Source organism: Pseudomonas thivervalensis (assembly GCF_001269655.1).
GTDB classification, from domain to species: Bacteria; Pseudomonadota; Gammaproteobacteria; order Pseudomonadales; family Pseudomonadaceae; genus Aquipseudomonas; species Aquipseudomonas thivervalensis.
The window spans coordinates 345525-402029 of the sequence record NZ_LHVE01000007.1 but is presented as its reverse complement, the minus strand read 5'-3'; the positions used below and the strand labels follow the sequence as shown (position 1 = coordinate 402029).

The 56505-nt window shown below is 61.2% G+C and carries 53 protein-coding genes (1 of these 53 cut by a window edge); 30 read left to right on the top strand and 23 right to left on the bottom strand.

Annotation, left to right across the window (positions count from 1 at the left end; genetic code table 11):
- Nucleotides 1-70: 70 nt before the first annotated feature.
- Nucleotides 71-697 carry a TetR/AcrR family transcriptional regulator gene (locus AD659_RS09620; RefSeq protein WP_053120569.1) on the bottom strand — a complete coding sequence of 209 codons (627 nt, stop codon included), beginning with the start codon at nucleotides 695-697 and terminating at the stop codon, nucleotides 71-73.
- Between the two features lie 180 nt (nucleotides 698-877).
- Here AD659_RS09620 and AD659_RS09615 point away from each other — a divergent pair, with 180 nt between their 5' ends.
- The 6 genes from AD659_RS09615 to ppnP all read left to right on the top strand — a co-directional run bounded on the left by AD659_RS09615 (nucleotide 878) and on the right by ppnP (nucleotide 8733).
- A complete protein-coding gene (locus AD659_RS09615) occupies nucleotides 878-2668 on the top strand; it encodes an acyclic terpene utilization AtuA family protein (protein WP_053120567.1) in 1791 nt (596 codons plus the stop codon).
- A 179-nt stretch (nucleotides 2669-2847) separates the two neighbouring features.
- A complete protein-coding gene (gene atuC / locus AD659_RS09610) occupies nucleotides 2848-4464 on the top strand; it encodes a geranyl-CoA carboxylase subunit beta (protein ID WP_053120565.1) in 1617 nt (538 codons plus the stop codon).
- Nucleotides 4465-4489: 25 nt separating this feature from the next.
- Nucleotides 4490-5647 (top strand): citronellyl-CoA dehydrogenase, encoded by a 1158-nt coding sequence (atuD, locus tag AD659_RS09605; RefSeq protein WP_053120563.1) that lies wholly within the window; start codon nucleotides 4490-4492, stop codon nucleotides 5645-5647.
- Between the two features lie 132 nt (nucleotides 5648-5779).
- Nucleotides 5780-7750: an acetyl/propionyl/methylcrotonyl-CoA carboxylase subunit alpha gene (locus AD659_RS09600; protein ID WP_053120561.1), complete on the top strand. Its 1971-nt coding sequence runs from the start codon at nucleotides 5780-5782 to the stop codon at nucleotides 7748-7750.
- Between the two features lie 62 nt (nucleotides 7751-7812).
- On the top strand, nucleotides 7813-8355 hold the full coding sequence (locus AD659_RS09595; protein WP_053120559.1) for a 3'-5' exonuclease: 543 nt from the start codon (nucleotides 7813-7815) through the stop codon (nucleotides 8353-8355).
- Between the two features lie 93 nt (nucleotides 8356-8448).
- Nucleotides 8449-8733 carry a pyrimidine/purine nucleoside phosphorylase gene (ppnP, locus tag AD659_RS09590; protein ID WP_053120557.1) on the top strand — a complete coding sequence of 95 codons (285 nt, stop codon included), beginning with the start codon at nucleotides 8449-8451 and terminating at the stop codon, nucleotides 8731-8733.
- 211 nt (nucleotides 8734-8944) lie between these two features.
- Here ppnP and AD659_RS09585 read toward each other — a convergent pair whose 3' ends face one another.
- Both AD659_RS09585 and AD659_RS09580 read right to left on the bottom strand, forming a co-directional pair.
- On the bottom strand, nucleotides 8945-9754 hold the full coding sequence (locus tag AD659_RS09585; RefSeq protein WP_053120555.1) for an MOSC domain-containing protein: 810 nt from the start codon (nucleotides 9752-9754) through the stop codon (nucleotides 8945-8947).
- 71 nt (nucleotides 9755-9825) lie between these two features.
- Nucleotides 9826-10749, bottom strand: a complete 924-nt coding sequence (locus tag AD659_RS09580; RefSeq protein ID WP_053120553.1) for a chemotaxis protein CheV — start codon at nucleotides 10747-10749, stop codon at nucleotides 9826-9828.
- 481 nt (nucleotides 10750-11230) lie between these two features.
- Here AD659_RS09580 and AD659_RS09575 point away from each other — a divergent pair, with 481 nt between their 5' ends.
- From AD659_RS09575 to AD659_RS09565, 3 genes are all read left to right on the top strand, one after another.
- A complete protein-coding gene (locus AD659_RS09575) occupies nucleotides 11231-11701 on the top strand; it encodes a hypothetical protein (protein ID WP_053120551.1) in 471 nt (156 codons plus the stop codon).
- Nucleotides 11702-11920: 219 nt separating this feature from the next.
- On the top strand, nucleotides 11921-12814 hold the full coding sequence (locus tag AD659_RS09570) for a sensor histidine kinase (protein WP_053120549.1): 894 nt from the start codon (nucleotides 11921-11923) through the stop codon (nucleotides 12812-12814).
- On the top strand, nucleotides 12811-13470 hold the full coding sequence (locus tag AD659_RS09565) for a response regulator (protein WP_053120547.1): 660 nt from the start codon (nucleotides 12811-12813) through the stop codon (nucleotides 13468-13470). Before AD659_RS09570 ends, AD659_RS09565 begins: the two co-directional genes overlap by 4 nt.
- On the opposite strand, the gene yegS is transcribed toward AD659_RS09565, so the two are convergent.
- Nucleotides 13454-14371 (bottom strand): lipid kinase YegS, encoded by a 918-nt coding sequence (gene yegS, locus AD659_RS09560; protein WP_053120545.1) that lies wholly within the window; start codon nucleotides 14369-14371, stop codon nucleotides 13454-13456. The genes AD659_RS09565 and yegS overlap by 17 nt on opposite strands.
- 316 nt (nucleotides 14372-14687) lie before the next feature.
- On the opposite strand from yegS, the gene AD659_RS30160 reads away from it, so the two are divergent.
- A complete protein-coding gene (locus AD659_RS30160) occupies nucleotides 14688-14996 on the top strand; it encodes a hypothetical protein (RefSeq protein ID WP_231987729.1) in 309 nt (102 codons plus the stop codon).
- Between the two features lie 59 nt (nucleotides 14997-15055).
- On the opposite strand, the gene AD659_RS09550 is transcribed toward AD659_RS30160, so the two are convergent.
- Nucleotides 15056-16243, bottom strand: coding sequence for a molybdopterin molybdotransferase MoeA (locus AD659_RS09550; protein WP_162277322.1), 1188 nt, complete (start codon nucleotides 16241-16243; stop codon nucleotides 15056-15058).
- Between the two features lie 22 nt (nucleotides 16244-16265).
- A complete protein-coding gene (gene moaB / locus AD659_RS09545) occupies nucleotides 16266-16805 on the bottom strand; it encodes a molybdenum cofactor biosynthesis protein B (protein ID WP_053120541.1) in 540 nt (179 codons plus the stop codon).
- A gap of 78 nt (nucleotides 16806-16883) precedes the next feature.
- Here moaB and mobA point away from each other — a divergent pair, with 78 nt between their 5' ends.
- Both mobA and AD659_RS09535 read left to right on the top strand, forming a co-directional pair.
- Entirely contained in the window at nucleotides 16884-17486 is a 603-nt protein-coding gene (gene mobA / locus AD659_RS09540) for a molybdenum cofactor guanylyltransferase MobA (RefSeq protein ID WP_053120539.1), read from the top strand.
- Nucleotides 17487-17561: 75 nt separating this feature from the next.
- Nucleotides 17562-17783, top strand: coding sequence for a YgdI/YgdR family lipoprotein (locus AD659_RS09535; RefSeq protein ID WP_003199454.1), 222 nt, complete (start codon nucleotides 17562-17564; stop codon nucleotides 17781-17783).
- Nucleotides 17784-18658: 875 nt separating this feature from the next.
- On the opposite strand, the gene AD659_RS09530 is transcribed toward AD659_RS09535, so the two are convergent.
- From AD659_RS09530 to AD659_RS09520, 3 genes are all read right to left on the bottom strand, one after another.
- Complete coding sequence (locus AD659_RS09530; protein WP_053120537.1) at nucleotides 18659-19549, bottom strand: pseudouridine synthase; 891 nt, start codon at nucleotides 19547-19549, stop codon at nucleotides 18659-18661.
- A gap of 72 nt (nucleotides 19550-19621) precedes the next feature.
- Nucleotides 19622-19939, bottom strand: coding sequence for a hypothetical protein (locus tag AD659_RS09525; RefSeq protein ID WP_053120535.1), 318 nt, complete (start codon nucleotides 19937-19939; stop codon nucleotides 19622-19624).
- 92 nt (nucleotides 19940-20031) lie between these two features.
- On the bottom strand, nucleotides 20032-20268 hold the full coding sequence (locus tag AD659_RS09520; protein WP_053120533.1) for a glutaredoxin family protein: 237 nt from the start codon (nucleotides 20266-20268) through the stop codon (nucleotides 20032-20034).
- A gap of 188 nt (nucleotides 20269-20456) precedes the next feature.
- Here AD659_RS09520 and AD659_RS09515 point away from each other — a divergent pair, with 188 nt between their 5' ends.
- Nucleotides 20457-22169 carry a cation:proton antiporter gene (locus tag AD659_RS09515; RefSeq protein ID WP_053120529.1) on the top strand — a complete coding sequence of 571 codons (1713 nt, stop codon included), beginning with the start codon at nucleotides 20457-20459 and terminating at the stop codon, nucleotides 22167-22169.
- On the opposite strand, the gene AD659_RS09510 is transcribed toward AD659_RS09515, so the two are convergent.
- Entirely contained in the window at nucleotides 22166-23374 is a 1209-nt protein-coding gene (locus tag AD659_RS09510; protein ID WP_053121352.1) for an ammonium transporter, read from the bottom strand. The genes AD659_RS09515 and AD659_RS09510 overlap by 4 nt on opposite strands.
- 340 nt (nucleotides 23375-23714) lie before the next feature.
- On the opposite strand from AD659_RS09510, the gene AD659_RS09505 reads away from it, so the two are divergent.
- The 7 genes from AD659_RS09505 (at nucleotide 23715) to AD659_RS09475 (ending at nucleotide 33976) form a co-directional block, all read left to right on the top strand.
- Nucleotides 23715-24029 (top strand): ElaB/YgaM/YqjD family protein, encoded by a 315-nt coding sequence (locus AD659_RS09505; protein WP_053120528.1) that lies wholly within the window; start codon nucleotides 23715-23717, stop codon nucleotides 24027-24029.
- Between the two features lie 2 nt (nucleotides 24030-24031).
- Entirely contained in the window at nucleotides 24032-24421 is a 390-nt protein-coding gene (locus AD659_RS09500; protein WP_053120525.1) for a phage holin family protein, read from the top strand.
- Nucleotides 24418-24753, top strand: coding sequence for a hypothetical protein (locus tag AD659_RS09495; protein WP_053120523.1), 336 nt, complete (start codon nucleotides 24418-24420; stop codon nucleotides 24751-24753). The genes AD659_RS09500 and AD659_RS09495 overlap by 4 nt, the downstream gene beginning before the upstream one ends.
- A 201-nt stretch (nucleotides 24754-24954) precedes the next feature.
- On the top strand, nucleotides 24955-26283 hold the full coding sequence (locus AD659_RS09490; RefSeq protein ID WP_053120521.1) for a deoxyguanosinetriphosphate triphosphohydrolase: 1329 nt from the start codon (nucleotides 24955-24957) through the stop codon (nucleotides 26281-26283).
- 371 nt (nucleotides 26284-26654) lie between these two features.
- Nucleotides 26655-27281, top strand: coding sequence for a response regulator transcription factor (locus AD659_RS09485; protein ID WP_042730435.1), 627 nt, complete (start codon nucleotides 26655-26657; stop codon nucleotides 27279-27281).
- Nucleotides 27282-27289: 8 nt separating this feature from the next.
- Nucleotides 27290-30910 (top strand): transporter substrate-binding domain-containing protein, encoded by a 3621-nt coding sequence (locus tag AD659_RS09480; RefSeq protein ID WP_053120519.1) that lies wholly within the window; start codon nucleotides 27290-27292, stop codon nucleotides 30908-30910.
- Between the two features lie 117 nt (nucleotides 30911-31027).
- Nucleotides 31028-33976 carry an HD domain-containing phosphohydrolase gene (locus AD659_RS09475; protein ID WP_053120517.1) on the top strand — a complete coding sequence of 983 codons (2949 nt, stop codon included), beginning with the start codon at nucleotides 31028-31030 and terminating at the stop codon, nucleotides 33974-33976.
- 131 nt (nucleotides 33977-34107) lie between these two features.
- Here AD659_RS09475 and AD659_RS09470 read toward each other — a convergent pair whose 3' ends face one another.
- Both AD659_RS09470 and AD659_RS09465 read right to left on the bottom strand, forming a co-directional pair.
- The gene (locus AD659_RS09470) at nucleotides 34108-34590 is read right to left on the bottom strand and encodes a GAF domain-containing protein (RefSeq protein WP_053120515.1); all 483 of its coding nucleotides are present in this window, start codon (nucleotides 34588-34590) and stop codon (nucleotides 34108-34110) included.
- Nucleotides 34587-35477, bottom strand: coding sequence for an ATP-binding protein (locus AD659_RS09465; RefSeq protein ID WP_053120513.1), 891 nt, complete (start codon nucleotides 35475-35477; stop codon nucleotides 34587-34589). Before AD659_RS09465 ends, AD659_RS09470 begins: the two co-directional genes overlap by 4 nt.
- A 163-nt stretch (nucleotides 35478-35640) precedes the next feature.
- On the opposite strand from AD659_RS09465, the gene AD659_RS09460 reads away from it, so the two are divergent.
- Nucleotides 35641-37962: a hybrid sensor histidine kinase/response regulator gene (locus AD659_RS09460; RefSeq protein WP_053120510.1), complete on the top strand. Its 2322-nt coding sequence runs from the start codon at nucleotides 35641-35643 to the stop codon at nucleotides 37960-37962.
- Here AD659_RS09460 and AD659_RS09455 read toward each other — a convergent pair.
- The 3 genes from AD659_RS09455 to msrB form a co-directional block, all read right to left on the bottom strand.
- The gene (locus AD659_RS09455) at nucleotides 37946-38407 is read right to left on the bottom strand and encodes a MarR family winged helix-turn-helix transcriptional regulator (protein ID WP_053120508.1); all 462 of its coding nucleotides are present in this window, start codon (nucleotides 38405-38407) and stop codon (nucleotides 37946-37948) included. The two genes, AD659_RS09460 and AD659_RS09455, sit on opposite strands and share 17 nt — an antisense overlap.
- A complete protein-coding gene (locus tag AD659_RS09450) occupies nucleotides 38404-38889 on the bottom strand; it encodes a glutathione peroxidase (RefSeq protein ID WP_003199416.1) in 486 nt (161 codons plus the stop codon). Before AD659_RS09450 ends, AD659_RS09455 begins: the two co-directional genes overlap by 4 nt.
- 256 nt (nucleotides 38890-39145) lie before the next feature.
- The gene (gene msrB / locus AD659_RS09445) at nucleotides 39146-39538 is read right to left on the bottom strand and encodes a peptide-methionine (R)-S-oxide reductase MsrB (protein WP_053120506.1); all 393 of its coding nucleotides are present in this window, start codon (nucleotides 39536-39538) and stop codon (nucleotides 39146-39148) included.
- Between the two features lie 220 nt (nucleotides 39539-39758).
- Here msrB and AD659_RS09440 point away from each other — a divergent pair, with 220 nt between their 5' ends.
- A complete protein-coding gene (locus AD659_RS09440) occupies nucleotides 39759-40970 on the top strand; it encodes a pyridoxal phosphate-dependent aminotransferase (RefSeq protein WP_018603142.1) in 1212 nt (403 codons plus the stop codon).
- 300 nt (nucleotides 40971-41270) lie between these two features.
- On the top strand, nucleotides 41271-42158 hold the full coding sequence (gene htpX, locus AD659_RS09435; RefSeq protein WP_003183732.1) for a protease HtpX: 888 nt from the start codon (nucleotides 41271-41273) through the stop codon (nucleotides 42156-42158).
- A gap of 191 nt (nucleotides 42159-42349) precedes the next feature.
- On the opposite strand, the gene AD659_RS09430 is transcribed toward htpX, so the two are convergent.
- Entirely contained in the window at nucleotides 42350-43003 is a 654-nt protein-coding gene (locus AD659_RS09430) for a thiopurine S-methyltransferase (protein ID WP_053120504.1), read from the bottom strand.
- A gap of 102 nt (nucleotides 43004-43105) precedes the next feature.
- On the opposite strand from AD659_RS09430, the gene AD659_RS09425 reads away from it, so the two are divergent.
- A complete protein-coding gene (locus AD659_RS09425) occupies nucleotides 43106-43873 on the top strand; it encodes a DODA-type extradiol aromatic ring-opening family dioxygenase (protein ID WP_053120502.1) in 768 nt (255 codons plus the stop codon).
- A 215-nt stretch (nucleotides 43874-44088) separates the two neighbouring features.
- Here AD659_RS09425 and AD659_RS09420 read toward each other — a convergent pair whose 3' ends face one another.
- Both AD659_RS09420 and AD659_RS09415 read right to left on the bottom strand, forming a co-directional pair.
- On the bottom strand, nucleotides 44089-45762 hold the full coding sequence (locus AD659_RS09420; protein ID WP_014337279.1) for a DEAD/DEAH box helicase: 1674 nt from the start codon (nucleotides 45760-45762) through the stop codon (nucleotides 44089-44091).
- A gap of 488 nt (nucleotides 45763-46250) precedes the next feature.
- Complete coding sequence (locus AD659_RS09415) at nucleotides 46251-47006, bottom strand: spermidine synthase (RefSeq protein ID WP_053120500.1); 756 nt, start codon at nucleotides 47004-47006, stop codon at nucleotides 46251-46253.
- A 141-nt stretch (nucleotides 47007-47147) separates the two neighbouring features.
- Here AD659_RS09415 and AD659_RS09410 point away from each other — a divergent pair, with 141 nt between their 5' ends.
- A complete protein-coding gene (locus tag AD659_RS09410; protein WP_053120498.1) occupies nucleotides 47148-48494 on the top strand; it encodes a class II 3-deoxy-7-phosphoheptulonate synthase in 1347 nt (448 codons plus the stop codon).
- A 134-nt stretch (nucleotides 48495-48628) separates the two neighbouring features.
- Here AD659_RS09410 and AD659_RS09405 read toward each other — a convergent pair whose 3' ends face one another.
- Nucleotides 48629-49858: a winged helix-turn-helix domain-containing protein gene (locus tag AD659_RS09405; RefSeq protein ID WP_053120496.1), complete on the bottom strand. Its 1230-nt coding sequence runs from the start codon at nucleotides 49856-49858 to the stop codon at nucleotides 48629-48631.
- Nucleotides 49859-49922: 64 nt separating this feature from the next.
- Entirely contained in the window at nucleotides 49923-50141 is a 219-nt protein-coding gene (locus tag AD659_RS09400) for a DUF1127 domain-containing protein (RefSeq protein ID WP_053120494.1), read from the bottom strand.
- A gap of 97 nt (nucleotides 50142-50238) precedes the next feature.
- On the opposite strand from AD659_RS09400, the gene AD659_RS09395 reads away from it, so the two are divergent.
- A complete protein-coding gene (locus AD659_RS09395; RefSeq protein ID WP_018603125.1) occupies nucleotides 50239-51093 on the top strand; it encodes a LysR substrate-binding domain-containing protein in 855 nt (284 codons plus the stop codon).
- On the opposite strand, the gene AD659_RS09390 is transcribed toward AD659_RS09395, so the two are convergent.
- A complete protein-coding gene (locus AD659_RS09390) occupies nucleotides 51083-51859 on the bottom strand; it encodes a sulfite exporter TauE/SafE family protein (RefSeq protein WP_419242247.1) in 777 nt (258 codons plus the stop codon). The genes AD659_RS09395 and AD659_RS09390 overlap by 11 nt on opposite strands.
- A gap of 119 nt (nucleotides 51860-51978) precedes the next feature.
- Between AD659_RS09390 and AD659_RS09385 the strand changes: the two genes are divergently transcribed.
- The 3 genes from AD659_RS09385 to AD659_RS09375 all read left to right on the top strand — a co-directional run bounded on the left by AD659_RS09385 (nucleotide 51979) and on the right by AD659_RS09375 (nucleotide 54291).
- Nucleotides 51979-52440, top strand: coding sequence for a MarR family winged helix-turn-helix transcriptional regulator (locus tag AD659_RS09385; protein WP_053120491.1), 462 nt, complete (start codon nucleotides 51979-51981; stop codon nucleotides 52438-52440).
- 381 nt (nucleotides 52441-52821) lie between these two features.
- Entirely contained in the window at nucleotides 52822-53241 is a 420-nt protein-coding gene (locus AD659_RS09380) for an organic hydroperoxide resistance protein (RefSeq protein WP_053120489.1), read from the top strand.
- 36 nt (nucleotides 53242-53277) lie between these two features.
- The gene (locus AD659_RS09375) at nucleotides 53278-54291 is read left to right on the top strand and encodes an alpha/beta hydrolase (protein ID WP_053120487.1); all 1014 of its coding nucleotides are present in this window, start codon (nucleotides 53278-53280) and stop codon (nucleotides 54289-54291) included.
- Between the two features lie 248 nt (nucleotides 54292-54539).
- Here the strand turns inward: AD659_RS09375 and AD659_RS09370 are convergent, their stop codons facing one another.
- Both AD659_RS09370 and earP read right to left on the bottom strand, forming a co-directional pair.
- Nucleotides 54540-55109, bottom strand: coding sequence for an elongation factor P (locus AD659_RS09370; RefSeq protein ID WP_018603118.1), 570 nt, complete (start codon nucleotides 55107-55109; stop codon nucleotides 54540-54542).
- 48 nt (nucleotides 55110-55157) lie between these two features.
- Entirely contained in the window at nucleotides 55158-56291 is a 1134-nt protein-coding gene (gene earP / locus AD659_RS09365; RefSeq protein WP_053120485.1) for an elongation factor P maturation arginine rhamnosyltransferase EarP, read from the bottom strand.
- Nucleotides 56292-56412: 121 nt separating this feature from the next.
- Here earP and AD659_RS09360 point away from each other — a divergent pair, with 121 nt between their 5' ends.
- On the top strand, nucleotides 56413-56505 hold the 5' end (the start) of the coding sequence (locus AD659_RS09360) for a cytochrome b/b6 domain-containing protein (protein WP_053120483.1). 294 nt of this gene lie beyond the right edge of the window; only the first 93 of its 387 coding nucleotides appear in the window; the start codon lies at nucleotides 56413-56415; the stop codon falls past the right edge of the window.

Sequence of the window (56505 nt, the reverse complement as noted above, 5' to 3'; positions counted from 1 at the left end):
CATCACTACAATCAAGCTAGGCGGTTTCAGCCGCTTAGCCAGCCACACGGCCATTTAAAGCACCGCTCGATTATTGTTTTTCTTCCAGCACCAGGATCAGGGCCTGCTCGGCCAGTTCATCGAGGCTCAGGCTGCCCTCGGCGCGAAACCAGGTGGTGGTCCAGGACAACGCCCCCGTGAGGAACCGTCGGGTAATGGACACATCCCCGCGAATATACCCGGCCTCCTTGGCCTGGCCCAGAACCTCGAGCCACAAGTCCTCATAAATATCACGCAGGGCCAGCACGTGTCGCTGGCCTTCCTGGGACAGCGAACGCCATTCATAGACCAGCACCGCCATGGCTTCGCCGGTGCCGCCCATGATCGATTGCAATTCACAGCGAATCAGCGCCAGCACCCGCTCGCGCACGCTGTCGGCCTCGGCCAAGGCGGCGCGCATCAAGGCGGTGTTGTAGCGAATGGTTTCCTCCATCACCGCGCGCAGAATTTCATCCTTGCTCTTGAAGTGATGAAAAATGCTGCCCGACTGGATGCCCACGGCACTGGCCAGGTCGCGCACCGTGGTGCGTTCGAAGCCTTTATTGCGAAACAGGTGGGCGGCGGTCTGGAGCAGTTTGCCGCGCGCACTGTCCGGGTCGGTCAGTTGCCCGTTGTCGACCAACTCACGCATTACGCCCAGGGCTTTTTGCTCGTCCACCCATTCTCTCCTACAGTCGATCAACCAACGCGCCGCCATTGCGCACCAAACCATCGGTGGCGCGGGCAATTTAAGCCGAGCGAGGCAACCAAGCAAGCGCTCGGCCCCATGTCCGAGGCAGCATTTACAAACCAAGCGCTTGCTTGGTAGTCTCGAACCACCTTTGCCGGAGGGAACGCCATGCCAAAAACGATCCGTATCGGTTGCGCCAGCGCCTTCTGGGGCGATACCTGCACCGCAGCGGCGCAACTGGTCGAGGGCGGGGCCCTGGATTACCTGGTGTTCGACTATCTGGCCGAGGTGACGATGTCGATCATGGCCGGGGCGCGCCTGAAGGATCCGTCGAGCGGCTATGCCACGGACTTCATCGAAGTCCTCGTACCGCTGCTCCAGCGTTTGCACGACGACAGGATCCGCGTCATCAGTAACGCCGGCGGGGTCAACCCCCAGGCTTGTGCAAAGGCCTTGCAAGCGGCTTGCGACCAGGCCGGCGTGCCGCTGAAGATCGCCGTGCTACTGGGCGATGACCTGCAACCGCAATTCGAACGGCTTGCCACCCAGGGCATCCGCGAAATGTTCAGTGACGAGCCCCTGCCCTCCGCGTGCGTGTCCATCAACGCCTACCTCGGCGCGCCTGGCATCGTCGAGGCGTTGCGCCTGGGCGCCGATGTGGTGATTACCGGTCGCGTGGTGGACAGCGCCGTGGTCAGCGCCGCGCTGGTGCATGAATTCGGCTGGGCCTGGGACGATTACGACCGATTGGCCCAGGCCGCGCTGGCCGGGCACCTGATCGAATGCGGCGCCCAGTGCACGGGCGGCAACTTCACCGACTGGCAGGAAGTGCCGGATTACGAGCACATCGGCTTTCCCATCGTCGAAGTCAGCGCCGACGGCCCATTCATTGTCACCAAGACCGAAGGCAGCGGCGGCCTGGTCACGCCGCTGACCGTCGGCGAGCAGTTGCTCTACGAGATCGGCGACCCGCAAGGCTATCTGTTGCCGGATGTTATCTGCGATTTCAGCCAGGTCAGGTTGATCCAGCAAGGCAAGCACGCAGTGCGCGTCCAGGGGGCCAAGGGCCTGCCGCCCAGCGACCGGTACAAGGTCTGCGCCACCTGGCTGGACGGCTGGCGCTGCACCGCCACCTGCCTGATCGCCGGCATCGATGCCGTCGCCAAGGCTGAACGGGTCAGCCAGGCGATCATCGCCAAGACCTCGCAGCTATTGTGCCAACGCGGCTGGGCGCCGTTCAGCGAAGTGAACACCGAACTGCTGGGCAGCGAAGCCACCTATGGCCAGCACAGCCAGCGTCGGGACAACCGCGAAGTGATGATCAAGCTGGCGGTACGGCATCCCGACAAACAACCGTTGGTGCTGTTCTCCAGGGAAATCGCTCAGGCCGCCACCGGCATGGCGCCGGGGCTGACGGGCCTGGTCGGTGGCCGACCGACGGTGTCGCCGTTGATTCGCCTGTTCTCGTTCCTGATCGACAAAACCACCTGCCGGCTCGACATCGAACTCGACGGCCAGCGCCACCCGTGTCCCCTGCCCGCCCTCGAACCGCTGGAGACCACCGATCTGCCCGTCGCCCCGGACCTGCCCAAACCCCAGGGCCGGGCCGATGCCAGCGTGGCGCTGGTCAAACTGGCGGTGGCGCGCTCTGGCGACAAGGGCAACCACAGCAACATCGGTGTGATCGCCCGAGAACCCGAATACCTGCCGTGGATCGCCGAAGCGCTGACCCCGGAGGTGATGGTCGACTGGATGAGCCACGTGCTCGACCCGCTGCTGGGCCGGGTCGAGCGTTGGTATTTGCCGGGCACCCACAGTTTGAATTTCCTGCTGGAAAACGCCCTCGGCGGTGGCGGTGTCGCCAGCCTGCGCATCGATCCCCAGGGCAAGGCGTTCGCCCAGCAATTGCTGGAGATTCAGATACCGGTGCCGCAGCACATTGCCGACCGGGTCGGCTAAGGACGGTTGTCATGGCAAATGAACGATCGGCAGCACTTGTGAACCCTGTGGCGAGGGAGCTTGCTCCCGCTCGATTGCGCAGCAATCGCAAAAAAACCGGGGTCGCTGCGCAACCCAGCGGGAGCAAGCTCCCTCGCCACAGGGTTTTGCGCTAATCCGTTCGAGCAAAAGGAGTCTGCATGCCAGTCATCGAATCGCACCTGGATCCCCACAGCGCTGACTTCGCGCGCAACCACGCGGCGATGCTGGCCGGTGTCGAACAGTTGCGCCAGCTCGAACGGGCTGTGCTGGAGAAAGCCGCCCAGGCCCAGGGCAAGTTCGACCAGCGCGGCCAACTGTTGCCGCGCCAGCGCCTGAACCTGCTGCTGGACCCCGGCGCGCCGTTCCTCGAACTCGCGAGCCTGGCCGGCTACAAACTGCATGACGACAAGGACGGCAGCCAGGCTGGCGGCGGCCTGATCGCCGGGATTGGCTACGTGTCCGGAGTGCGAGTGCTGGTAGTAGCTAATAACAGCGCGATCAAGGGCGGCACGATTTCTCCCAGCGGCTTGTACAAGACCCTGCGCCTGCAACGGATCGCCATGGAAAACAAACTGCCGGTCATCACCCTCGCCGAAAGTGGCGGCGCCAACCTCAATTACGCCGCGCAGATTTTCGTCGAAGGCGCGCGCTGCTTCGCCAATCAGGCACGTATGTCGGCCATGGGCCTGCCGCAGATCACCGTGGTGCATGGCTCGGCCACGGCCGGAGGTGCCTATCAGCCAGGTTTGTCGGATTATGTGATCGTGGTGCGCGACAAAGCGCGACTGTTCCTGGCCGGGCCGCCGTTGCTCAAGGCCGCGACGGGCGAAGTGGCCAGCGAAGAGGAGCTGGGCGGTGCGCTGATGCACGCGCAGGTGGCCGGCACCGCCGAATACCTGGCCGAGAACGACGCCGATGGCATACGCCTGGCCCGGGACATACTCGCCGTGCTGCCCTGGAACGCCCAACTGCCGCCACAGCCCGAACGGACCTGGACGGAACCGCTCTACCCCGCCGAGGAATTATTGGGACTGGTGCCCGACGACCCGAAAAAACCCTATGACGTGCGGGAAATCATCGCCCGCATCGCCGACGGCTCGAATTTCCTGGCCTTCAAAAGCGAATTCGATGCCCAGACGATTTGTGGCCACCTGCACATTCGCGGCCATGCCTGCGGCCTGATCGGCAACAACGGACCGATCACGCCCCAGGGCGCCAGCAAGGCTGCGCAGTTCGTCCAGCTGTGCGACCAGAGCCGCACGCCCCTGCTGTTTTTGCACAACACCACTGGGTTCATGGTCGGCACCGAGGCGGAGCGACAAGGGGTGATCAAGCATGGCGCCAAGATGATCCAGGCCGTGGCCAATGCCCAGGTGCCCAAGCTGACCGTCGTCGTGGGCGGCTCCTACGGCGCCGGCAACTACGCCATGTGCGGTCGCGGGCTGGACCCGCGCTTCATCTTCGCCTGGCCCAACAGCCACACCGCCTTGATGGGCGGCGCCCAGGCCGGCAAGGTCTTGCGGATGGTCACCGAGGCCACGCAACTCAAGAACGGCCTGAGCCCCGACCCGAAGAGGCTGGACCTGCTCGAGCAAACCACCGCGCAGCAACTCGACAGCCAATCCACCGCCCTCTACGGCAGCGCCAGCCTGTGGGACGACGGGCTCATCGACCCGCGCGACACCCGCACACTGCTGGGCTTTTTGCTGGACATCTGTCACGAGGCCGAGCAGCGGCCGCTGCAAGCCAACAGCTTCGGCGTGGCCCGCTTTTGAGCGCAGACCACTGGAGAACAATAAGATGATCTTCACCCAGGAACACGAAGCACTGCGGCGCACCATTCGCCAATTTGTCGACCATGACATCAACCCCTACGTCGACGAATGGGAGCAGGCCGGGCGTTTTCCCATTCACGAGGTTTTCCGCAAGGCCGGCGAGCTGGGCCTGCTGGGCATTTCCAAGCCACCGGCATTCGGCGGCATGGGCCTGGACTACAGCTATTCGATCGTCGCGGCCGAGGAATTTGGCACCATTCATTGCGGCGGTGTGCCGATGTCCATTGGCGTGCAGACCGACATGTGCACCCCGGCGCTGGCCCGTTTCGGCTCCGATGAGCTGCGGGAAGCGTTCCTGCGCCCGGCCATTCGCGGCGAACAGGTGGGCTGCATCGGCGTCTCGGAAGTCGGCGCCGGCTCCGACGTCGCCGGGCTCAAGACCACGGCACGCAAGGACGGCGACGACTACATCATCAACGGCAGCAAGATGTGGATCACCAATGCGCCGAGCGCCGATTTCATTTGCCTGTTGGCCAACACCTCGGACGACAAGCCCCACGTCAATAAATCGCTGATCATGGTGCCGATGCGCAGCCCCGGCATCAGCCTCGGCCAGCACCTGGACAAGCTCGGCATGCGCAGCTCGGAAACCGCCCAGGTGTTTTTCGACGAGGTGCGCGTGCCGCAACGCAACCGCATCGGCCAGGAAGGCGCCGGGTTCATGATGCAGATGCTGCAGTTCCAGGAGGAACGCCTGTTCGGCGCAGCCAACATGCTCAAGGGCCTGGAACATTGCATCGACAGCACCATCGAGTATTGCAAGGAACGCGAGACCTTCGGCACGGCCCTGATCGACAACCAGGTGATCCACTTTCGCCTGGCGGAACTGGCCAGCGAAATCGAATGCCTGCGAGCGCTGGTCTACCAGGCCACCGAGCAGTACATCAATGGCCAGGACGTCACGCGACTGGCGTCCATGGCCAAACTCAAGGCCGGGCGCCTGGCCCGGGAAACCACCGACAGTTGCCTGCAATACTGGGGCGGCATGGGTTTCATGTGGGACAACCCGGTCGCCCGGGCCTATCGCGACGTTCGGCTGGTGTCCATCGGCGCCGGTGCGGACGAAATCATGCTGGGCATCATCTGCAAGCTCATGGGGATTTTGCCGAGGAAGAAAAAGTGAGCGGTATGCCTGGCAGGCCGCCATCGCGAGCAAGCTCGCTCCCACATTGGACCGTGTTCACCCTCCATTGTGGGAGCGAGCTTGCTCGCGATGAGGCCCAAACAAACACCGCAAGATTCCAGGAATGCCCCCATGCCCACCTTCAGCAAGCTCCTCATCGCCAACCGTGGCGAAATCGCCTGTCGCATCCAGCGCACCGCCCAGGCCCTGGGCTACCGCACGGTGGCGGTGTTCAGCGAGGCCGACGCCGATGCGCTGCACGTGCGCATGGCCGATGAAGCCGTGCTGATCGGCCCGGCGCCGGTGCAGCAGTCCTACCTCGATGCCTCGGCCATTCTCGAGGCGGCCCGGCGCAGCGGCGCCGACGCGATCCATCCCGGCTACGGCTTTCTTTCGGAAAATGCCGGGTTCGCCCACGCCTGCGCAGAGGCCGGTATCGTTTTCATCGGCCCCAGCCCCCAGGCCATCGACCTGATGGGCAGCAAGCGCCGTGCGAAAAACGCCATGATCGAAGCCGGCGTTCCCTGCATCGCCGGTTACCAGGGCGCCGCCCAGGACGACGCCACGCTGCAGCGCGAAGCCGGGCGCATCGTCTACCCACTGATGATCAAGGCCAGTGCCGGTGGCGGGGGCCGCGGCATGCGCCTGGTCCTGCGCGCCGAGGACCTGCTGGAGCAACTGCGCAGCGCGCGCTCGGAGGCCCTGCACGGTTTTGGCAGCGACGAGTTGATTCTCGAACAGGCATTGATCGATCCACGGCATGTGGAAGTGCAGATCTTCGGCGACCATCACGGTCAACTGATCCACTTGGGGGAACGGGACTGCTCGATCCAGCGGCGCCATCAGAAAATCATTGAGGAAGCGCCCTGCCCGGTCATGACTGCCGACCTGCGCCAGGCCATGGGCGAGGCAGCACTCAAGGCTGGACGCGCAGTAGATTATGTCGGTGCCGGGACCGTGGAATTCCTGCTCGCGGCAGACGGTCGGTTCTACTTCCTGGAGATGAACACGCGCCTGCAGGTCGAACACCCGGTCACCGAGTTGATCACCGGGCTGGATCTGGTGGCCTGGCAATTGGACGTCGCCGCCGGCAGGCCGCTGCCCCTGCGCCAAGACCAGGTGACGCTCAACGGCCATGCCCTGCAGGTGCGGTTGTACGCCGAGGACCCGGCGGCGGATTTCCTGCCCCAGACTGGGCGGTTGATCGGCTGGGAGCCGCCCATCCGCGACAGCGTGCGAGTCGACCATGGCCTGTTGGAGGGCCAGACCATCACCCCGTTCTACGATTCGATGCTGGGCAAACTCATCGTCCACGGCGCCACCCGCGAGGAGGCCCGGCGTAAATTGTTGCGAGCGGTGGAGGATTGCGTGCTGCTGGGCGTCCAGAGCAATCAGCGCTTGCTCGCCGGCTTGCTGGCGCATCCGCAGTTCATCGACGGTGACGTCGGCACCGGCTTCATTGGCCAGCACTTTGCCAATCATCCCGCGTTCCTGCCCCTTGAGCCCACGGCCGAACAACTGGCCATCGCCACGGCGGCGTTTTATCAGGGCTCGCTGGCACGACATGCACCCGGCCTGGGCGGGTGGCGCAACAGCCTCGGCGCGGCGCTGCATTATCGGATCGGCGTCGGAGAGCGCGACTGGATGCTGAGCCTTGAGGCTGAAACCGACGGGACACTGAGCATCCGCAGTGCCGGGCGGTTAGTCGAACTGAGGCTGCTCGACGTTGACGCCAATGGCGCAACGCTGATGATCGATAGGATTCGCCAGCGCCATGCCTGGCGCCTCGAGGACAACGACCTCTGGCTGTCCACCCGCCCCGGCGGCCTGCACCTGCAAGACCGGACCCTGGTCCCGGTCGTCGCCAAGGCCACGGCCAGCGACGGCACGCTCAAGGCACCCATGGACGGGGCCATTGTCGAGTTGCTGGTCAGCGAAGGCAGCCCGGTGCGCCGGGGCCAACTGCTGATGGTGCTCGAAGCGATGAAAATGGAACACCCGCTCAAGGCCGGTATCGACGGCGTGGTCAGGCAATTGCAGGTCACGCGGGGCGACCAGGTGAAAAACCGCCAGGTTTTGTTGCGCGTTGAAACAGCCCACTAGTCGGATGCCTGGGCTTTGACTACGCTCAAACCCATCAGCACGCCGATACCGGGAACCCTGCAATGCCTCACTGGCTGGTGATTGATCTGGAGGCCACCACCGATGAGGGTGGCTGGCCGGTAACCGAAATGGAAATTATCGAAATCGGCGCCACACTGGTGAATCGTGACGGTCGCGAAGTGGATCATTTCCAGCGCTTCGTGCGGCCCCTGAGACGCCCGCTGCTCACGCCGTTCTGTCGCGAACTGACCCACATCACCCAGGCCAATATCGACAGTGCCGCGCCCCTGACCGAGGTCTGGCCGGCGTTCGAGCGCTGGCTGGCGCCATATCATCCGAAGCTGGAAAGCTGGGTCAGCTGGGGTGACTACGACCGCAAGCAACTGCTGCAGGAATGGCAACACCAGCAGTTGCACAGTGTCCTTGTCCAGGTGCCGCACATGAACCTCAAGCAACGCTTCGCCAAGGCCCGTCGGCTGGAACGACCGCTGGGGCTCAATGGCGCGCTGCAACTGGCTGGCCTGCAATTCTGCGGTCAACAGCACCGTGCCCTGGAAGATGCCCGCAATACCGCACGGTTGCTGCCCTTGGTGCTGCCGGGTTGAACCGAGCCCACTGCCCGGCGCGGCAGATGACGAATGTTGCAGCCTTGTGCATACTGGCCGGCCTTTTTCAGCCCCTTTTTCGAGGAATCGCCCATGTTCAAAGTCAACGAGTACTTCGACGGCACCGTCAAGTCGATCGCTTTTGGCACTGCCGAAGGCCCTGCGACCATCGGCGTCATGGCACCGGGCGAATATGAGTTCGGCACGGCCCAACGGGAAATCATGCACGTCGTCTCCGGCGCGCTGACCGTGAAGCTGCCCGACAGCACCGACTGGGAAACCTTCCAGGCCGGCAGCCAGTTCAATGTACCGGCCAACAGCAAGTTCCAGCTCAAGGTGGCTGTCGACACTGCCTATCTGTGTGAGTATCGCGGCTGATTCGGCACATAACCCTGTGGCGAGGGAGCTTGCTCCCGCTGGACTGCGCAGCAGTCCCAAAAGGCTTGGCACAATCGGCCTGACGCACCTCTTGGGGCTGCTTCAGCCCAGCGGGAGCAAGCTCCCTCGCCACGAAAGCTAGAAATGCTGTTGCCGGACAAACAAAAATGCCCGTGTCCAATGACACGGGCATTTTTGTTCACAGCTCTTTTTATTCGAGCACTTCAACCGGCATGCCGACTTCAAGCCGACCGTTGCTGTCGTTGACCAGGTTCTGGCCGAACATCGCACCGTCCGGTGTCGAACGGTACTGCTGCAACGTGGCAAAGGGTTCGCGATTCGGATCGCGCTCGCCGGTGTGCGGATCGACCGTGGTCATGATGCAACGCGAGCAGGGCTTGACCAGGCGGAACTCCACCTCACCGATACGAATGCGCTTCCAACCGTCCTCGGCAAAAGCCTCGCTGCCCTCGACCACCAGATTGGGACGAAAGCGCAGCATTTCCAGCGAACGGCCGACCCGGCTCGAAAGATCCTGCAACGAGGCCTGGCCAATCAGCAGCAGCGGAAAACCATCGGCAAAAGCGACCTTGTCGTCATCCTTGCCGTAACCGGCTGCGGTGGTGCGCGCCAGTTCCACCGGCACATGCACCAGCCGCGTGGGGTTGCCGATGAAGTCGCTGACCCAGGCCGCAGCCTCGTCACCGGCATCCGGCACACGCAAGGTGTCACGCCAGATGATCACGCCGCGCCGCTGCTCTTGCTCGGTGGGTGGCAACGGCACGTCGATGGCGCCATGGCCAGGCGCGCTGAGCGTCAGGCCGCCCGCCTCGTTCCACAAGGCTGAAAGCTGGCTCATCTTCGCCACGGCGCGCTGGGTCAGGAACCGGCCCGTGCCCTCATCCACTAGCATCCAGCGCCGATCACCGTCCAGCCCGAGCTTGTCCAGGCCGATTTCCGGCAAGGGCTGGCCCTTGCCGGACTTCAACGGATACCGATACAGCGCGCTCAGCCGCAACATGGTCAACTTCCCCGGTGGCAAAAAAATGCCACCTTATACGAGCCGGCCATTGAAGCAAACCATCATCGGTTTCAGTCGAGCATCAGCCGCTGGCGCACCACGTCGACCAGCTTGTCCGGCTGGAATTTGGAGAGGAAGTTGTCGCAACCGACCTTCTTGACCATCGAATCGTTGAAGCTGCCGGACAGCGAGGTATGCAGTACGACATAGAGCCCACGCAAACGCGGGTCGTTGCGGATTTCGGTGGTCAGGCGGTAGCCGTCCATTTCCGGCATTTCCGCGTCGGTGAAGATCATCAGCAATTTGTCGGTCATGACCTCGCCGGTATCGGCCCAGGCCTTGAGCATGTTCAGCGCCTTGAGGCCGTCGCTGGCGATGTGCATTTTCACGCCCAGTTGACCCAGGGTGTCGCGCAGTTGCGAAAGCGCCACATTGGAGTCGTCCACCAGCAGCACTTCGCGACCACGGGCGCGCTCCAGCACCGGGTCTTCGAGCTTGTCCCGGGAAACCTTGGCGTTGTAAGGCACGATTTCGGCCAGGACCTTTTCCACGTCGATGATTTCCACCAACTGATCGTCCACCTTGCTGATGGCCGTCAGGTAGTGCTCACGGCCGGCACTGGTCGGCGGTGGCAGGATGGCTTCCCAGTTCATGTTGACGATGCGATCGACGCCGCCCACCAGGAACGCCTGGACCGAACGGTTGTACTCGGTCACGATGATGGTGCTGTTGGCGCCCGGCACCAGTGGACGCATGCCAATGGCCTGGGACAGGTCGATCACCGGCAGCGTCTGGCCTCGCAGATTGACCACGCCGCACACAAACGGGTGGCGTTGCGGCATCAAGGTCAGCTTTGGCAGTTGCAGAACTTCCTGGACCTTGAACACGTTAATGGCGAACAACTGTCGACCCGCCAGGCGAAACATGAGAATTTCCAGGCGATTCTCACCCACCAGTTGGGTTCGTTGATCTACTGTGTCGAGAATGCCGGCCATCGATGACTCCTGGGCTTGTTCGGATGAATCCAATAAAACGGGTATCGGCTGCACGAACCGAATCTTGACCCCAGAATAAAATACCGACGCGGGGAATTGATATCACATTAACATCATGCTTTACTGGCTTCGTACTCTCATTTGCCGTTTTCCCCGCTGCGCGACCCTGGTTTGCGCACTAAGTTCCCCTGTCTAAGGGATTCCCCTAGGCACAATCAGGTCCAACCTGATATTCCCGTTATCCAATAGCCATTAATGTGACGCCATTCTCATTGCTGAACGGAGTCAGACCTTTGTGCGCGACCACAGGACATCGGAGCTGCAGCCTTTCGGCCGATCCCGCCCGTGCAATCGTTTGCGAAGTCACCTTCGCTGAACGGCATGGACGTACCGTCGTGCGTCCGTCCGCAGTCGACCTTGAGATCCAGCCGTTCGCCAAACGCGGTTTCCTTTCGCCTGACATGATGTTGTGGAGATAAGCATGCCGAACGATCGTAGGAACTGGAATCAGCGTCTTCCCGAATTTCTGATCGAGGCCGAAACCCTGCTGGCCAAGTCGGAGGAATGCCTGAGCCATCTGCAATTGATCAACAACGACAAGGACGCCATCGATTGCATGCTCAGCACCTTGCTGAAGCTGTCAAAGAAAGCCAATGCCCTGGCGCTGGAAGCCGTTTCGGAGTTCTCGCTGCATATCCATGGCTTGCTCAGCCATGCGCAAAACCACATGGAGTTACATGACCAGGCCCTGGACGCCCTGAAGGACTGTTTCACCCTGATGGCCTGGCAATTGGAGCTGGTCGATCACACCACTGGCCAGTTGAGCCTGGACAGCAGCGAACAGACGTCGTTGATCGAGGCATTCGCGTTCCAGGTAGGCCAGAGTCCCGGCCAGGCACTGGCTGCGTCGCGTCCGCTGGCGTTGGTGCCCTATTCCCAGAAACAAGCCTGATAGATGGCGATGCGCCTGCATCCCAGCATGTTCACGGCGCCATGCCGAACGCGACCAACGATAGGTGAAGTGGTACTATCTCCCGCGTCAGCCACTTCAAGACAGCGCCGTCAAAGCCGCCAACCGAAGCTGCCTTCGACCTGAAACGTTTACCCGACCCGGCCTGTCAGATGCGCTGACCAGCCTGCCCGCAGCGAACATTCATTGGCTCCATCCGCTATGCACGCCAGCCTCAAGTCATTCATCACCTGGCCTCCTTCCCGAGAAAACGCCCGTCGCTTCACATTATTGTTGTGCATCTGCTCGACGCTCGGCTGCCTGCTGACCTACCTGTTCGCCCATACGGTCCCATTGAGCCTACTGGCACTGAATGTCGCGGCCATGACCTGCGTCTGGATCCACCATCGCTTGTCGCGAAAATCCATCAAGTTCCAACCCCAGGAACTGGCCGACCGGTTACTTGAGGTCCAGGAAAATGAACGCCATCGGCTCAGCCGCGAATTGCACGACGACATTGGCCAGTTGCTGACCGCGGCGAAGCTGCAAAGCGAATGGCTCAAGCGGCGGATGCCGGAGGAATTGCAAGGCCAGTGCACGCTCCTGTGCGAGACCCTGGACGAAACCCTGAACAAGGTCCGTGATGTATCGGCGATCCTCAACCCCAGGGAATTGACCAGCCTCGGGCTTGAAGCCAGCCTGCGGGCGCACCTGCTCAAGACATTGGCCAATGCCCCGGTGAATTGGAGCCTCGATTGCCAACAACGCATGACGGGCATCCCGGAGGAAATGTCAGTCGCGGTGTTCCGGATCACCCAGGAAGCCGTCACCAATATCTTGCGCCATGCCCGGGCGACGAACCTGCTGGTGCGCCTGCAGCGCCTGCCCGACGGCCTGACCCTGCTGATCAGCGACGATGGCCAGGGGTTCGTCCCGGCGAGCCACCCCGCTCGCGAAGGTCAACGGGGCATGGCCGGCATGTCGGAGCGGGTCGAACAATTGGGTGGCACCCTCAAGATCATCAGCGAGGCCGGCAAAGGCACGCACATCGAAGCGCGCTTTCCCTGGGCACCGCGTGCCCTGGAACGAGCCAGTAAGAATAAGGTTTTCCTTTGATTTGTAATTTGCTTCTGGTAGATGACCACTCGCTGATCAGGGCCGGCGTACGCGCCCTGGTCATGGATATCCCAGGCTATGCCGTCATCGGCGAAGCCAATGACGGCACGCAACTGGTGGAGCTGGTGGAGCGGCTGAACCCTGATATCGTGCTACTGGACATTTCCATGAAGGACACCAGCGGCCTGGACGCCTTGCAGCAGCTCAAGCGAGTGCGCCCCCACAGCAAGGTGTTGATCCTGTCGATGCATACGGATCCGTCGCTGATCATGCAGGCGCTGGAATCCGGAGCCCATGGGTACCTGCTCAAGGACACCACCGCCACCGAGCTGAAACATGCCCTGGAGGCGCTGCGCGACAACGAACGCTACCTGAGTCCGGCCATCGCCCACACCGTGATCAATCAGGCGCTGACCCGCGCCCAGAAACATCAGCCGGACCCTGCCCATGCCCACAACCTGACCGCGCGCCAGCTGGAAATATTGCGGCTGATCGTGCGCGGCAAGTCCACCCGGGAAATTGCCAACGGCCTGAACCTGAGCATCAAGACCGTGGAAACCCACCGGGCGCAAGTCATGAAGCGCCTGCAAATCCATGATGTGGCCGGCCTGGTGCTGTTCGCGGTGCGCGAGCAGATCATCAGCCTGGACGACTGAGCACCGTCGTCCCCTTCAACAGAGGCGAATCGGACGGCAGGTGCACTTGCAGTGCCTTCGGACGAACGGTGAAACGCAAAGTGTCGACCTGCAACGGTTCGCCATCGAGATTGATGTCCAGGCCCTGCGCGACCTTGATCTCCACCCATGGCAAGCGCGCGCGGACAAACATGTTGTCGATGCCCAGGCCGCCCGCCAGCAGGTCCTTCAACGTACTGACCACTTCCTGGGGCGCCGGCAGGATGCTGATGTCCAGCAAGCCATCATCCGCCAACGCCTCCGGACACAACACATGGCCTCCCCCCGCCTGCCGGCCATTGCCGATGCCCAGCGCGAGCAAATCGCCCTGCCAGTGAAAATCGGGGCCTTGCAACTCGCCGTAGGCGGCACTCAGCTCACTGAACCGCGACAGCCCCGTAAACAGGTACGCCGCGCCGCCCAAAACTTTCTTGAGGTCCTCTGAAGTGTTCGCCGTCACTTGGCTGCCGAAGCCGCCGGTGGCCATGTTCAGGAAAATCCGCCCGCCGACTTCGCCCACATCAACGGCCTGTGGCGCAACGTCCAACAAATCCAGGGCCTGGGCAGGTTCCAACGGAACACCGGCCGCCCGGGCGAAATCGTTGGCCGTGCCCAGCGGCAACAGTACCAGGCTGGCATCGCTCGACTTGAGGGCGATCGCTTCGGCAATATCGCGCAAGGTCCCATCACCGCCGCCGGCGATCAGTCGTGTATAACCGGCGTCCAGCGCTTCATCGACGTATCGCTGGGCATCGCCGGCTTCCCAGGTCAACCGTACCGCCAGCTCCCAGCCCTGTTCGCGCTTGAGCATCACTGCCGAGCGAACCTCTTCGTTGAGCGCTTGCTTGCCATGCAGAATCAACAGCGCCTTGCCTTTGCTCATCGTGGTCTCCGTCATTGGAAGGTTCAGGAATGGGACCGCTCATTCGCCCGAAAAAGCCCGATGCACCTCAAATTATTAAAAGAAGCAGGACGGCTTCCCTGATCGACACGCCGTGATTCGAAGAGTTTTCTTACAAGACCTGGCGAATCAGCTCAATTGACCCTCTAGCGGTATTGAGACACCGTGGCCTTATGTTTGCTGGACCGCTAAAACCCTCATCACACAAGGAAGCATTTTCCCATGGATGGATACGTCACGGCCCGCTGGGGCCTGATCAGTCGCTCGAACAGTTATGGTCAAGGGGATGGACCGTCCCATGCATAACCGTGAATACAAGCTGTCGCCCCGGCAGCACGCGTCCTTTGGGAGCGGGCGGGCCGATACTCGAAACGAATGCAAAAGTTGCAGTAGTCCCGCTGGAGGAATTGATTTGGAACCGCGCGTCGTTGAACTGGAAACCCACCTCAAGTACATCCGCAAGGATATGGATGAAATTCGCACCGACGTAAAGGTGATCCGCCACAGGCTGGCCTATTCGGCTGGCGCCGCGGCGGTGGTGCTCGGTCTGCTGGGCTGGATTGCCAACAATCGATTCGATCAACTGGTGATGCTGCTCACGCGATGAAGGCGAGGCGCACAAAGGCCCGAGCGTCCAACTCGGGCCGGAGAACACCGGCATGCGTGCTAGCCCAGGACTTCGCTCAAGGGGATAAAGCCCACTTCGTCACCCTCTACCAGCGTCTGTCCCTCGAGCACCTCGACCAACCCTTCGGCCCAGGCCGCGCTACGCAGGACACCCGAGCTTTGGTTCCGGTAGATGATCGCTCGACCATTCTCCATGCGGCCTCGCAGGTATTCTCGGCGACTGCCCGCCTTCGACCAGGCGAAACCGGCCGGCACCTTGAACTTGAGCGGCGTCACCGACTGAACGCCTTGGCGCCTCAATAGGTAAGGCCGTGCCAGCAGTGCGAACGTCACGAGGGTCGAAGCGGGGTTTCCAGGCAGGCCTATGACTGGCACACCACGGTAATGCCCGAACGTCAGCGGCTTACCCGGTTTGATGGCGAGTTTCCACAGCGCCAGCTCGCCGTCCTCGCGCAAGGCAACGCCCAGGAAGTCCGCCTCCCCCACCGACACACCTCCGGTGGACAGGATCAGATCGACATCCGACAACTGTGCCAGGCGCTCGCGGGTGGCCGATAAATCGTCGGGCAGGATACCCCCGTCAACCACCTCATAACCCAGGCGTTGCAGCCAGCCACACAGGAGCACGCGGTTGCTGTTATAGATCTGGCCAGGACCCAACGCCTGACCGGGCTCGACCAGTTCATCTCCCGTGGAGAGGACGGCGACGCGGACCTTGCGCACCACGTCCAGCGATGCACAGCCCAAGGATGCCGCCAAGCCCAGCTCGATCGGCCCCAGGCGAGTACCGGCAGAAAGGACTTGCTCGCCAACGGTGGTCTCCTGTCCTTGAGGACGAATGTTCTGCCCACTGACCATCGGCTCGGTAAACCGCACTCGCTGGTCGCTTTCAACCACGGCGTTTTCCTGCATCTCGACGCAATCGGCGCCGGCAGGGACTGGCGCCCCCGTGAAGATCCGCGCACAGGTACCAACGGCCAACGGCTCCGGCGCCTGCCCGGCGAAAATTCGCTGGCTGACCACCAACGGCTCGCCGTTCCAGTCCGCCAGCCGCAAGGCGTAGCCGTCCATGGCGCTGTTGGGCCATGGCGGCAAATCAAGGGACGACACCAGATCCTCGGCAAGCACGCGCCCTGAGGCCGCGGCCAAAGGCAAATGCTCGCGCTGAACAATCGGCGTGGCCGCCGCCATCTCGAGCAGCCGCTCCAACGCCACCTCAACGGCCATCAAGGCGCCCGCCTTGCCCGGTTTACCCACGGGATTCACAAGGAGCAGCCTGTTTCAAATGGGCCACGAAGTTGCACGGCCGATGTCGCACATCCAATTGTTCAGCCAGGATCCCATCCCATCCCGTACGCACCGCGTTGGTCGACCCTGGCAGGCAACATACCAGCGTGCCATTGGCCAGGCCCGCCAGCGCGCGGGACTGCACAGTGGAAGTGCCGATGTCGGCCACGGATATCTGCCGGAACAACTCGCCAAACCCATCGACCTGCTTGTCCAGCAGACACGTGACGGCTTCCGGCGTGCTGTCACGCCCCGTGAAACCGGTGCCGCCGGTGATCAGCACCACTTGCACCACGTCTTCGGCAATCCAGGTCGCGACTTGCGCCCGGATCTTGTACAAATCATCTTTGAGCAGGACCCGCGCCGCCAGGTTGTGGCCGGCCGCCGTGAGCCGATCGACGAAGACCTGCCCGGACGTATCGGTTTCCAGAGTACGGGTGTCACTGACTGTCAGCACCGCGATATTGAGCGGCACGAAAGGTACATCAGCCTTGGCTTTCATAGGCTCGTCCAGTTGTGGAGAAAACAGCCCGGTGTTATATCACAGCGCTTCATTTTTTCGCCCGTGCGGAGACACGTCATGACCTCGAACACGCCGCTGCCATCCTGCTCCATTCTGCTCTTGGCGGGTGGGCGCGGGCAACGCATGGGCGGCCAGGACAAAGGCCTGGTGCAGTGGCAAGGCGAACCGCTGATTGCCCATCTCCATCGTCAGACCCGCGCGATGAGTGATGACCTGATCATTTCCTGCAACCGTAATGCGCAACGTTATGCACCGTATGCCGATCAGTTGGTGCATGACGAGGAAGGCGACTTTCCCGGGCCACTGGCGGGCATCCGGGCAGGCCTCAAGGCAGCGAGGCACCCGTATGTGCTGGTGCTGCCGTGCGACGTACCGCAAATCGACGCCAGCCTGCTCGACAACATGCGCAGAACGGCCAGCCAGTACCCCGACCAACCGTTGATGGTGCGGCACGGCGAGCATTGGGAACCGCTGCTGTGTGTCATCCCGTTGGCCCTGGCCGCGAGCTTCGAAAAAGCTTGGAGCGAAGGCGAACGCAGCCCCGGTCGGATCATGCGCGCGCTACACGCCGTTGCCTTGCAATGCCCTGCCGACGATCCGCGGCTGGCCAATCTGAACACCCCGGAGTTACTGGCCCAACATAAAGGCGTGTCAGATTGACACTAGCCAGGAACTTGCGCGCAATGTATACGTCTGAAGGTCAGTAACTTGAAGAATCCATTTCGGAGAAACACCATGACACAACGGACCCTCGCCACGTTCATGCTCGCTCTGGGCCTCGCCACCCTTGCCGGGTGCGCTTCGCCAACAGTGATCACCTTGAATGACGGTCGCGAAATCCAGGCCGTCGATACCCCTCATTACGATGAAGAAAGCGGCTTCTACGAATTCGAGCAACTGGATGGCAAGCAGACTCGCGTGAACAAGGATCAGGTTCGTACCGTTAAGGATTTGTAATCTGTAACGCTGCTGCCAGATAGCTGGAAAACCGGCGCTTCCTGAAGAGGGAAGCGCCGGTTTTTTTTTGGGTTTGGGTTTGGGTTTTGGGTGTATATCCGTTGCTGCGGTAACGGCTGCTTAGGGTTCCGCCCTGACGGCGGGTCACTTTTGAAAAGCGCAAAAGTAACCAAAACGCTTCTGCCCCACCACTCGGTGCCTCGCTAGGGCTCGGCATGCCTGAACGAAGGCATTGCTCCGTGGGCCCGCCGCGCAATACCTTCGTTCAGCCAGCGTGGTTAACGGGGCCCCTGAGATCAAGGTCCGCCACGAGGCGGCCTGATAGCCGACCTGGCTCTGGGTGATCGCGTTTCTCCTGTGGGAGCGGACTTGCTCGCGAAGGCGGTGAGTCAGTTTTCGGTGATGTTGGAGGTGCCGGCGTCATCGCGAGCAAGCTCGCTCCCACAGGGGGGTTAGGTGCACATGAATTTTGTATTCGCTGAAGATCCAGTGTGGGAGCGAGCTTGCTCGCGATAGCGGTGGCTCAGCCACATAGATGCCGGCATATGCCCCGCTCTTGCTCTGCTCTTGCTTTGGATCTTGATCTTGATCTTGAGGCCCCGTTAAACCACGCTGGCCGAACGCAGGCATTGTGGAGTGGGCATCCCGGCATGGATGCCGGGATAGCCGCGCTGGGCCATGGATGGCCCTTCGCGGCGGGCCCACGGAGCAATGCCGGAGTGAGGGCATGCCGAGCCTAGGCGAGGCACCAAGTGGTGGGGCAAAAGCGTTTTGGTTACTTTTGCGCTCTTCAAAAGTGACCCGCTGTAAGAGCGGAACCATAAGCCGCCGTTACCTAAATAACGGATATACACACCATCCCCTGAACAAAAAAACTACCACTGCAACGAAATATCGCTCTCGAACACCCGCGCCTGACCCGTAACCGGATCAACAAAACGCAACCCCTGAGCCAGCAGCTTTAGCGGATTCGAGTAATCATCCTCAACATCCCGAAGCACATCAGGATAAAACGGATCGTTGCAAATCCCCGCCCCCAAGGCATTCATGTGCACCCGCAACTGATGCTTCTTACCCGTAACCGGATACAAACCATAACGCCACAACTCGCCATTGCGTTCCAACACTTCGATGGCCGTTTCGGTATTCGGCTCGCCCGGCCCTTCCTGCATTCGGAAGAACGGTTCGCCATCGATCATCCGGCTCTTATGCACCCGGGGAAAGGTCAACCCAGGCAATGCACGGGCAATGGCCTGGTAGCGCTTCTCGATTTGCCGTGTCGGAAACAGTGACTGGTACGCCGAACGGGTTTGCGGGTTGGCGGAAAACAACACCAGCCCGGCCGTGTGTCGATCGATGCGGTGCAGGGGCACCAGATGCGGATTGTCCAGCCGCCGGATCAGCCGTCGCAACAAAGTCTGCTCGACATATTCGCCCGCCGGTGTGACAGGCAGAAAATGCGGTTTGTCTGCCACCACCAGATGCTCGTCGGCATACAGGATCGACTCCACCACCGGGATCGGCTTCTCGTCGGGTACTTCGCGGAAGTAGTGAATGCGCAGGCCTTCGCGGTACGGCAAGTCGACAGGGATGGCCTTGCCCTCCCCGTCCAATACCCGGCCCCGGGCGATCCGGTCCAGCCACTGTTCACGACTGATGGTGCTGAAATGCTCACACAGACACTCCACCACCGTCGACCAGGAGCCGGGCGGCAGATACAGCGTACTGGCCTGATGATGAGCGGCGGAAAACGATGAACCGGACATTAAAAACTCTTGGGCATTTTTGCAGGCTGGCATTATCCGACAGTCACATCCACCAGCCCAGCAATGATTGCTTCACGCCGTGGCTGGCGCCGGTTTGGCCGCTTCGGTGAACTCCTTCAACCAGCGCAGCACTTCCACCGCCTCCCAGCGACCTGGATCGTATAGCGCGTACAGCAAACCCTGGTAACCCACCACATCCAACTGCTTGTGGTAGCCGGCACGCTGGAACAACGCTTCGATCTCGGCGAAACAGGTGTTGAAATGAAGTTTATTGAACGGTGTCTTGCCTTCGGTCACCAAGCCATCCAGGCGCAACTCCAGGACCGCCTCACGCACAACGTCCGCGGACATCCTGTTTACGCTGCTTTTCAGTTGTTCGACATTGACCAAGGGGAAGCACTCCAGATAGCTGTATGCACATACAGTAACCGAAGCACGCTACTTTCGCCAACCACAGTGTCAGGAACTGACGGACGAGCCGCTCAACGGAGGAATGTCACGATCTGTTCGGCCCCGAAGGGCCAGTCCAGCTCCGCCCCATTATCGGTCCTGCGCAGGACCGGGATACGTAACTCATAGGCGTCGAAAAAGGTCTCGTTCTCAGCGATATCCACCAGTTCCACCAACAATCCATGTTCGACGAAAGGCATCAGTTCAGCTTCGGCGACTTCACAAAGATGACACCCCAGGGTGCCGAACAACTGGCATTCAGGAAGCATGGCGGGTAGACCCAAAAAAGATAGACGGTCATTCTAGGCCCGCCTCGGAAAACCGTCGAGTCGCTGGCTCGCTTCAGGGTGTTTCGGTAAAACGCTGATGCAAATCACTGAACGCAAATGCTTTTCCAGCGACGCTTGTCGTGTTTTTCCCTCTACGCTGTGCGTTGTACCTTGAAACGGAGTTCCCCTTGTTTGCCAACCTGCTGATCATCCTCGCCTCGTCCCTGGTGGTCATCGCCCTGTTCAGGCGGCTGCGCCTGCCACCCGTGCTGGGTTATCTCTGCGTCGGGCTGGCAGTCGGGCCTACCGCACTGGACTGGGTCAACGACAGCGAAGAACTGCCCGACCTGGCCGAGCTCGGGGTGGTGTTCCTGTTGTTTTCGTTGGGGCTGGAGTTTTCCCTGTCGAAAATGCTCGAACTGCGTCGGGTCGTGTTCGGCCTCGGCAGCCTGCAGGTGCTGTGTTCAGGGGTGCTACTGGCGGGATTGCTGGCCGCATGCGGAGCGCCAGCGATCGCCGCGTTGCTGCTCGGTGCGGGATTGGCCTTGTCCTCCACCGCCATTGTCAGCAAGGAATTGACCAGCCTGGGCGAGATCTTCAGCAGCCACGGCCAGAACGCCATCGGCGTATTGTTGTTCCAGGACGTTGTCGCGGTACTCCTGTTGACCTTGGTGCCGGTCTTCGCCGGCAGCAGCGAGCATCCGTGGTATTGGGCGCTGCCCCTGACCCTGGGCAAGACCCTGGTGTTGTTCGGAGGCCTGCTGCTGGCCAGCCGATGGCTGCTGCCACGGCTGTTCCATGAAGTGGCGGCGTCCCGCTCCGCAGAACTGTTCGTGCTGCTGGCCCTGGTCATCGTGCTGCTGACGGCGTGGCTGACCCACCTGCTCGGTTTGTCGCCGGCCCTGGGCGCTTTCCTGGCGGGCATGCTGTTGGGGGAAAGTCACTACCGGCATCAGATCGAAGCCGACATACGCCCGTTCCGCGACATCCTGTTGGGGCTGTTCTTCGTCAGCATCGGCATGCTGATCGATCTGCAACTGTTCCTCGATGACGGCCTGCTGATCCTGGGATTGACCCTTGGCTTGATGCTCATCAAGGGCTGCGTGGTCGCCGTCCTGGTGAAATGGCGCGGCAGCGACGGTGAAACCGCCTGGCGCAGTGGCCTGGCCCTGGCCCAGGGCGGCGAATTCTGTTTTGCCTTGATGGCGCTGATGCAGCAAAACCGTCTCATGCCCGCCGATATCAGCGGCCTGCTGCTGGCCGCGACGTTCTGCTCGATGCTGTTGACCCCGCTGTTGCTACGCGCGGCGCCACGCATCGCCGCGCGCCTGCATCGCAAACCCAACGAAGAAGCGCAACTGGACCAGATCAGCGCACTCAATGCCGGGCTGTCGAATCATGTGGTGATTTGCGGCTACGGGCGCGTCGGCCAGTCCATCGGACGTTTCCTGCGTCGCGAAGGCCAGGCATTCGTCGCCCTGGACGACGACCCGGTGATCATCCAGGAAGCCACCGTCGGGGAAAACTGCGTGCATTATGGGGATTCGCGACGAGGTGACCTGCTCGCCGCCGTTGGCTTGAGCCGCGCCCGGCTATTGGTGATTGCGGTGGACAAGACCGACATCGCCATCACCGTGCTCAAGGCGGCCCGGCAGGTCAACCAACAGGTGCCGATCCTGGTGCGCACCCGTGACGATAGCCAACTGGCCGAGTTGCAGGCCGCCGGGGCCAGCGAAGTGGTCCCGGAGCTGTTGGAATCGAGCCTGATGCTGGCCTCCCACGCCCTGATCATGCTTGGCCTGCCCGAGCAGCAGGTCCGGCATCATGTGGATCAGGTCCGTCACGACCGCTACCGCCTGCTACACGGCTTTTATCCCGGCAACCAGGACAAGGAGCCTTAGTCCTGGCTGACCGCGCCGATCTTGTGAATCGACAGGTCGGCGCCGTAATACTCTTCTTCCTGGGTCAGGCGCAGCCCCAGCACGATCTTGATAGCGCCATAGACCGCGAAGCCGCCGGCCAAGGCAACGACAACGCCCAGCGCCGTGCCGATCAACTGGCTGACCAGGCTGACCCCACCCAGGCCACCCAGGGCACTCTGGCCAAAGATGCCACAGGCAATACCGCCCCAGACCCCGCACAGCCCATGCAGTGGCCAGACGCCGAGCACATCGTCGATTTTCCATTTGCCCTGGGCCGCCATGAAACACCAGACAAACAAGGCTCCGGCAATGGCTCCGGTGGCCAACGCACCGACCGGGTGCATCAGGTCAGAACCGGCACAGACCGCCACCAGCCCAGCCAGCGGGCCGTTGTGCAGGAAACCTGGGTCATTGCGCCCGACAATCAATGCCGCCACGGTACCGCCCACCATGGCCATCAACGAATTGACCGCCACCAGCCCACTCACCCCAGGCAAGGTCTGGGCACTCATCACGTTGAAACCGAACCAGCCGACAATCAGGATCCACGAGCCCAAAGCCAGGAATGGAATGCTCGAAGGCGCGAACGCCACCAGGCGACCGTCCCGGTAGCGGCCATTACGCGGGCCGAGCAAGAGCACGGCGGCGAGTGCCAGCCAGCCGCCCATGGCATGCACCACCACGGAACCGGCGAAATCATGGAAACTGGCGCCGAACCGGGCTTGCAGCCAGGCCTGCAGGCCGAAATTGCCGTTCCAGACCAAGCCTTCGAAGAACGGATAGACAAACGCCACGATCAGCACCGTGGCGCACAACTGCGGGGCGAACCGCGCACGTTCGGCAATACCGCCGGAAATGATCGCCGGGATCGCAGCGGCAAAGGTCAACAGGAAGAAGAACTTCACCAGGCTGTAGCCATGATCGGTGCTGAGCACCGCGGCCGGTTGCAGGAAGGTCACGCCGTAGGAAATCCAATAGCCTACAAAGAAATAAGCCAAGGTCGAGACCGCGAAATCGCTGAGGATTTTCGACAGCGCATTGACCTGGTTCTTTTGCCGGACCGTCCCCACTTCAAGGAACGCAAAGCCGGCATGCATGGCCAGGACCATGACTGCGCCGAGCAGGATGAACAGCGTGTTGGAGCTGTGGACCAGACTGTCCACGGCACTTTGCATATTTTCCATGGTGTTGGCAGACCCGAAAAAGTTGAAAAAAGCACCAAACCGGTTCGCCTGCCTCTGCGAACGCACCAAATTGAAACGATCCATTTGCCGATCAATGGCCAATGAACCGCTTTGGTGCGCCAGAACAGGCAAAACGAAGTCCCGCTTCGAGATGCTTTGCGGTTTTTGATTATTTGGATCAAGGTTTTGCGGGCTTGCGCCCAGCTTCAGCGCACTGGCGCAGGCTGACGCACCAGTACATGGCAGAAGCCTGAGCAAAAGTTGTACCAGTCACTTGCACTGAACCTTCCGGCAAGGCTCATACTCGAACCTTTCAGACGTCACCTACGGAGATTCACCGATGGCCAGAACCCAGGCAAAGACTGCTCAAGAAATCCTGATGGAAGATTTCCAGACGCTGGTCAGCGACACGGAGCGGTTGCTCGATCACACCGCGACGCTGGCAGGCGATCAAGCTGATGTACTGCGCAGCCAGATCCATGAAACCCTGCTGCGCGCCCGCGAAACGCTCAAGCTGACCGAAGACTCCATGCGCGAACGCGGCCAGGCCGCAGTAGCCGCCACGGAGGAATACGTACAGGCCAACCCTTGGCAATCCGTGGGCATTGCCGCTGGCGTTGGCTTCCTGATCGGTCTGCTGGCGACACGGCGCTGATCATGGGTATAGACGAATCCGGCTCGCCCGAATCGGGCACACAACCTACCGCGCGCCGCCTGGGCGCGGCGTTTCTTGGCTTGCTGCACAGCCACGTCGAATTGTTCGGCATGGAGTTGCAGGAACAGAAGGCACGCACCGTCAGCCTCCTGCTGTTTGCCGGCCTAGCGTTGGTGTTCGGCTTGCTGCTGTTGGTCGGACTTTCGGCGCTGGTGCTGATCCTGGTATGGGACACCTATCGTCTGTCGGGCATTATCGGCCTGTGCCTGTTTTACCTGTTGGCAGCCCTGTTCTGCGGCTTGCGGCTCAAGGCAGCGATCTACGACGAGTCCTCCCCTTTCAACGCCACTCTCGAAGAACTGGCCAATGACCGGGAGCGCCTGCTGCCATGAGCCTGCCTGATATCCCTCAAGCCCGGACACGACAGGAAATGCGCAAGGCACTGGTGCGCCTGCGCATGGAAATGCATCGCCAGGAAATCCGCCAGGAGACGCGCCAGTTGCTGCAACCCTTGCATCGGGTGCGCGGCTTGACGCAAAGCTGGCACGAAGGTTTCGGCATCAAGCATGCGCCACTGTGGGGCGTGGCGGCGGTGTCCCTGCTTGGCTTCCTCACCGGCAAACGGACCCGCCGTGGTGGCGGCGGTGGCGTAACAGGCTTGATCCGCCTGGCAACGACGTTGCTGCCGTTGATCAAACTGGCCAAGACCCTGCGCAAACCCTGAAGACCTGCACACCGTGGCGAGGGAGCTTGCTCCCGCTTGAGTGCGAAGCAATCACAAAAATAGGCCTGCTTCGCAGTCCAGCGGGAGCAAGCTCCCTCGCCACAGGGATATGTATCGGTCTGCACAGGTCTATAGGCCTTGCAGGCCGCCCCACGAACCGGGAAGCTAGGGCAACGACCTCATCGAACGGAGCAACCGGCCTTGGATTGGCAAACCCTGCTGACTCGCGAACGTCTCGGAAAACCGCTGCACAGCCCGCAAGAGCTGGGCCGGAGTCCCTTCCACAAGGATCACGACCGCATCATCTTTTCCGGCGCCTTCCGCCGCCTCGGACGCAAGACGCAAGTGCATCCGGTGTCCAGCAACGACCACATCCATACGCGCCTGACCCATTCGCTGGAAGTCAGCTGCGTCGGGCGATCCCTGGGCATGCGCGTGGGAGAAACCATTCGCAATGCCCTGCCTGACTGGTGCGAGCCAAGCGACCTGGGCATGGTGGTGCAATCGGCCTGTCTGGCCCACGACATCGGCAACCCGCCGTTCGGTCATTCCGGCGAGGACGCCATTCGATATTGGTTCCAGCAGGCCGCCGGGCGTGGTTGGCTTGATGCCATGAGCGAAGCCGAACGCAACGACTTCCTCAACTTCGAAGGCAACGCTCAAGGCTTCCGCGTTCTCACCCAGCTTGAATACCATCAATTCGACGGCGGAACCCGGCTCACCTATGCCACCCTCGGCACTTACCTGAAATACCCCTGGACCGCCCGCCACGCCGATTCGCTGGGCTACAAGAAGCACAAGTTCGGCTGCTACCAGAGCGAACTGCCGCTGCTGGAGCAGATCGCCCACAAACTGGGTCTGCCGCAGATCGAGGATCAACGCTGGGCACGGCATCCACTGGTGTACCTGATGGAGGCCGCCGATGATATCTGCTACGCATTGATCGACCTGGAAGACGGCGTGGAGATGGATCTCCTGGAATATCCCCAAGTGGAATCACTGCTCCTGGACCTGGTGGGCGACGATCTTCCAGACACTTACCGGCAGCTTGGGCCGCTGGATTCGCGGCGGCGCAAACTGGCGATCCTGCGGGGCAAGGCCATCGAACACCTGACCAACGCCGCCGCCCGGGCATTTGTCGAGCAGCAGGAAGCATTGCTTGCCGGCACGCTGCCCGGGGACCTGGTGGAACATATGCATGGCCCGGCAAAACGCTGCGTGTTGAATGCCAAGGACATGGCGCGCCGGAAAATTTTCCAGGACAAGCGCAAGACCCTGCATGAAATCGGCGCCTACACCACGCTGGAAATCCTGCTCAACGGCTTTTGCGGCGCCGCCCTCGAACAGCACGGCGGCCGCACGCCTTCGTTCAAGAATCGGCGCATCCTCGACCTGCTGGGGAACAATGCGCCTGACCCTAACGGCCCGTTGCATGGCGCGTTCCTGCGCATGATCGATTTCATCGCCGGCATGACTGACAGCTACGCCAGCGAAATGGCCCAGGAGATGACCGGCCGCACGCGTCAATAATAGGCGTGGGGTCGACGGTGTGCTGCATCTGGCACAAAACCCACAGGGGGGGCGGTGCATATGGAATTTTTAGCGCTGCCCCCCAGGAGTTGAAACAGATAAATAGATGTATGACTTACGCAAACCTCGATTAAAACGCTTCCTTTGTTTGCACAAACAACACAGCCAAAGAAATATCCCTTCACACACTGCCAACACGTCCCTCTCTTTATTGTCGTCCACCTACTAAAAAACCGATTACATCGTAATATCTTGCCTCTTTTTTTGTAGGAAACTTCTGAAATTGAAGTTGCATACCCGTCTCTTCGTACGGCCTGGCCTGTAAGTGGGCTAAGGTGCGCGCTTTATTCAAGTTCGCAGGGTAATTATTCATGAACTCCGTTTTCATTGTCGACGATCATCCGGTCATCCGCCTTGCCGTTCGCATGCTCCTGGAACATGAGGGTTATAAGGTCGTAGGAGAAACTGACAACGGCGTCGATGCGATGCAAATGGTACGCGAATGCATGCCAGACCTGGTTATCCTGGACATCAGCATCCCCAAGCTTGACGGACTGGAAATTCTTTCGCGCTTCAACGCCATGACCACTCCGCTCAAGACGCTGGTGCTCACGGCGCAATCACCGACGCTCTTCGGTATCCGATGCATGCAATCCGGTGCCTCGGGTTACGTCTGTAAACAGGAAGACCTCAGCGAACTTGTCAGCGCGATCAAAGCGGTGTTGTCCGGCTATAACTACTTCCCCAGCCAGGCGCTGAACCCGATACGCCCGGATGACCCACGCAGTATAGAGCTGGACCTTTTCAAAAGCGTCAATGACCGAGAGTTGATGGTACTGCAACTTTTTGCCCAGGGTCGTACCAACAAGGAAATAGCCAAGGGAATGTTTCTCAGCAATAAAACTGTCAGCACTTATAAAAAGCGGCTGATGCAAAAACTCAAGGTCAAGTCCCTGGTCGAGCTGATTGAAATGGCGAAGCGCAACGCGCTGGTGTGAGAAACAGGATGCTCAGACGCATAACGGAATATTTCCTGTTGATCAGCGCAGCACTCTATACAGGAGTGCTCGCGGCGACACCGGATGCGCCCGTGCAGTACACGCTGCTGGGCCGTTCCGCTACGGCTCATGCCGAGATCCGGCTGGATGACATTCACCGCGCCTGGCTAAGAAACCGGCATGAACTGGTCCTGGGAACTTCCGCACCGGATTACCCGCCCTTCGATCTTTCCGCCAGCGGGCACGACTACGAAGGCCTGACCGCCGACTATGCCGGCATTATCGCCAAGGTCACCGGCCTGCCCATGAAAGTCCTGCGCTTCGGCTCCCGCGAGGCGGCCTTGGCGGCACTCAAGGAGGGGCAAATCGATATGCTCGGCACGGCCAACGGTTTCGAGGCCCGCCATCCCGATATCGCGCTGTCGACGCCATACGCCGTGGACCAGCCCGTTCTCGTCACCCGAACCCATGAAAGCCAATCCCTGACTGACGATCTCCAGGGGTTGCGACTGAGCATGGTCTATCACTACCTGCCGCTGCGGGAAATTGAAAAGCTCTACCCCAAGGCGCTCATCACCACCTATCCGTCCTACCAGAACGCTATCAATGCCGTCGCCTTTGGCCAGGCCGATGTGTTTCTCGGCGATACCCTTTCCACTCACTACATGATCAACAAGGGTTACTTGAGCAATATCCGCATGGCCAGCTTCGGCAGACATGAATCCTACGGCTTCGGTTTCGCCGTACGACGTAGCGACACCCGCTTGCTCGAAGTCATCAACGCTACGCTGAACCAGGTTCCCATTGCCGAACAGGCGGCCATCTCCAAGCGCTGGAGTGCCGGCAGCGACCTGTACCTCACAGACCATCGGGTACAACTGACCGACCGCGAGCAACGCTGGCTGGCCCGGCACCCGGTGGTTCGGGTGGTGGTCAACGAAACCTCCGCGCCCTTCACCTTCTTTGATGCGGACGGCGATCTTCGCGGCATCAGCGCCGACCTGCTGGAGCTGATCCGGCTGCGAACCGGCCTGCGCCTGGAGGTCCAGCGCCGTCAGAACGACAGCGAGATGATTGCCGCGGTGCTGAACGATCAAGCCGACGTGATTGCCGCACTTTTGCCCAGCAATGAACGCCAACTGCAGTTGAAATTCAGTCGTCCCTATGTCGACAGTTCATTCGTCCTGCTGACGCGCAAGCAGTCCGACACGCCCACGACACTCGATCAGTTCGGCCATGCCAGGCTGGCGATCGCCAAGGGCAATCCGGTCATTGAATGGCTTCGCAGCCAGTACCCAAGCATCCAGATCATCGAAACGGACGGCCCCTTGCGTGCCGTGGAAATGCTCGCCCATGGCCAGGTCGACGGCAGTGTTAACTCGCAAGTGATGGCCAACTACTTCATCTCCTCTTATGCGTGGCGGGACAGGCTGCAAATCAGCAGCACGGTGGGTACCCAACAAGCCATGTTCGCGCTGGCCACGGCCAGGCACGCCACCGAACTGAACAGTATCCTCGACAAGGCCCTGACCAGCATCGACCCCGACGAACTGGGCGTCATCAACAACCGCTGGCGCGGTTACGTCTCGCCCTCGGAGCATACCTGGCGCACCTATAACCGCCTGTTCTTCAAGGTCGTCGCGGGCGTCGGCCTGTTGCTGCTGCTTTCCCTGGCGTGGAACGCCTACATGCAGCGCCAGATAAGGCAACGTCAACGGGCCGAACTGGCCCTCAATGATCAACTCGAGTTCATGCACTCGCTGCTCAACGGCACCCCGCACCCCATTTATGTAAGGGATCGCAACGGCATCCTGCAAAGCTGCAATGACAGCTACCTGGAGGCGTTCGACGCCAGACGCGAAGACGTCATCGGCAAGGATTTGATGCCGGGCGCCATGAGCAACGCATTCGAAGCGCAGGAGTACCAGGCGGACTACCAACGCGTCATGGCCGAAGGCACCGCGCTGATCGTGGATCGCCCCCTGCACATCGGGGACAGGAAACTGACGATCTATCACTGGATCCTCCCCTACCGAAACTCCGCCGCCGAAGTGCAAGGCATCATTGGCGGCTGGATCGATATCAGTGAGCGGCGCCAACTGTTCGAGGAACTGCGCGCGTCCAAGCAACGGGCCGATGACGCGAACCGCGCCAAGAGCACGTTCCTGGCCACCATGAGCCATGAAATCCGCACCCCCATGAACGCTGTGATCGGCATGCTTGAACTGGCCCTGAAACACGCCGACAAGGGCCACGTGGATCGCTCGACCATTGAAGTCGCCTACGAGTCGGCGTCCGGCATGCTCGAGCTGATCGGCGATATCCTCGACATCGCCCGCATCGAATCCGGCCATCTGAGCCTGGCCCCCGAACGAGCCGATCTCAGGGCTCTGCTGCAATCGGTCATACGGGTATTCGAGGGGGTGGCCCGGCAGAAAAACCTGGCATTGTCGCTGCAATTCGACATAACCCAGGGCAGCCCTGTCGTCTTGATAGACCCGTTGCGATTCAAGCAGGTGCTGTCGAACCTGATCAGCAACGCCCTCAAATTTACCGAGCAGGGCCAGGTCGTGGTGAAGGTGCAGTTGTCTCCGACCGATCAGAACGACGTGCTGCAAATGCACCTGGAAGTCAACGACAGCGGCATCGGCATCGACCCGGCAGACCTGCAACGCCTGTTCGAGCCTTTTGCCCAGGTCGACAATTCCAGCCGGATGGCCCGCAAGGGGGCGGGACTGGGACTGGTGATCAGTCGTAACTTGTGCCGGATGATGGGCGGCAGCCTGCACATGAGCAGTCGACCCGGTTTTGGCACCCAGGTCCAGGTCCGCCTGCAACTGGCCGTCCTGTCGGCGGCACCGGTTGGCGTCCCACTTGAACCGGTCATCGAAACGGCCCAAGCCACGTTGAACGTCCTGATCGTGGACGACCACCCCGCCAACCGCCTGCTGATGTCCCAGCAATTGGAATACCTCGGCCATCACTACCAGGTTGCCCATGACGGTGCCCACGGGTTTGAAGTCTGGCAAAAGGGCCATTTCGACCTGGTCATTGCCGATTGCAACATGCCCATCATGAGCGGTTACGACCTGGCCCGCTCGATTCGTCGCGATGAGGCCCAGCAGCAACGGTCGCCCTGTACCCTGCTGGGGTTCACCGCCAACGCCCAACCCGAGGAAAAACAACGCTGCCAGGACGCCGGAATGGATGACTGTCTGTTCAAACCGATCAGCCTGAGTGCCCTGAGCCAATGGATCAAGACAGTCAAGCCCAGCGGCCCTCCAGCGGCTTTCAGCGTGCACAGCCTACAGGCACTGACCGGTGGCGACCCGACGTCCAACCGGCGCCTGCTGGCTGAGTTGCTCAGCAGCAGTCGCTCGGATCGCCAGGAGCTGCTCGCCGTCGCCCGGGGTGGGAACCGTCAAGCGTTGACCGAAACGGCGCACAAGATCAAAGGCGTGGCCCGCATCGTCCAGGCGACCTCGCTGATCCAGCGGTGCGAGGCGCTGGAGCAGGCGTGTCATCAGGCACAGGCACCGGAACGAATCGGCGCCTGCATCGACGCCCTCGACCGCGCCATGAGCGAACTGGAGCACGCCCTGAAAACGGAGATCGCCAAGGCAGAATAACCCAGTGTTTACTATGCTATTCGCTCAGCAGTGCGTACCTGGGGGGTTCTCGATCGGTTTCCCTTGCACGCGGGAACACCTATCGAGAACGCCCCCCTGACACTTGGAGTGACTGCAATGCCCAGCGCACCGCGTCCGGACAAACGCCGGTTCCCCCTGCACGTCCACATCAGCGTGATGTTTACCCTGCTTTTGTTGTTGACCGGGGTGGTGCTGGGTATTTTCAACTATCGGCAAACCACGCAAATCATCCTGTCCAGCAGTGAGAAACTGTTCAACCGCATTGAGCAGGAGGTGCGCCTGGACTTGTACGACACCTACGAACCCATCCGCCACCTGTTGAGCCTGCTGGCCGACTACCCGGCGACACGCACACCGCAGATGTCGCAACGCCTGGCCCTGCTCGTGCCCTTCAGCCAGGCACTGCGGGACAATCCGAACCTGGCGTCGTTGTACCTGGGCGATCAGCGCGGCAATTTCCTGATGGTCCGGCCATTGCGCACCCCAGCCCTGAAAACCGCCCTGCAGGCGCCCGCCGAGGCGGCCTACCAGGTCTGGACCGTGGAGCGCGCCACCGAGCCAGGCCCGGTCCATGCCCAATCGCTGTTCTACGACGAGAGCCTGACACTCATCGATCGCCGGGACATCGCCGACGAAACCTACGACCCACGCAGCCGCGGCTGGTTTCGCAGCGCCGTCGGCAGTACCGAGCAGATCACCACCGAGCCCTACGTTTTTTTCTCGACTCATAATGTCGGCACCACCCTGGCCCGGCGTAGCGGCGAGCAAGCGGTCATCGGCGCCGACCTGACCCTGGCGGCCCTGTCCCAGACCCTGGCCAAGCACAAGGTGACCACCGGCACCGAGATCGTCTTGCTCGATCCCAAGGGCAACGCCGTGGGTTATCCCGACAGCGACCGGCTGCTCGCCGACGCCCAGTCGGCGCGCCTGATCAAGGCCCACGATCTCAGCCCGGCCATCGCCGCCGTCCTCGACGACAACGCTGACACGACCCGCCTGGAAGCGGCCGGACGCCGATGGATCGTTTCACGCAGCCACATGCAGGAAGGCGGGCCCCAAGGCCTGGAGCTGGCATTGCTGGTCCCTGAGGATGAGCTGCTGGACAACGCTTATCGCATGCGCTGGCAAGGCGCACTCATCACCCTCGCCACCCTGCTGCTGTGCCTGCCCCTGGGCTGGCTGACGTCCAGGATCCTGGTCAAGCCCTTGCGCGAACTGGTGCAGGAGGCCGACGCCATTCGCAGCTTTGACTTCAACTACCCAGTGTCCCGCCGATCCCCGGTGCTGGAGGTCGATCAGCTGAGCGTCTCGATGGCGCGCATGAAAGAGACCCTGGCGAGTTTCTTTGAAATCACCGCCAGCCTGCGCGCCGAAACCCGCTTCATCCCTTTGCTGGAGCGCGTGTTGTTCGAAACCGTGAAAATCGGCCAGGCCCAGGCCGGCCTGATCTACCTGCGCGAGAACGACGACAATCGGCTCAAGCCCTATGGATTGGTGATCGATGGCTCGCCCAGGGACCTCGACACCTTCCGGTTGCGCAGCCATGAGCTGCAGGCCGGCGACAGCCCGCAATGGCTCCAGCAACTGGCCGTCTCGGACAATCTGGTGACCTCCCTGGGCTTCGAGCAGGCGGCCGACCTGCAAGGCATCTTGCGGGCGCTGGACTCGCCCCGGGTCCACCTGATTGGCATCCGCCTGCGAAATCGTCACCAGGAAACCGTCGGCGTGTTGGTGTTGCTGATCACCGACAGCGGCACCGAAGCCGACCTGGAAAAACTCCAACCTGACCGCATCGCCTTCCTCCAGGCCGTGTCCGGCGCCGCCACCGTAAGCATCGAGGGCCAGCGCCTGCAAGCCAAGCAAAAGCAACTGCTGGACGCCTTCATCCAACTGCTGGCCGGCGCGATCGATGCCAAGAGTCCCTACACAGGCGGCCATTGCCAGCGGGTGCCGGTCCTGACCCTGATGCTCGCCCAGGCCGCCGCTGCCAGCCAGGCGCCGGCATTCGACGCTTATCGGCCCACGGAGGATGAATGGGAAGCCCTGCACATCGCTGCCTGGCTGCACGACTGCGGCAAGGTCACCACCCCTGAATACGTCGTCGACAAAGCCACCAAGCTGGAAACCCTGAACGACCGGATCCACGAGATACGCACCCGCTTCGAAGTGCTCAAGCGCGACGCCTGGGTCGATTACTGGCGGGCCATGGCAAGCGGCGGCGACTCGTCATCCCTGGCGCAACAGCGTGACGCGACATTGACAGCCCTGGATGCCGACTTCGCTTTCGTCGCCCGCTGCAACCTGGGCTCCGAAGCCATGGCCGAGGCCGATCTGCAACGCCTTCAATACATCGCGCAACGCCCGTGGACCCGCACCCTCGACGATCGCCTGGGGGTTTCCTGGGAAGAAAACCGGCGCCAGGCACGCACGCCCAAGCCGACGCTACCGGTCACCGAGCAGCTGTTGGCGGACAAGCCCGAGCACCTGTTCGAGCGCCACGCGGCCGAACTGATCCCGGCGGACAATCCGTGGGGCTTCCAACTCGATGTACCGGCGTGGAAATACAATCGCGGCGAGCTCTACAACCTGAGCATCACGCGCGGCACGCTGACCCGCGAGGAGCGCTACGTCATCAATCATCACATGGTGCAGACGATCCTGATGCTCAGCCAGTTGCCCTTCCCCACCCACCTGAGCAATGTGGCGGAAATCGCCGGCGGGCATCACGAGAAGATGGACGGCAGCGGTTATCCCAAGCGCCTCAAGCGCGAAGAGATGAGTCTGCCGGCACGCATGATGGCCATCGCCGACATTTTCGAAGCGCTGACGGCGGCTGACCGGCCCTACAAGAAAGCCAAGAAACTGAGCGAGGCCCTGGGCATCATGGCCACCATGTGCCGTGACGCCCATATCGATCCCGAGCTGTTCGGGCTGTTCATCGAGGAAAGGATCTACCTGAGCTACGCCGAGCAGTTCCTCGACCCGCAGCAGATCGATGAGATCAACCCCGACAGCCTGCTGGTCAAGGCCGGGTTGAAGGCATGAAAGCCATCCCTGTAGGAGCTGACGAGCGAAGCGAGGCTGCGATCTTTCCCCTAACGATTGAATCCCAAGCGAAAGATCAAAAGATCGTCCGAACGCGGCCCGAGCCTTCGCCAGCTCCTACAGGAAGCGAGTCAGCAATCTGTCAGGCGCAGGAAGATCGCGGCCAACGCTTCAATGCCGGCCTGGTCATGCTCGCTGAAACGCGCCAGTTTCGGACTGTCCAGGTCGAGCACGCCGATCAGGCGCCCGTCCTTGACCAGCGGCACCACCAGTTCGCTGTTCGACGCGCTGTCGCAGGCGATGTGCCCAGGGAAGGCATGGACATCTTCGACGCGCTGGGCCTGCCGGGTCGCCGCCGCCGTGCCGCAGACACCGCGGCCGAAGGGAATCCGCACGCAGGCGATCTGGCCCTGGAACGGTCCCAAGACCAGTTCTTCATTGCGATTGAGGTAAAAACCAGCCCAGTTCAGGTCTTCCAGTTGAGTGAACAGAAAGGCCGAGAACTGCGCAGCATTGGCGATGAAATCACGCTCATCGGCCAGCAAGGATTCCAGCTGTGCCGATAACAAGCCGTAGCCATCGAGGCCTTCGCCAGCAGTGTTCAAATCGATCATGCCTTGTCCTCCAACAATTTCAGGCCGACCCAGTAACGGGCAAACTGATAAGCGCAACGTCCGTTGCGGTTGCCGCGACCGGTTGCCCAGCGCACTGCCAACACATCCAGCGCTTCGTCACGCTGCCAGGCCAGCCCGGCCTTGGCCGCCAATTCGCCGATCCAGTGCTCCACGACGTTGAGGAAGTGCTCCTGGGTAAACGGATAAAACGACAGCCACAAGCCAAAGCGGTCGGACAAGGCGATCTTGTCCTCCACCGCTTCGCTGGGGTGAAGCTCGCCGTCGACCCGCTTCCAGTTCTCGTTGTCGCTTTCCTTTTCCGGCACCAGGTGGCGGCGGTTGGACGTGGCATACAGCAGCACGTTGTCCGGTGCCTGCTCCAGCGAGCCGTCCAACACACTCTTGAGTACGCGGTAATCGCCTTCGCCAGACTCGAACGACAAGTCATCGCAGAACAACACGAAGCGCTGTGGCAGCTTGGCAACCTGCTCGACCACCCGGGGCAGGTCCGCCAGGTGATCGCGTTCGATCTCGATCAACCGCAGGCCATGCTGGGCATGTTCGGCCAACAGGGCCCGCACCAGGGACGACTTGCCGGTGCCACGCGAGCCCCAGAGCAAGGCATGGTTGGCGGGCATGCCATCGATGAACTGCCGGGTGTTGCGGCCCAGTTGTTCGACCTGGCGATCCACGCCGATCAGGTCCGACAGGCGCATGTCGAGGCTGACTTGCAGCGGCAACAGGTAGCCGCTGCGCCCGTCACGCTGCCAGCGGGCGGCCAGGGTCTGGGTCCAATCGATGGCGGGCCGGGGCGCCGGCAGCAAAGGCTCGATCCGGGCCAGCACGGCATCGGCGCGCTCAAGAAAAGCATTCAATCGCGAGTCCACGTCTTCTCCTCGGACAGGTTCACAGTAATGATGGCGCTCCAGCAACGAAACGCCGTATCCAATGGCGGGTCTACTTCACACAAAACCAACCGGTCGCACCGGTATTCAGAGATGATCAGCTATGCTTGACCGGCGAAGGGAAACGTAAGTGGTTCATCACTCAATGGACATCCGATTCACCCAACGGCTTTCCTATAAGCAGGCCCGCCTGACCGTCCTGGTAGGCTTCGTGCTGGGCACCTTGCTCAGCCTGATGCAGATCGGCATCGATTATGCCAGCGAAGACGCATCGATCAACCGTGAAATCCTGTCGCTGCTGGAAATCAGCCACAACCCGGCCTCGCGCATCGCCTACAACATCGACGCCGAACTCGCCCAGGAATTGTCCATGGGCCTGTTGCGCTCACCAGCCATCATCGGCGCCGAGCTGATCGACAACAACAATACCGTGCTGGCCAGCGTCAAGCGGCCCGAGCTGCAAAGCAGCTACCGGTTCATCAGCGACTTCCTGTTCGGCGCCCAGCGGCAGTTCGAGGACCGGCTCTACCTGGATCACTTGCCCAGCGAATCCCTGGGCATACTGCGACTGGACGTCGACACCTATGCGTTCGGCAGTCGCTTCCTGCGCCGTGCCGAGGTCACCTTGCTCAATGGCTTCGCCCGCAGCCTGATCCTGACCGGCCTGCTGCTGGCGCTGTTCTACGTGATGCTGACCAAGCCCCTGGTGCGGGTTATTCGCGAGCTGAGCAGCCGCGACCCGAGCAGCAGCGAACAGAACCGCCTGGAATGCCCTTCCGGCCATCAGTCCGATGAAATTGGCGTGCTGGTGTCCGTCGCCAACCAGCAGTTCGAAAATATCTCCACGGAAATCCAACAGCGACGCACAGCCGAAAATCGCCTCACCGAATACCTGGCGCAACTGGAGAACATCGTCTCGGCACGCACCGCTGAACTCAAGGCCATCAACACCCGCCTCAGCCAGTCCAACGAGGAGCTGGAAGTGGCCCGGCGCACGGCCCTGGACATGGCCGAAGCCCGCTCCGCATTCCTGGCCAACATGAGTCACGAGATCCGCACCCCGCTCAACGGCCTGCTGGGCATGATCGCCCTGTCCCTGGATGGCCCCCTGACGGCGGAACAACAGCAGCAGCTCTCGATTGCCCATGACTCGGGCAAGGTTTTGGTCGAGCTGCTCAACGACATCCTCGACCTGTCGAAATTCGACGCCGGCCAACTGGAGCTCGAACGCATCCCGTTCGACCTCGGCGCCCTGGTGGAGGACACCGCCAACCTGCTTTCCCAAAATGCGGCCCCCAGTGTCGAGTTGGCTTGCCTGATCGAGCCGCAGTTCCCAACGCAAGTCATCGGCGACCCAACCCGGGTGCGCCAGATCGTCAGCAACCTGCTGTCCAACGCACTGAAGTTCACGCGCTTCGGCCGGGTCGATGTGAAGTTGAGCCATTACGACGGCGGCGTGCGAATCGAAGTCTGCGACACCGGTATCGGTATTCCCCAGGAAGCCCAGGCGAGAATCCTGCAACCGTTCACCCAGGCCGGTGCCGGGATTACCCGCCAGTTTGGTGGCACCGGGCTGGGCCTGGCGTTGACCTACAACCTCTGCGAAGCCATGCAAGGCCGCTTGACGATCAGTTCCGAAGCTGGCTTCGGCAGTCAGTTCTGCGCAGACCTGCCGCTGCCCTGCCATCTTCCGGCAACGCCGGTCGAACCGTTGCGCGGCAACGTCGTCGCCATCACCGCCAGCAGCAGCGGCCTGGCCGAGTTGCTGGGCATGTTATTACCGGGATGGGGCCTGGATTATGTGCAGCGCTCCATCGATGACGGACTGCTGGGGCTCAAGCCTGACGTATTGATCACCGACTGCCCGGAATGCCTGTTCAACCTGCGGCCAACCTTTGACGCACCGATCCTGCTGGTGACCGCCTACGGCAGCTTCATGCCCGGCGAAGAAGCCGCCGCCCTCACCCCGCTGATACAACAGGCCCGACCGCTGGCACGCCATGCGCTGTACCAGATCCTGCGGCGCGCCATGCAAAGCGAGGCGACCACCATCAACGAGGCACAGATCGAAACCCTGGCACCGTCCAGGCGTGGACGGGTGCTGCTGGTGGAGGACAATCCGGTCAACCAACTGGTGGCCAAGGGCATGTTGGTGAAACTGGGCTGCGAAGTCACCGTCGCGGCCCACGGCGTCGAAGCCCTGGATCAACTGGAACAACGGGTATTTGACCTGGTGTTGATGGACTGCAACATGCCGGTGATGGACGGTTACGAAGCCAGTCGGCAGATTCGCCGCAGCGGACGCTGGTCGGACCTGCCGATCGTTGCGCTGACGGCCAACGCGATGCCCGAGGAACGCGAGCGTTGCCGGGCGGCTGGCATGAACGATTACCTGTCCAAGCCCTTCCGCCGCGAAGAACTCGCGGCCGTGCTGGATCAGTGGGTGCCGACTACGTCAGCGCTTTGATCTGGCCCAGCAGATGATCGAGACCGTCTCGCAACGCGCCCAGGCGGTCCAGGTCGACACCGCTGTCGCATAGCAGGCGGGCCTTGAGCGGAGCAACCTGTTCGCGCAAGGCTCGCCCTTTAGCCGACAGGCTCAAGTGCACTTCCCGCTCGTCCCGGGCAGAACGCTGGCGCTGGACCAGGTCCAACTGTTCCAGGCGCTTGAGCAGTGGCGTCAGCGTGCCGGAATCCAGCAGCAAACGCTCTCCCAGGGCCTTGACCGTCGGCTGTGGCGGGGCCGTGTCCTGCCATTCCCACAACACCAGCATCGCCAGGTATTGCGGATAGGTCAGGCCGAGCTGATCGAGCATCGGCTTGTAGCCGCGGATCACCGCACGGGAAGCGGCGTACAGCTTGAAGCACAACTGGCTGTCGAGCTTCAGCGAATCGGCTGACAGGTCATTCATTTGAGCAGCGCTTCGATCTCGCCGGTCAGGTCCTGGGGTTTGGTGGTCGGGGCAAACCGCTTGACCACCTGACCGTCCTTGCCAATCAGGAACTTGGTGAAATTCCACTTGATGCCTTTGGACCCCAACACCCCGGGGGCCCGCTGTTTAAGCTGGACGAACAGCGGATGGGCGTTGGCGCCGTTGACTTCGATTTTCTTGAACAGCGGAAAACTCACGCCGAAGTTCAGTTCGCAGAACTCGGTGATCGCCCCTTCATTCCCCGGCTCCTGCTTGCCGAACTGATTGCAGGGAAAGCCCAGCACCACCAGGCCCTGGTCCTTGTAGGTCTGCCACAACGCCTCAAGCCCCTTGTACTGCGGGGTGAATCCGCACTGGCTGGCCGTGTTGACCACCAGCACCGCCTTGCCGGCGAAATCGGCGAGGGTCTTTTGCTCACCCTTGATGGTGGTGCACGGGATGCTCAGCAGGTTGTCGCTCATGGCAAGGCTCCGAAAACGTATAGGACAGGCGACGAAAATAGCGAACAATTCAATTGTGTGCAATTTAATTGCCCGAACCCATGCTGCAGACCGCCAGGCCCTTGTGGCGAGGGAGCTTGCTCCCGCTCGGCGGCGCAGCCGTCGTAAACCGACCGACGCGGTCTTTCTGAAAAATCGCGCCAAGCCGTTTTGGGACGGCTGCGCCGCCCAGCGGGAGCAAGCTCCCTCGCCACAGGGGGATTGTGGTGAACAGTCCCTAGCGGGGCACCAGATCCAGGCACACCGAGTTGATGCAGTACCGCAGCCCCGTGGGCGGCGGGCCGTCGGGGAAGACGTGGCCCAGGTGAGCATCACATTTGGCGCAGACCACCTCGGTGCGAACCATGCCGTGGCTGACATCCCGCACCTCCACCACCGCGCTGCCTTCGATCGGCGCGTAGAAGCTCGGCCAGCCACAGCCCGAATCGAATTTGGTCTGCGAGTCGAACAACGGCTCGTTGCAGCAGATGCAGTGGTACACGCCATCGGTCTTGGTGGCGTTGTATTTACCGGAGAATGGCCGCTCGGTGCCCTTCAGCCGACAGACGTTGTACTGCTCCGGATCGAGCATGGCGTGCCATTCTTCAAGGGTTTTCTGCAACTTTTCCATCGTCCTACCTCGGCAATTGAAAAAGCCCGATCCGACGCTTTTCCGCAGATCGGGCGGCACGTATGATTGCGCCTCGTCAGACGCCAGTCTGGCAGTCACGTCATGCGCATTCAAACGGATTGTGGCGCCTATACCGCGTCAGGCCTGGGCACAGACGCAGGATTCCCAGTACGGTAGTTCATACGCCGCCTGGATCGTTCATTTTCGGGAACACATCGCCATGCAGGTCAGCAAATCGAACAAGCTCGCCAACGTCTGCTACGACATTCGCGGCCCGGTGCTCAAGCACGCCAAACGCCTGGAAGAGGAAGGCCATCGCATCCTCAAGCTGAACATCGGCAACCCGGCCCCCTTTGGTTTCGAAGCGCCCGATGAAATCCTCCAGGACGTCATCCGCAACCTGCCGACCGCCCAGGGCTACAGCGACTCCAAGGGCTTGTTCAGCGCGCGCAAGGCCGTGATGCAGTACTACCAGCAGAAGCAGGTCGAAGGCATCGGCATCGAGGACATCTACCTGGGCAACGGCGTGTCCGAGTTGATCGTGATGTCCATGCAGGCCCTGCTCAACAACGGCGACGAAGTCCTGGTGCCGGCACCGGACTATCCGCTGTGGACCGCTGCCGTGAGCCTGTCCGGTGGCAACCCGGTGCATTACCTGTGCGACGAACAGGCCAACTGGTTTCCCGACCTGGCAGACATCAAGGCCAAGATCACGCCCAATACCAAGGCCCTGGTGATCATCAACCCGAACAACCCGACCGGCGCCGTGTACTCCCGGGAAGTGCTGCTGGGCATGCTGGAACTGGCCCGCCAGCACAACCTGGTGGTGTTCTCGGACGAGATCTACGACAAGATCCTCTACGACGACGCCGTGCACGTGTGCACCGCCTCCCTGGCGCCGGACCTGCTGTGCCTGACCTTCAACGGCCTGTCCAAGTCCTATCGGGTCGCCGGCTTCCGCTCCGGCTGGATCGCCATTTCCGGGCCCAAGCACCACGCCCAGAGCTACATCGAAGGCATCGACATGCTGGCCAACATGCGCCTGTGTGCCAACGTGCCGAGCCAGCATGCGATCCAGACGGCACTGGGCGGCTACCAGAGCATCAACGACCTGGTCCTGCCCCAGGGCCGGCTGCTGGAACAGCGCAATCGCACTTGGGAACTGCTCAACGACATTCCCGGCGTCAGTTGCGTCAAGCCGATGGGCGCGCTGTATGCCTTCCCGCGGATCGACCCGAAGGTCTGCCCGATCCACAACGATGAAAAATTCGTCCTCGACCTGCTGCTGTCCGAAAAGCTGCTGGTGGTCCAGGGGACCGCATTCAACTGGCCATGGCCGGACCACTTCCGCGTCGTGACCCTGCCACGGGTCGATGACCTCGACCAGGCCATTGGCCGGATCGGCAACTTCCTCAAGTCTTACCGCCAATAAACAAACAGCGTGCGAGGCACCTCACCTCGCACGCTGTTTGATTCAGCAACATATCCGTTCGGCCAGCTCCGCCAGCCCTTCTACACTGGGGACTGGACGGCTGACGTGCACCCCGGCTCAACGTTCACGGGGTGCGGGCGTCGAATTTCTTTTCCCCTGTCACTTTCAGAAAAGTCTTTCAAACATTTAGGACGGCTGTAGGACACAGTTTGAAATAGTCGGCGAGTTGAATAGCCTGCGGCAGCACCTTATATACCCCGCATAACGCTACATCTTTAGCATGAGGAGATTTTCACAACCATGATGCGCATCCTGCTGTTCTTGGCCACTAACCTGGCGGTCGTGCTGATTGCCAGCATCACCCTGAGCCTCTTTGGCTTCAACGGGTTCATGGCGGCCAATGGGGTTGACCTCAACCTCAATCAGCTGCTGATCTTCTGTGCTGTGTTCGGTTTCGCCGGTTCCCTGTTCTCGCTGTTCATCTCCAAATGGATGGCGAAGATGAGCACCGGCACCCAGATCATCAGCCAGCCGCGCACGCGTCACGAACAATGGCTGCTGCAGACCGTCGAGCAGTTGTCTCGCGAAGCCGGTATCAAGATGCCGGAAGTCGGGATCTTCCCGGCCTACGAGGCCAACGCCTTCGCCACCGGCTGGAACAAGAACGACGCCCTGGTCGCTGTCAGCCAGGGTTTGCTCGAGCGGTTCTCGCCCGATGAAGTCAAGGCCGTACTGGCACACGAGATCGGCCACGTTGCCAACGGCGACATGGTGACCCTGGCGTTGATCCAGGGCGTGGTGAACACCTTCGTGATGTTCTTCGCCCGGATCATCGGTAACTTCGTCGACAAGGTGATCTTCAAGAACGAAGAAGGCCAGGGCATCGCCTACTACGTGGCGACCATCTTCGCCGAGCTGGTCCTGGGCATCCTCGCCAGCGCCATCGTCATGTGGTTCTCGCGCAAACGCGAATTCCGTGCCGACGACGCCGGTGCACGCCTGGCCGGCACCAGTGCCATGATCGGCGCCCTGCAGCGCCTGCGTGCCGAGCAAGGCTTGCCGGTGCACATGCCCGACACCCTGAATGCCTTTGGCATCAACGGTGGCATCAAGCAGGGCCTGGCTCGCATGTTCATGAGCCACCCGCCGCTGGAAGAGCGTATTGACGCACTTCGTCGTCGGGGCTGATAGGTAACTCAAAAGAAAGCCCGCAGTAATGCGGGCTTTTTCTTGTCTGCTCATTTGTGTACTGCCCGAACTGACGCCATCGCGAGCAAGCTCGCTCCCACAGGCGATCTTCAGTGGACACAGACTTCTGTCCACAACCGATCAAATGTGGGAGCGAGCCTGCTCGCGATGGGGCCATCTCAACCGACACATCAACGGCTGGAAATCCGATACACCCGCTCATCCAGCCGCTTCACACCCGCCTGCAAGAACTTCCAGCTCTCCCCCAACACATCCTGCTCCTGCAATACCTCCAGCCGCCAGGCACTTCCCAGCAGCCGCTGCACCTCATCATCACCAACGGAAAACGGTGGGCCAGGCATTTCATCCTGGTTGTAATCCAAGGTAATCAACAAGCCGACCCCGTCGGGCAAAATCTTCTGCAGATGGGCCGCGTACCGTTCCCGCATCGGCACCGGCAAGGCGATCAACGCTGCGCGGTCGTAAAACCCCGTGCAATCGGCCACCTCCTTCCGATCCAGAGCAAAAAAATCACCGCAGCGAATCTCGATATCACCGGCACGGAACACCCTGAAAGCACCCTCTTCGCTCATCACCGGCTCAAGCTGATGCTCAAGGAAAAAATCACTGGCGGCTTTCTCCGACAACTCCACGCCCAACACCGAATACCCTTGATCGGCAAGCCACAGCAGATCCAGGCTTTTGCCGCACAACGGCACCAGCACCCGACTGCCCTGGGCCAGCCCCAGTTGCGGCCAGAAACGTTGCAGGTAGGGGTTCACCTCCGGCAAGTGAAAACCGATCTGGTTCGATGACCAGCGCTTGTGCCAAAACTCAGGCTCCATGATTCGCTCCAAAAAATCGATCAAAACGGGCTAAAACTTATATTAGATTTAGATCATAGACCTGACGGAAGATGATTCATCTTAACGCTCAGGAGTCCGTTCATGCTGCCCAGCCTGTTTATCTCCCATGGCTCACCGATGCTCGCGCTGGAGCCCGGCGCCAGCGGCCCGGCACTGGCCAGCCTTGCCGCTCAATTGCCCACGCCCAAGGCCATCGTCATCGTCTCCGCCCATTGGGAAAGCAACGACTTGTTGGTCAGCGCCAATCCGCAGCCGCGTACCTGGCACGATTTCGGCGGTTTTCCACCGGCGCTGTATGAGGTGCAGTACCCCGCGCCTGGCAACCCTCAACTGGCAGCGCACGTAGCGGAGATGCTCAACGCCGCGCACCTGCCGGCTCGCCTCGACCCGCAACGGCCGTCCGACCATGGCGTCTGGGTCCCCTTGTCGTTGATGTATCCCGAGGCCGACATTCCGGTGGTGCAAGTTTCCCTGCCCAGCCACCAAGGACCGGTGTTGCAGACCCAGGTCGGCCAGGCCCTGGCGAGCCTGCGCCAGGAGAGCGTCCTGCTGATCGGCTCCGGCAGCATCACCCATAACCTGCGCGACCTGGACTGGAACGCTGGCCCTGACAGCATCGAGCCGTGGGCCAAGGCTTTTCGCGATTGGATGGTCGAGCAACTGGCGGCCAACGACGAGCCTGCGCTGCACGATTACCGCCGCCAGGCGCCCAATGCCGTACGCAGCCACCCCAGCGACGAGCATTTGTTGCCGTTGTATTTTGCCCGGGGTGTCGGTGGAAAATTCAGTGTTGCCCATGCGGGGTTCACGATGGGGACGCTGGGGATGGACATTTATCGGTTTGACTGATTGACCGAGTCGATCCAATCGCGAGCAGGCTCGCTCCCACAGGGGAACTTGGGTGACGATAGGTTTTGTGTTCACAACAGATCGAATGTGGGAGCGAGCCTGCTCGCGATGGGCCTCCACACCACTCTCCCTGATCGAACACCAAACGCCAGGCAAAAAAAATCCCCGAACCAGTCGGGGATTTTTCATGTTCGATCAATCAGCCCGAGAGCCGATCAATCTTCGCGGTAGCGACGCAGCTTGAGCTGCTTGCCAGCCACGCGGGTGTCTTTCAACTTGGTCAGCAACTTCTCCAGACCATCTTCTGGCAGCTCTACCAGGCTGAAGCTGTCACGCACCTGGATGCGACCGATCGCTTCGCGAGCCAGGCCGCCTTCGTTGAGGATCGCACCCAGCAGGTTCTTGGCCGCGATACCATCACGGGCACCCAGCGCAGTACGGCAGCGCGCACGGCCTTCAGCCAGCGGGATCGGTGCGCGACGCTCGCGATCACCACGGTCTGGACGGTCACCGGTGCGCTCAGGACGATCGCCACGCGGTGCGTTGTTCGGCACCAGGGGACGTTCCTTCTCGATTGCAGCCAGGTTCAGCGCTTGACCGTTGGTGGCCTTGCGCAACAGGGCGGCGGCCAGGGCACGTGGGGTGCAACCGATGTCGGCGGTCAGGCGATCGAGCAGATCTCCGTGGGTCGATTCGGCGTCAGCCACCAGTGGCGACAGGCTGTTGGTCAGTTTCTTGATGCGCGCATCGAGAACGGCCTGGGCGTCCGGCAGGCGAACTTCAGCCACCTTCTGGCCAGTCACACGCTCGATCACTTGCAGCATGCGGCGCTCACGCGGGGTGACCAGCAACAGTGCGCGACCTTCGCGACCGGCACGACCGGTACGGCCGATACGGTGAACGTAGGATTCCGGATCGTACGGCATGTCCACGTTGAACACGTGGGTGATGCGCGGAACGTCCAGGCCACGGGCAGCGACGTCGGTCGCCACAACGATGTCCAGGCGGCCATCCTTGAGGGAGTCGATCACGCGCTCACGCTGGTTCTGGGCAATGTCACCATTCAGCGCAGCGGCTTTGTAGCCTTTGGCTTCCAGGGCGCTGGCCAGGTCCAGGGTCGCTTGCTTGGTGCGCACGAACATGATCAGGGCGTCGAAGTCTTCCACTTCCAGCAAGCTGAGAACGGCGGAAGTCTTCTGGTCGGCGTGAACCAGCAGGTGAGCCTGTTCGATCGCGGTGACGGTCTGGGTCTTGGTCTGGATCTTCACGTGTTGCGGATCGCGCAGGTGGCGCTCGGCAATGGCACGAATCGATTGCGGCAGGGTGGCCGAGAACAGGACAGTCTGGCGAGTCGCTGGCAGAGCCTTGAAGATGACTTCCAGGTCATCCATGAAGCCCAGCTTGAGCATCTCGTCGGCTTCGTCGAGAACCAGGTGGTTCACGGTAGCCAGGACTTTTTCGTCACGACGCAGGTGGTCGCACAGACGACCCGGAGTGGCGACAACGATCTGTGCGCCATTACGGATGGCTTTCAGTTGTGGGCCCATCGGGGCGCCGCCGTAAACGGCCACAACGGTAACGCCAGGCATCTGCTTGGAGTAGGTTTCGAAAGCGGTGGCTACTTGCAGCGCCAACTCACGGGTTGGCGCCAGGATCAGGGCTTGCGGTTCGCGCTTGGCAGGATCGATGCGATGCAGGATCGGCAGGGCGAACGCAGCGGTTTTACCCGTACCGGTTTGCGCCTGGCCAATCATGTCGTGGCCGGCCATGATGATCGGGATCGATTGCTGCTGAATCGCCGAAGGTTCTTCGTAGCCAGTCGCAGTGACGGCAGCAAGAATGTTCGGGTTGAGATTAAAAGCGGCGAAGCCGCCGGTTTCCTGGGTCATGGGTCTGCCTCTAAGTGCATCCGCAAAGACCCATGCTCCAAAGCTGCGCATGCCGTGTTGAGACTCAAGAGTCGCCCTGGCTGCTTTGTCGGCGGGGATTTGCGAAAACGAATGAATGGAAAAAGAACGTCGTGGAAGCATCCGTTGTGCGGACATGCAACCGAAGCTGACTTCGGAGAATTGCGCTACCTTGACGCGGCCCGGCTAAAGGCCGGCGCGCACTATACCGGAATTCGCCCGAAAAGGGAGCTTTTTTTATTGCCAAGCCTTGTCATGGGGCTCACCGTCGCAAGCCTTGGAACAGCCGGCTAAAACGGTTCATCTCCAGACGCCTTCGCCCTTGTGGCGAGGGAGCTTGCTCCCGCTCGGCTGCGAAGCAGACGCCTGGGTTGAGATCTGAAATCGAAGGGGGCCGCTTCGCGACTCAGCGGGAGCAAGCTCCCTCGCCACAGGGGAACTCACTCGTCATAAGGATTTGGCTTCCCTGATCACGTCGCCGGGCGAATGGCCTTGATCAACGACTGCAACGAATAACCCAGCCGCGGTGCCAGCCCTTCGGCCCTGGCGACCAGTCCTTGCAGGTCCAGCTCCTGGTCCAGGTCCGCCGGCACGATCAGGATCACGTTGCCCTCTTTCACCGGCAGCTCCCAATAATGCCGGTGGTACAAGCCACGCAGCAGCGCCGCGCCCAACGGCTTGCCGTCGTCGGTGGCCCATTGGTTGATCACCAGCCAGCCGCCCGGGTTGAGGCGTTTCTGGCAGTTTTCCAGGAACCCCCAGGCCAGGTGCCCGACACCAGGGCCGACGTCGGTATAAAGGTCGACAAAAATAAGGTCCGCCGGCTCCGCCGTTTCAAGCAACTCCAAGGCATCGCCAACGCGGATATACAGTCGCGGATCGTCATCCAGCCCCAGGTATTCAATGGCCAGGCGCGGCACGTCGGGCCGCAGCTCGATGGCCTCGACGTCTTCCAGCGGCAGGAACTTGAGGCAGGCCTGGGTCAGCGTACCGGCGCCCAGCCCCAGGAACAGCGCACTTTCCGGCTGCTCGTGACACAACGCCCCGATGAGCATGGCGCGGGTATAGTCGTATTCGAGCCAGCTCGGATCGGCTGTGAACACGCAGCTCTGCTCGATGGCATCGCCAAACTCCAGAAACCGGTAATCGGCCACTTCGAATACGCGAATCATGCCGAACTCGTCGTGCACCTCGGCGAGCAAATGCTCGACGCGCTCCTCTGTCATTTCATCTCCTGATGATTGCCGTGCCGGCTGAGCCTGCGTATACGGGACAAAAGCGCGATTGTCCGCGAAGCAAGCGGAACAGGTCACGCACTAATTTGCTGATAACATGGCCCTCCGAGCGTAAACCACCTAGAGATCATGATGAGCCAACCCTGGAGCCCCGACAGCTGGCGCGCCCTGCCGATCCAGCAACAACCCCGCTACCCCGACGCCGCGCACCTGTTGCAGGTGGAGCAGACCCTGGCCAGTTATCCGCCATTGGTGTTTGCTGGTGAAGCCCGGGAGTTGCGCCGTCAGTTCGCCGAGGTGACCCAGGGTCGCGCGTTCCTGCTGCAAGGCGGCGACTGCGCCGAAAGCTTTGCCGAGTTCTCGGCGGCCAAGATCCGCGACACCTTCAAGGTGCTCTTGCAGATGGCAATCGTCATGACGTTTGCCGCCGGCTGCCCGGTGGTCAAGGTCGGGCGCATGGCCGGACAGTTCGCCAAGCCGCGCTCGGCCAACGACGAAACCATCGACGGCGTGACCCTGCCGGCCTACCGGGGCGACATCGTCAACGGCATCGGTTTCGACGTAAAAAGCCGCGTACCGGACCCGGAGCGGTTGCTGCAGTCCTACCACCAGTCCACCGCCACCTTGAACCTGCTGCGCGCCTTCGCCCAGGGCGGGTTCGCCGATCTGCACCAGGTGCACAAGTGGAACCTGGACTTCATCGCCAACTCGGCCCTGGCGGAAAAATACAGCCACTTGGCCGACCGTATCGACGAAACCCTGGCGTTCATGCGCGCCTGCGGCATGGACAGCTCGCCGCAACTGCGCGAAACCAGTTTCTTCACCGCCCACGAAGCGCTGCTGCTCAACTACGAAGAAGCCTTCGTGCGCCGTGACAGCCTGACCAACGATTATTACGACTGCTCCGCCCACATGCTCTGGATTGGCGATCGCACCCGTCAGTTGGACGGTGCCCATGTGGAATTCCTGCGTGGGGTGAACAACCCGATCGGGGTCAAGGTCGGCCCGAGCATGGACCCGGACGACCTGATTCGCCTGATCGACGTGCTCAACCCAGACAACGATCCCGGCCGGCTCAACCTGATCGCCCGGATGGGTGCCAACAAGGTCGGCGAGCACTTGCCGCCGCTGTTGCGCGCCGTGCAGCGTGAAGGCAAGCAGGTGCTGTGGAGCTCCGACCCGATGCACGGCAACACCATCAAGGCCAGCAGCGGCTACAAGACCCGGGACTTTGCGCAGATCCTCGGTGAAGTGAAGCAGTTCTTCCAGGTCCACGAAGCCGAAGGTACCTACGCCGGCGGGATTCACATCGAAATGACCGGGCAAAACGTCACCGAATGCATCGGCGGCGCACGGCCGATTACCGAAGACGGGCTGTCGGACCGCTACCACACCCACTGCGACCCGCGGATGAACGCCGATCAGTCGCTGGAACTGGCGTTTTTGATTGCCGAGACGTTGAAGCAGGTGAGGCGCTGAGCCAGACAGTTTTGTAGTGCCTGGCCTATCGCTTTCGCGAGCAAGCCCGCTCCCACATTGGACCGAGTCGGTCACTGATTTTGTGAATCCAACAGATCCTTTGTGGGAGCGGGCTTGCTCGCGAAATGGCCAGTTCAGTCACCACTTGACTGAGCTAATGCCTGGGCCAACCGCACCCCACCCTCCCGCCGGCAATTGAGCTGAACCCGCTCCAACCCCAGCCAGTCGGCCATGCGCCGCAGATTCCCTGCCAAAGCCAGCATCCCCTCCTCATCCAACCCCGGCGCCTCCTCGTGCACGGCATGCACCGCCAACTGACCCAAGGCCCGCTCCGCCCGCAAGTCCACTCGCGCCGCAATGCGTTCGTGGTGCAGGAACGGCAGCACGTAGTAGCCGTACACCCGCTTGTGCACCGGGGTGTAGATTTCGAGGCGATAGCGAAAATCAAACAACCGCTCGGTACGGCCACGCTCCCAGACCAGCGAATCGAACGGCGACAGCAAGGCACTGGCGGCGACCTTGCGAGGGGTTTTCACCGCGGGTCGGCACCAGGCCGGTTGCTTCCAGCCCTGCACCTGGCAGCGCAGCAGTTCTCCGGCTTCCTCCAGCTCGGCCAGGCGCCCGCGACAGTCGGCCAGGTCGAGGCGAAAGTAGTCGCGCAGGTCTGTCTCGGTGGCGATACCCAAGGCGTCGGCCGCATGCACCAGCAAGCCCCGTTGGGCTTGGGCCTCGTCCGGCAACGGTTGCTGCAGGATCGCGGCCGGCAGTACCCGTTCCGGCAAATCGTAGAGCCGCTCGAACCCGCGCCGCCCCGCCACCGTGACTTCGCCCGCGGCGAACAGCCATTCCAGCGCATGCTTCTCCGCGCTCCAGTCCCACCACGGCCCGGCCTTTTTCTTGCGCGTAGACAAGCTGCCTGCGCCAAGGGCGCCCTGTTCCTGGACTGCGGCCAGGACGCGGCGAATGACATCCTGGCGTTCTTGGCCGAAACGCGCCAATTGCTGATAAATCCCTTCGCCACCCGACGCCCGATCCATGCGCCAGCGCATCAGCGGATACATCGACATCGGCAACAGCGACGCTTCATGACCCCAATATTCGAACAGCGTGCGACGTCGGCCCTGGCTCCAGGCAGCTTGATCGAGCAATTCGCGATTGTAGTGACCGAGGCGGGAGAACAGAGGGAGGTAATGCGAGCGCACCAGCGCATTGACGGAATCGATCTGCAGGACGCCGAGGCGTTCGATCAGGCGGTTGAGGCGCGAGGGTTGCACCGAAGCTGGCGTTGGTCGCCCATCGAATCCTTGGGCGGCCAACGCCATACGTCGGGCCTGTTTGAGGGTAAAGGACACAGTCGCGGGCATGGAGATCTCCTTGTCTGCTCGCAACCTACCTCACCAATAAGGGTTTTGTGTAGGAAAGGATGGCTCATTTGTGCATGGGGTCATCCCAGAATGGCCGAACCACTTCCTGCTCCACGTCGGCACGACTCACGCCGATGTCCTTGAGCGCTTCGTCGCTCATGCCGGCCAGCAGTTCGCGCTCATGGTGCAATTCGTACCAGCGACTAAACTTGTGCAGCAAGGCGCTGATGGAAAAGCCGTGGGAGAGTTTGTCGATCAGTAGATAACCTTTTTGACCTTTCATCGTGATGTCCTCCGTTGGGGATGGCTCAAGTCTCGCGCTAACGCTAAGATCAATCCAACGAATGTTTCTTATGCAATACATCTCGGAGATTGATCAATTGTCGAGTTACCCGAGCATCGATACGGAAGTGCTGCGGACCTTTGTCGCCATCGCCGACCAAGGCGGTTTCACCCGGGCCGGGGAATTGGTCAATCGCACCCAGTCTGCCGTCAGCATGCAGATGAAGCGGCTGGAAGAAGACGTATTGCAGCGACGACTCTTCGAGCGCGACGGGCGTCAGGTCAAGCTCACCGCCGAAGGCCAGGTGCTGCTGGGCTACGCGCGACGGATCCTCAAGCTGCACAGCGAGGTCTTCAATACCCTGCGCGAACCGCACATGGTGGGCACGGTGCGCATCGGCACGCCGGACGATTACGTGATGCGCTTCCTGCCGGGCATCCTGCAACGCTTCGCCCAGTTCTATCCCTTGATCGAAATCGAAGTGCACTGCGAGTCATCCAAGCAGTTGCTGCTGCGCCAGGACCTGGACCTGTCCATCGTCACCCGTAAACCGGGGGACGAAATCGGCCAATTGTTGCGCAAGGAACGTTTTGTCTGGGCCGAAGCCGCCTGCTTCAACGTCCATGAACAAACGCCGCTGCCGCTGGCGATGTTCAACAGTGACTGTTTCTGCCGGCAATGGGCCTGCAATGCACTGGATGCCATGGGCCGCGACTATCGTGTGGCGTACAACAGCTCGAGCCTGTCGGCGCTCATGGCGGTGGTGGGTGCCGGCCTGGCAATCACGGCGCAACTGGAAAGCCTGCTGACCCCGGACATGCGCGTACTCGGCGAGGCCGAAGACCTGCCGGAACTGCCCGAGGCCAGCATCATGCTGATCCGCAACCTGCATAACCCATCGCCGATCACCGAGTGCCTGGCCGAGCACATCATCGAAGGTTTCAAACTTTAAAGGCGAGCAGCACCGCGCACAGCACCAGGAAACCGCAGAACAGCCCGCGCAGCAGCCGCTCCGGCAAGGCGTGGGCGACTTTCACTCCCCAACTGATGCTCAGCAGGCCACCGACAGCCAGCGGCAGGCCGATGCTCCAGTCCACTTCGTGGTGAAACGCATACGTGGCGAGAGTCACACCCGTACTGGGCAAGGCCAACGCCAGGGACAAGCCTTGGGCAACCACTTGGGTGGTGCCAAAAACGCTGGTCAGGATCGGCGTGGCGACCACGGCCCCACCGACACCGAACAGACCGCCCATGGTGCCGGATGCGGCTCCCAGCACGCCGAGCCACGGCCAGCCATGACGCATCTGCGCCGACGCGGGTGCAGTGGCGGCGAACATGCGGACCAGGTTGTACAGTGTCAGCGCGATCAGGAACGCCACGAAGCCGATTCGCATGCTGTCCGCGTCGATTCCCACGGCCCAGATCGAGCCGAGCCAGGCAAAGCAGAACCCCATGGAAGCCAACGGCAGGACATGGCGCAATTCGATGCGATTGCGCTGGTGATAGCGCCACAACGCAAGCATGACGTTGGGCACCACCATGACCAGCGCCGTACCTTGGGCCAGTTGCTGGTCGAGGCCGAACCAGACGCCCAGTACCGGAATGGCAATCAGGCCGCCACCGATCCCGAACAATCCACCCAAGGTGCCTAGAACGGCACCAAACAGCAAAAACTGTACAAATTCGAACAAGACGATTCCCCTTTCCTCAGGGCGCATATCCTACGCAGTCGGCGCCAGTGGGGAAACGGGACATCTGATCAGGTCGTCAGAATTATCTGGCGCATTAAAGATTTGCCCGCTAGATTCGTAACGATCATTGATTTGAAGGTTTTGCCATGAACACCCTGCGCGACACCCCCGAAGCCTGTGAAGCCCTGCTGCTCGACAACCAGGTCTGCTTCGCCCTGCACTCCACGTCACTGCTGATGACCAAGGTCTACAAGCCACTGCTACAGGCCCTGGGCCTGACGTATCCGCAGTACCTGGCAATGATGGTGCTGTGGGAAAAGGACGGATTGACCGTCGGTGAAATCAGCACACGCCTGCTGACCGACCCCGGCTCGTTGACCCCGCTGCTCAAGCGCCTGGAGGCCGAAGGCCTGTTGAGCCGCACCCGCAGCCGTGAGGACGAACGCGTGGTGATTGTCGAACTCACCGAACAGGGCCGCGCCCTGCGGGAAAAAGCCCTCGACATCCCCCAGTGCATCCTCGCCGCCAGCGGCCAGACCCTGGAGCAGTTGAAGAAGCTGCAACTTGACCTGCAAGCGCTGCGCGGGCATTTGCAAGACAGCCTCTGACCCCTCCTGTGGGAGGGGGCTTGCTCGCGAACGCGCCGGCACGCCCAATACCTCCCCCCACTGATCCACCGCTATCGCGAGCAAGCTCGCTCCCACAATGTTCTGTGTCGGACATGAATTTTGTGTTCACCGAAGACCCAGTGTGGGAGCGAGCTTGCTCGCGATAGCGGCAGCCCTGCCTATCCTGTCCCTCCTCAAAAAATTTTTTACCCTAAGAAACAGCTCTAGCTAAAGGCTTTCAGACCTTTTCAGTTCAATTATCCAATCTCGCCTCGAAAATTTATCTTGCGCACAAAATATTAGCGCTATACATTCATCTCACACCTAATTAGCGCGCAAACATTTAGCGCGAACAACCAACCCAGAAACGAGGCGCTCATCATGCAAACGCTCTACACCGCAATCGCAACCTCCACCGGCGGCCGTGATGGTCGTGCGATCTCCAGTGACAACGTCCTCGACGTCAAACTCGCCACGCCCAAGGAACTCGGCGGTGTAGGCGGTGCGGCGACCAACCCTGAGCAGCTGTTCGCCGCCGGCTATTCGGCCTGCTTCATCGGCGCCTTGAAATTCGTGGCCGGCCAAAGCAAACGCAAGATCCCGGACGACGCCTCGATCACTGCCCATGTCGGCATCGGCCAGATCCCCGGCGGTTTCGGCCTCGACATCGACCTGCACGTCAGCCTGCCGGGCCTGGACCAGGCCGACGCGCAAAGCCTGGTGGACGCGGCTCACCAAGTCTGCCCGTACTCCAACGCCACCCGCGGCAACGTTGACGTGCGCCTGCACGTGACCGTCTAAACCAGCCACACCGGCCCCGAATTCAAGGAAATACACATGAACACGCTCAGCAAAACCCTGACCGCCACTCTTCTCGCCCTCAGCGTCAGCAGTGCCTTCGCCAATGGCATCGTCGAACACAACACCCAAGCGTTTCTCGACGTGCTGAATGCCGGCACCGGCAAGCCGCTGGAGCAGCTGTCGCCCAAGGATGCACGTGCCGTTCTGGTCGGCGCCCAGGCAGGTGTGAAATTGACGCTGCCCAAAGCCGACGTCAGCGAGAAAACCATCCAGGTCGATGGCCAGCCGATCAGCCTGACCATCGTTCGTCCGGCCGGGGTCAAGGGTGAGTTACCCGTGTTCATGTTCTTCCACGGCGGTGGTTGGGTACTGGGGGACTTCCCGACCCACGAACGACTGGTTCGGGATCTGGTGGCGGGTTCGGGTGCCGTCGCGGTGTTCGTCAACTACACGCCATCCCCCGAGGCGCATTACCCGGTGGCGATCAACCAGGCCTATGCGGCGACGAAGTGGGTCGCCGAGCATGGCAAGGAAATCAATGTCGATGGCAAGCGCCTGGCAGTAGCGGGCAATAGCGTTGGTGGCAACATGGCCGCGGTCGTGGCACTGATGGCCAAGGACAAGGGCACCCCGGCGATCCGCTTCCAGGCCCTGTTATGGCCGGTGACCGATGCCAGCTTCGAGACGGCGTCCTACAACCAGTTCGCTGAAGGGCATTTCCTTAGCAAGAACATGATGAAGTGGTTCTGGGACAACTACACCACCGATGCCGGGCAACGCGGCGAGATCTATGCTTCGCCATTGCGGGCAACCACCGCGCAACTCAAGGGCCTGCCGCCCGCGCTGGTGCAGACAGCCGAGGCTGACGTGCTGCGCGACGAAGGTGAAGCGTACGCTCGCAAGCTGGACGCGGCCGGTGTCCCGGTCACAGCTGTACGTTACAACGGCATGATCCACGATTATGGCTTGCTCAACGTGGTGAGCCAGGTGCCGGCGGTGCGTTCGGCGATGTTGCAGGTGTCGCAAGAGCTCAAGCAACACCTGAAGTAACCGCACGCCAAAGCCTTTGTGGCGAGGGAGCTTGCTCCCGCTCGGCTGTGCAGGAGCTGGCGAAGCCTGCGATCTTTTGATCTTTCGTTTAAGACTCAAGTGTTTGGGGAAAGATCGCGGCCTCGCTCCGCTCGACAGCTCCTACAGGCCCAGCGGGAGCAAGCTCCCTCGTCACAGGGGCCCGGGTCGAAAAAGATATAAAAAAGCCCGACTCAATGGTCGGGCTTTTTTCATACAGAAGGCTTCGCTTATTTAGCGCGGCCTTTGTAGGAACCGCCTTCGCGGGTATCGATCTCGATCTTGTCACCGATTTCGATGAAGTCAGCAACTTGCAGCTCGGTACCGTTGCTCAGTTTGGCAGGCTTCATGACCTTGCCGGAAGTGTCGCCGCGAGCGGAACCTTCAGTGTAGTCAACGACACGCACGATGGTGGTCGGCAGTTCTACGGAAACCAGGCGCTCTTCGAAGAACACGGCTTCGCAGACGTCGGTCATGCCTTCTTCGATGAACGGCAGAACGCTTTCGATGTCTTCGGCGTTCAGCTCGTACATGGTGTAGTCAGTGGTGTCCATGAACGTGTAGGTGTCGCCGCTGATGAAGGACAGGGTCGCTTCTTTGCGGTCGAGGATCACGTCGTCCAGTTTGTCGTCGGCGCTGTAGACGATCTCGGTCTTGTAACCGGTCAGCAGGTTCTTCAGCTTGGTCTTCATGATCGCGCTGTTACGACCCGACTTGGTGAACTCAGCTTTCTGAACCAGCCAAGGATCGTTTTCGAGACGGATCACGGTCCCGGGTTTCAGTTCTTTACCAGTTTTCATTGCGAATATCCGAATTTGGATGGGATTTACAAAAATCTAGGCCGCGTATCATATCCAATTTACATAAAACTTCACCAGCGCTGCGGCAAGATCGGGTCGCGAGGCCTGTTCCAGACACCACGCCTGGGCGTGTTCGAGCAGTTCCGGCTGCTGTTCGCGGCTGGCTTTCCAATGCTCGGCCATGTCCTGGCCGGCATTCCAGGCCCGCCAGAGACCGCTGGTCGCTTTTTGCGCGGCCGGCGAAAGCCCCTGATTGTAGAGGGCGAGAAACGCCTCGAGCTTTTCCAGGTGGACGTCTTCTTCCTGCTGGTAGATATGCCACAGCAGCGGACGGCCGGCCCACTGGGCGCGCACGAAGGAGTCCTCGCCGCGCACGGCATTGAAATCACAGCACCACAGCAAGTGGTCGTACTGATCCTGGCGGACGAACGGCAGCACCTGCACCGTCAGCGCGCCGCGTCGATGCAGCGCACCGGCCTTCAGGCCTTCGACACCGAGCCAACGCTCGACATCGCCCAACACCCGCCCTTCGGGAACCAGTACATGAAACGCCTGGGCATCGGTGGCCATCGCGTCAAACCAGCTCGCCAAACCTGCGTTCTCGTAGGCAAACAAGGAGATCAGGCAGCTTTCCGGCGCCCGCTCGACACCCAAGCCTTGCAGGAAAATGCGCTGTGCCTCGGCATCCTGCTGGAATTGCCAACGACGCTCCAGCAGCCCGGCCTCACGCAGCAAGCCACCGGTCCCCTCCCGGAAGCCGGGGAAAAAGAAATATTTCTGCACATGCTTGTATTTGACCGACGGCAAGCCGTGGCAACCGACCACCCAGTCCTCGGCGCTCAAATAATCGAGGTTCATCCACAAGGGCGCGGTCGGGCGCTCGGCCATCGCCTCCATGTAGGCACTCGGCAACTGGCAGGCAAACGCGGCGATCACCACCTCGGCGGCCTCGGTGGCCGGCCAGTCCGCGGGCCAGTGGCGCACCTCTACGCCCTGCTGCCACTGCTCGGACAGGGTGATATCGATTTGCGGACACAGCCGTTCGAAAGCGCGCAGGTCGTCGACCCAGAGCCGCACCGCGCATTGGTGCTCGGCCACCAGTTGCCGAGCCAGGCGCCAAGTGACACCGATGTCGCCATAGTTATCGACGACGGTGCAAAAAATATCCCAGCGCACAGCCATTCCCGACTCCCTGTGATAAAGGCCTGATTGTCCCGAATAAACCGATCGCGCAGAAGAGCCGACGGCGATTAATCTTCATGCGACAATCAACGCCTGCCCATGACCCTGCCAGGAAGCAGCCATGCCTGATCACCCGCCGGCCCCACGTTTCAGCGCTTTGCAATTGACTGTCAGTATTGCCCTGGGCCTGTGGCTGGGTTTTCTCGCCATCGTC

What these genes read in the sequence shown, in the direction of transcription:
- AD659_RS09615 (WP_053120567.1), top strand. Translation starts at nt 878, where the DNA reads ATGCCAAAAACGATCCGTATCGGTTGCGCCAGCGCCTTCTGGGGCGAT.
- atuC (WP_053120565.1), top strand. Translation starts at nt 2,848, where the DNA reads ATGCCAGTCATCGAATCGCACCTGGATCCCCACAGCGCTGACTTCGCG.
- atuD (WP_053120563.1), top strand. Translation starts at nt 4,490, where the DNA reads ATGATCTTCACCCAGGAACACGAAGCACTGCGGCGCACCATTCGCCAA.
- AD659_RS09600 (WP_053120561.1), top strand. Translation starts at nt 5,780, where the DNA reads ATGCCCACCTTCAGCAAGCTCCTCATCGCCAACCGTGGCGAAATCGCC.
- AD659_RS09595 (WP_053120559.1), top strand. Translation starts at nt 7,813, where the DNA reads ATGCCTCACTGGCTGGTGATTGATCTGGAGGCCACCACCGATGAGGGT.
- ppnP (WP_053120557.1), top strand. Translation starts at nt 8,449, where the DNA reads ATGTTCAAAGTCAACGAGTACTTCGACGGCACCGTCAAGTCGATCGCT.
- AD659_RS09585 (WP_053120555.1), bottom strand. Translation starts at nt 9,754, where the DNA reads ATGTTGCGGCTGAGCGCGCTGTATCGGTATCCGTTGAAGTCCGGCAAG.
- AD659_RS09580 (WP_053120553.1), bottom strand. Translation starts at nt 10,749, where the DNA reads ATGGCCGGCATTCTCGACACAGTAGATCAACGAACCCAACTGGTGGGT.
- AD659_RS09575 (WP_053120551.1), top strand. Translation starts at nt 11,231, where the DNA reads ATGCCGAACGATCGTAGGAACTGGAATCAGCGTCTTCCCGAATTTCTG.
- AD659_RS09570 (WP_053120549.1), top strand. Translation starts at nt 11,921, where the DNA reads ATGCACGCCAGCCTCAAGTCATTCATCACCTGGCCTCCTTCCCGAGAA.
- yegS (WP_053120545.1), bottom strand. Translation starts at nt 14,371, where the DNA reads ATGAGCAAAGGCAAGGCGCTGTTGATTCTGCATGGCAAGCAAGCGCTC.
- AD659_RS30160 (WP_231987729.1), top strand. Translation starts at nt 14,688, where the DNA reads ATGCATAACCGTGAATACAAGCTGTCGCCCCGGCAGCACGCGTCCTTT.
- AD659_RS09550 (WP_162277322.1), bottom strand. Translation starts at nt 16,243, where the DNA reads ATGGCCGTTGAGGTGGCGTTGGAGCGGCTGCTCGAGATGGCGGCGGCC.
- moaB (WP_053120541.1), bottom strand. Translation starts at nt 16,805, where the DNA reads ATGAAAGCCAAGGCTGATGTACCTTTCGTGCCGCTCAATATCGCGGTG.
- mobA (WP_053120539.1), top strand. Translation starts at nt 16,884, where the DNA reads ATGACCTCGAACACGCCGCTGCCATCCTGCTCCATTCTGCTCTTGGCG.
- AD659_RS09535 (WP_003199454.1), top strand. Translation starts at nt 17,562, where the DNA reads ATGACACAACGGACCCTCGCCACGTTCATGCTCGCTCTGGGCCTCGCC.
- AD659_RS09530 (WP_053120537.1), bottom strand. Translation starts at nt 19,549, where the DNA reads ATGTCCGGTTCATCGTTTTCCGCCGCTCATCATCAGGCCAGTACGCTG.
- AD659_RS09520 (WP_053120533.1), bottom strand. Translation starts at nt 20,268, where the DNA reads ATGCTTCCTGAATGCCAGTTGTTCGGCACCCTGGGGTGTCATCTTTGT.
- AD659_RS09510 (WP_053121352.1), bottom strand. Translation starts at nt 23,374, where the DNA reads ATGGAAAATATGCAAAGTGCCGTGGACAGTCTGGTCCACAGCTCCAAC.
- AD659_RS09505 (WP_053120528.1), top strand. Translation starts at nt 23,715, where the DNA reads ATGGCCAGAACCCAGGCAAAGACTGCTCAAGAAATCCTGATGGAAGAT.
- AD659_RS09500 (WP_053120525.1), top strand. Translation starts at nt 24,032, where the DNA reads ATGGGTATAGACGAATCCGGCTCGCCCGAATCGGGCACACAACCTACC.
- AD659_RS09495 (WP_053120523.1), top strand. Translation starts at nt 24,418, where the DNA reads ATGAGCCTGCCTGATATCCCTCAAGCCCGGACACGACAGGAAATGCGC.
- AD659_RS09485 (WP_042730435.1), top strand. Translation starts at nt 26,655, where the DNA reads ATGAACTCCGTTTTCATTGTCGACGATCATCCGGTCATCCGCCTTGCC.
- AD659_RS09480 (WP_053120519.1), top strand. Translation starts at nt 27,290, where the DNA reads ATGCTCAGACGCATAACGGAATATTTCCTGTTGATCAGCGCAGCACTC.
- AD659_RS09475 (WP_053120517.1), top strand. Translation starts at nt 31,028, where the DNA reads ATGCCCAGCGCACCGCGTCCGGACAAACGCCGGTTCCCCCTGCACGTC.
- AD659_RS09470 (WP_053120515.1), bottom strand. Translation starts at nt 34,590, where the DNA reads ATGATCGATTTGAACACTGCTGGCGAAGGCCTCGATGGCTACGGCTTG.
- AD659_RS09460 (WP_053120510.1), top strand. Translation starts at nt 35,641, where the DNA reads ATGGACATCCGATTCACCCAACGGCTTTCCTATAAGCAGGCCCGCCTG.
- AD659_RS09455 (WP_053120508.1), bottom strand. Translation starts at nt 38,407, where the DNA reads ATGAATGACCTGTCAGCCGATTCGCTGAAGCTCGACAGCCAGTTGTGC.
- AD659_RS09450 (WP_003199416.1), bottom strand. Translation starts at nt 38,889, where the DNA reads ATGAGCGACAACCTGCTGAGCATCCCGTGCACCACCATCAAGGGTGAG.
- msrB (WP_053120506.1), bottom strand. Translation starts at nt 39,538, where the DNA reads ATGGAAAAGTTGCAGAAAACCCTTGAAGAATGGCACGCCATGCTCGAT.
- AD659_RS09440 (WP_018603142.1), top strand. Translation starts at nt 39,759, where the DNA reads ATGCAGGTCAGCAAATCGAACAAGCTCGCCAACGTCTGCTACGACATT.
- htpX (WP_003183732.1), top strand. Translation starts at nt 41,271, where the DNA reads ATGATGCGCATCCTGCTGTTCTTGGCCACTAACCTGGCGGTCGTGCTG.
- AD659_RS09430 (WP_053120504.1), bottom strand. Translation starts at nt 43,003, where the DNA reads ATGGAGCCTGAGTTTTGGCACAAGCGCTGGTCATCGAACCAGATCGGT.
- AD659_RS09425 (WP_053120502.1), top strand. Translation starts at nt 43,106, where the DNA reads ATGCTGCCCAGCCTGTTTATCTCCCATGGCTCACCGATGCTCGCGCTG.
- AD659_RS09420 (WP_014337279.1), bottom strand. Translation starts at nt 45,762, where the DNA reads ATGACCCAGGAAACCGGCGGCTTCGCCGCTTTTAATCTCAACCCGAAC.
- AD659_RS09415 (WP_053120500.1), bottom strand. Translation starts at nt 47,006, where the DNA reads ATGACAGAGGAGCGCGTCGAGCATTTGCTCGCCGAGGTGCACGACGAG.
- AD659_RS09410 (WP_053120498.1), top strand. Translation starts at nt 47,148, where the DNA reads ATGAGCCAACCCTGGAGCCCCGACAGCTGGCGCGCCCTGCCGATCCAG.
- AD659_RS09405 (WP_053120496.1), bottom strand. Translation starts at nt 49,858, where the DNA reads ATGCCCGCGACTGTGTCCTTTACCCTCAAACAGGCCCGACGTATGGCG.
- AD659_RS09400 (WP_053120494.1), bottom strand. Translation starts at nt 50,141, where the DNA reads ATGAAAGGTCAAAAAGGTTATCTACTGATCGACAAACTCTCCCACGGC.
- AD659_RS09390 (WP_419242247.1), bottom strand. Translation starts at nt 51,859, where the DNA reads ATGCGCCCTGAGGAAAGGGGAATCGTCTTGTTCGAATTTGTACAGTTT.
- AD659_RS09385 (WP_053120491.1), top strand. Translation starts at nt 51,979, where the DNA reads ATGAACACCCTGCGCGACACCCCCGAAGCCTGTGAAGCCCTGCTGCTC.
- AD659_RS09380 (WP_053120489.1), top strand. Translation starts at nt 52,822, where the DNA reads ATGCAAACGCTCTACACCGCAATCGCAACCTCCACCGGCGGCCGTGAT.
- AD659_RS09375 (WP_053120487.1), top strand. Translation starts at nt 53,278, where the DNA reads ATGAACACGCTCAGCAAAACCCTGACCGCCACTCTTCTCGCCCTCAGC.
- AD659_RS09370 (WP_018603118.1), bottom strand. Translation starts at nt 55,109, where the DNA reads ATGAAAACTGGTAAAGAACTGAAACCCGGGACCGTGATCCGTCTCGAA.
- earP (WP_053120485.1), bottom strand. Translation starts at nt 56,291, where the DNA reads ATGGCTGTGCGCTGGGATATTTTTTGCACCGTCGTCGATAACTATGGC.